Origin of the sequence: Neobacillus pocheonensis, from assembly GCF_050477905.1 — a bacterium.
Classification (GTDB): Bacteria; Bacillota; Bacilli; order Bacillales; family Cytobacillaceae; genus Neobacillus; species Neobacillus pocheonensis_A.
This window is the reverse complement of the sequence record NZ_JBCNAD010000032.1, coordinates 57,672-115,342: the sequence shown is the minus strand read 5'-3', so window position 1 is coordinate 115,342 and position 57,671 is coordinate 57,672. Positions and strand designations below refer to the sequence as shown.

Annotated in this window: 52 protein-coding genes, 1 other RNA gene and 1 other annotated feature (1 of these 54 only partly in view); of the genes, 6 read left to right on the top strand and 47 right to left on the bottom strand. The window is 40.4% G+C overall.

The annotated features are described in order from the left end of the window. The 16 genes from ABES02_RS17885 to ABES02_RS17810 form a co-directional block, all read right to left on the bottom strand. On the bottom strand, window positions 1–602 hold the 5' portion of the coding sequence (locus tag ABES02_RS17885) for a YrrS family protein (RefSeq protein ID WP_430137746.1). The gene continues 52 nt to the left of window position 1, outside the view; the window shows 602 of its 654 coding nt (coding positions 1–602); it begins with the start codon at window positions 600–602; its stop codon lies off the left edge, out of view. 79 nt (window positions 603–681) lie between these two features. Further along, the gene (locus ABES02_RS17880) at window positions 682–2,442 is read right to left on the bottom strand and encodes a peptidoglycan D,D-transpeptidase FtsI family protein (RefSeq protein ID WP_430137743.1); all 1,761 of its coding nucleotides are present in this window, start codon (window positions 2,440–2,442) and stop codon (window positions 682–684) included. Window positions 2,443–2,490: 48 nt separating this feature from the next. Further along, entirely contained in the window at window positions 2,491–2,967 is a 477-nt protein-coding gene (gene greA, locus ABES02_RS17875; RefSeq protein ID WP_430137740.1) for a transcription elongation factor GreA, read from the bottom strand. Between the two features lie 169 nt (window positions 2,968–3,136). Next, entirely contained in the window at window positions 3,137–3,772 is a 636-nt protein-coding gene (gene udk, locus ABES02_RS17870; RefSeq protein ID WP_430137882.1) for a uridine kinase, read from the bottom strand. Window position 3,773: 1 nt separating this feature from the next. Then, window positions 3,774–5,045: a peptidase U32 family protein gene (locus tag ABES02_RS17865; protein WP_430137738.1), complete on the bottom strand. Its 1,272-nt coding sequence runs from the start codon at window positions 5,043–5,045 to the stop codon at window positions 3,774–3,776. Between the two features lie 18 nt (window positions 5,046–5,063). After that, entirely contained in the window at window positions 5,064–5,993 is a 930-nt protein-coding gene (locus tag ABES02_RS17860) for a peptidase U32 family protein (RefSeq protein ID WP_430137735.1), read from the bottom strand. Further along, window positions 5,990–6,640, bottom strand: a complete 651-nt coding sequence (locus tag ABES02_RS17855) for an O-methyltransferase (protein ID WP_430137732.1) — start codon at window positions 6,638–6,640, stop codon at window positions 5,990–5,992. The genes ABES02_RS17860 and ABES02_RS17855 overlap by 4 nt, the downstream gene beginning before the upstream one ends. Window positions 6,641–6,883: 243 nt before the next feature. After that, window positions 6,884–8,020 (bottom strand): endolytic transglycosylase MltG, encoded by a 1,137-nt coding sequence (gene mltG / locus ABES02_RS17850; RefSeq protein ID WP_430137729.1) that lies wholly within the window; start codon window positions 8,018–8,020, stop codon window positions 6,884–6,886. Between the two features lie 178 nt (window positions 8,021–8,198). Continuing rightward, window positions 8,199–8,489, bottom strand: coding sequence for a DUF1292 domain-containing protein (locus ABES02_RS17845; protein WP_430137726.1), 291 nt, complete (start codon window positions 8,487–8,489; stop codon window positions 8,199–8,201). A 12-nt stretch (window positions 8,490–8,501) separates the two neighbouring features. Next, on the bottom strand, window positions 8,502–8,918 hold the full coding sequence (gene ruvX / locus ABES02_RS17840; protein WP_430137723.1) for a Holliday junction resolvase RuvX: 417 nt from the start codon (window positions 8,916–8,918) through the stop codon (window positions 8,502–8,504). A gap of 3 nt (window positions 8,919–8,921) precedes the next feature. Further along, window positions 8,922–9,188: an IreB family regulatory phosphoprotein gene (locus ABES02_RS17835; protein ID WP_430137720.1), complete on the bottom strand. Its 267-nt coding sequence runs from the start codon at window positions 9,186–9,188 to the stop codon at window positions 8,922–8,924. Window positions 9,189–9,250: 62 nt separating this feature from the next. Next, window positions 9,251–11,887, bottom strand: coding sequence for an alanine--tRNA ligase (gene alaS, locus ABES02_RS17830; RefSeq protein WP_430137719.1), 2,637 nt, complete (start codon window positions 11,885–11,887; stop codon window positions 9,251–9,253). Between the two features lie 339 nt (window positions 11,888–12,226). Beyond that, a complete protein-coding gene (locus ABES02_RS17825; RefSeq protein ID WP_430137716.1) occupies window positions 12,227–13,306 on the bottom strand; it encodes an AI-2E family transporter in 1,080 nt (359 codons plus the stop codon). Window positions 13,307–13,386: 80 nt separating this feature from the next. Continuing rightward, entirely contained in the window at window positions 13,387–13,521 is a 135-nt protein-coding gene (locus tag ABES02_RS17820; RefSeq protein ID WP_430137714.1) for a YrzQ family protein, read from the bottom strand. A 16-nt stretch (window positions 13,522–13,537) separates the two neighbouring features. Beyond that, on the bottom strand, window positions 13,538–13,729 hold the full coding sequence (locus tag ABES02_RS17815; protein ID WP_430137711.1) for a hypothetical protein: 192 nt from the start codon (window positions 13,727–13,729) through the stop codon (window positions 13,538–13,540). 11 nt (window positions 13,730–13,740) lie between these two features. After that, window positions 13,741–14,217, bottom strand: a complete 477-nt coding sequence (locus tag ABES02_RS17810; RefSeq protein WP_430137708.1) for a PRC-barrel domain-containing protein — start codon at window positions 14,215–14,217, stop codon at window positions 13,741–13,743. 180 nt (window positions 14,218–14,397) lie between these two features. On the opposite strand from ABES02_RS17810, the gene ABES02_RS17805 reads away from it, so the two are divergent. Next, entirely contained in the window at window positions 14,398–15,408 is a 1,011-nt protein-coding gene (locus tag ABES02_RS17805) for a LysM peptidoglycan-binding domain-containing protein (RefSeq protein ID WP_430137705.1), read from the top strand. A 231-nt stretch (window positions 15,409–15,639) separates the two neighbouring features. Here the strand turns inward: ABES02_RS17805 and recD2 are convergent, their stop codons facing one another. From recD2 to cymR, 5 genes are all read right to left on the bottom strand, one after another. Next, window positions 15,640–18,054: an SF1B family DNA helicase RecD2 gene (gene recD2 / locus ABES02_RS17800; protein ID WP_430137703.1), complete on the bottom strand. Its 2,415-nt coding sequence runs from the start codon at window positions 18,052–18,054 to the stop codon at window positions 15,640–15,642. A 32-nt stretch (window positions 18,055–18,086) separates the two neighbouring features. Further along, window positions 18,087–18,740 (bottom strand): tetratricopeptide repeat protein, encoded by a 654-nt coding sequence (locus tag ABES02_RS17795; protein ID WP_430137880.1) that lies wholly within the window; start codon window positions 18,738–18,740, stop codon window positions 18,087–18,089. Window positions 18,741–18,822: 82 nt separating this feature from the next. Next, entirely contained in the window at window positions 18,823–19,941 is a 1,119-nt protein-coding gene (mnmA, locus tag ABES02_RS17790) for a tRNA 2-thiouridine(34) synthase MnmA (RefSeq protein WP_430137700.1), read from the bottom strand. A 41-nt stretch (window positions 19,942–19,982) separates the two neighbouring features. Next, a complete protein-coding gene (locus tag ABES02_RS17785) occupies window positions 19,983–21,125 on the bottom strand; it encodes a cysteine desulfurase family protein (RefSeq protein WP_430137697.1) in 1,143 nt (380 codons plus the stop codon). A gap of 46 nt (window positions 21,126–21,171) precedes the next feature. Then, a complete protein-coding gene (gene cymR / locus ABES02_RS17780; protein WP_430137695.1) occupies window positions 21,172–21,594 on the bottom strand; it encodes a cysteine metabolism transcriptional regulator CymR in 423 nt (140 codons plus the stop codon). Between the two features lie 151 nt (window positions 21,595–21,745). Between cymR and ABES02_RS17775 the strand changes: the two genes are divergently transcribed. Then, a complete protein-coding gene (locus ABES02_RS17775) occupies window positions 21,746–23,014 on the top strand; it encodes a replication-associated recombination protein A (RefSeq protein ID WP_430137692.1) in 1,269 nt (422 codons plus the stop codon). Window positions 23,015–23,051: 37 nt separating this feature from the next. On the opposite strand, the gene ABES02_RS17770 is transcribed toward ABES02_RS17775, so the two are convergent. Further along, complete coding sequence (locus tag ABES02_RS17770; protein ID WP_430137690.1) at window positions 23,052–24,002, bottom strand: ABC transporter permease; 951 nt, start codon at window positions 24,000–24,002, stop codon at window positions 23,052–23,054. Continuing rightward, window positions 23,995–24,921, bottom strand: a complete 927-nt coding sequence (locus tag ABES02_RS17765) for an ABC transporter ATP-binding protein (protein WP_430137687.1) — start codon at window positions 24,919–24,921, stop codon at window positions 23,995–23,997. The genes ABES02_RS17770 and ABES02_RS17765 overlap by 8 nt, the downstream gene beginning before the upstream one ends. Window positions 24,922–25,161: 240 nt before the next feature. Between ABES02_RS17765 and ABES02_RS17760 the strand changes: the two genes are divergently transcribed. Next, complete coding sequence (locus tag ABES02_RS17760; protein ID WP_430137684.1) at window positions 25,162–26,079, top strand: nuclease-related domain-containing protein; 918 nt, start codon at window positions 25,162–25,164, stop codon at window positions 26,077–26,079. A 344-nt stretch (window positions 26,080–26,423) separates the two neighbouring features. On the opposite strand, the gene ABES02_RS17755 is transcribed toward ABES02_RS17760, so the two are convergent. From ABES02_RS17755 to ABES02_RS17735, 5 genes are all read right to left on the bottom strand, one after another. Then, window positions 26,424–27,191, bottom strand: a complete 768-nt coding sequence (locus ABES02_RS17755) for a tRNA threonylcarbamoyladenosine dehydratase (protein WP_430137682.1) — start codon at window positions 27,189–27,191, stop codon at window positions 26,424–26,426. Window positions 27,192–27,348: 157 nt separating this feature from the next. Beyond that, window positions 27,349–27,545: non-coding RNA, 6S RNA (ssrS, locus tag ABES02_RS17750), on the bottom strand. 68 nt (window positions 27,546–27,613) lie between these two features. After that, window positions 27,614–29,383: an aspartate--tRNA ligase gene (aspS, locus tag ABES02_RS17745; RefSeq protein ID WP_430137679.1), complete on the bottom strand. Its 1,770-nt coding sequence runs from the start codon at window positions 29,381–29,383 to the stop codon at window positions 27,614–27,616. 13 nt (window positions 29,384–29,396) lie between these two features. Next, window positions 29,397–30,668, bottom strand: a complete 1,272-nt coding sequence (gene hisS / locus ABES02_RS17740) for a histidine--tRNA ligase (RefSeq protein ID WP_430137676.1) — start codon at window positions 30,666–30,668, stop codon at window positions 29,397–29,399. A 79-nt stretch (window positions 30,669–30,747) separates the two neighbouring features. Next, window positions 30,748–30,988 (bottom strand) — a binding site (T-box leader). A 60-nt stretch (window positions 30,989–31,048) separates the two neighbouring features. Next, on the bottom strand, window positions 31,049–31,225 hold the full coding sequence (locus ABES02_RS17735) for a hypothetical protein (RefSeq protein ID WP_430137673.1): 177 nt from the start codon (window positions 31,223–31,225) through the stop codon (window positions 31,049–31,051). Between the two features lie 166 nt (window positions 31,226–31,391). Between ABES02_RS17735 and ABES02_RS17730 the strand changes: the two genes are divergently transcribed. Beyond that, window positions 31,392–33,158 carry an SH3 domain-containing protein gene (locus tag ABES02_RS17730; RefSeq protein WP_430137671.1) on the top strand — a complete coding sequence of 589 codons (1,767 nt, stop codon included), beginning with the start codon at window positions 31,392–31,394 and terminating at the stop codon, window positions 33,156–33,158. A gap of 80 nt (window positions 33,159–33,238) precedes the next feature. Here the strand turns inward: ABES02_RS17730 and dtd are convergent, their stop codons facing one another. The 6 genes from dtd to ABES02_RS17700 form a co-directional block, all read right to left on the bottom strand. Then, window positions 33,239–33,682 (bottom strand): D-aminoacyl-tRNA deacylase, encoded by a 444-nt coding sequence (dtd, locus tag ABES02_RS17725; RefSeq protein WP_430137668.1) that lies wholly within the window; start codon window positions 33,680–33,682, stop codon window positions 33,239–33,241. A gap of 12 nt (window positions 33,683–33,694) precedes the next feature. Then, entirely contained in the window at window positions 33,695–35,890 is a 2,196-nt protein-coding gene (locus ABES02_RS17720; protein WP_430137665.1) for a RelA/SpoT family protein, read from the bottom strand. Window positions 35,891–36,099: 209 nt separating this feature from the next. Beyond that, complete coding sequence (locus ABES02_RS17715) at window positions 36,100–36,612, bottom strand: adenine phosphoribosyltransferase (RefSeq protein WP_430137662.1); 513 nt, start codon at window positions 36,610–36,612, stop codon at window positions 36,100–36,102. Then, window positions 36,603–38,966: a single-stranded-DNA-specific exonuclease RecJ gene (recJ, locus tag ABES02_RS17710; RefSeq protein ID WP_430137659.1), complete on the bottom strand. Its 2,364-nt coding sequence runs from the start codon at window positions 38,964–38,966 to the stop codon at window positions 36,603–36,605. Before recJ ends, ABES02_RS17715 begins: the two co-directional genes overlap by 10 nt. Window positions 38,967–39,210: 244 nt before the next feature. Beyond that, on the bottom strand, window positions 39,211–41,472 hold the full coding sequence (gene secDF, locus ABES02_RS17705) for a protein translocase subunit SecDF (protein ID WP_430137657.1): 2,262 nt from the start codon (window positions 41,470–41,472) through the stop codon (window positions 39,211–39,213). Window positions 41,473–41,594: 122 nt separating this feature from the next. After that, window positions 41,595–41,891 carry a post-transcriptional regulator gene (locus ABES02_RS17700; RefSeq protein WP_430137654.1) on the bottom strand — a complete coding sequence of 99 codons (297 nt, stop codon included), beginning with the start codon at window positions 41,889–41,891 and terminating at the stop codon, window positions 41,595–41,597. 138 nt (window positions 41,892–42,029) lie between these two features. Between ABES02_RS17700 and spoVB the strand changes: the two genes are divergently transcribed. Then, the gene (gene spoVB / locus ABES02_RS17695; protein ID WP_430137651.1) at window positions 42,030–43,583 is read left to right on the top strand and encodes a stage V sporulation protein B; all 1,554 of its coding nucleotides are present in this window, start codon (window positions 42,030–42,032) and stop codon (window positions 43,581–43,583) included. Between the two features lie 39 nt (window positions 43,584–43,622). Here the strand turns inward: spoVB and ABES02_RS17690 are convergent, their stop codons facing one another. Next, window positions 43,623–44,282: a DUF421 domain-containing protein gene (locus ABES02_RS17690; RefSeq protein WP_430137648.1), complete on the bottom strand. Its 660-nt coding sequence runs from the start codon at window positions 44,280–44,282 to the stop codon at window positions 43,623–43,625. A 234-nt stretch (window positions 44,283–44,516) separates the two neighbouring features. Between ABES02_RS17690 and ABES02_RS17685 the strand changes: the two genes are divergently transcribed. Then, the gene (locus tag ABES02_RS17685; RefSeq protein ID WP_430137646.1) at window positions 44,517–44,876 is read left to right on the top strand and encodes a TIGR04086 family membrane protein; all 360 of its coding nucleotides are present in this window, start codon (window positions 44,517–44,519) and stop codon (window positions 44,874–44,876) included. Between the two features lie 40 nt (window positions 44,877–44,916). Here the strand turns inward: ABES02_RS17685 and yajC are convergent, their stop codons facing one another. From yajC to nadB, 12 genes are all read right to left on the bottom strand, one after another. Continuing rightward, a complete protein-coding gene (gene yajC / locus ABES02_RS17680; protein ID WP_430137644.1) occupies window positions 44,917–45,195 on the bottom strand; it encodes a preprotein translocase subunit YajC in 279 nt (92 codons plus the stop codon). Window positions 45,196–45,225: 30 nt separating this feature from the next. After that, window positions 45,226–46,365 (bottom strand): tRNA guanosine(34) transglycosylase Tgt, encoded by a 1,140-nt coding sequence (tgt, locus tag ABES02_RS17675; protein ID WP_430137642.1) that lies wholly within the window; start codon window positions 46,363–46,365, stop codon window positions 45,226–45,228. A gap of 128 nt (window positions 46,366–46,493) precedes the next feature. Further along, window positions 46,494–47,522, bottom strand: a complete 1,029-nt coding sequence (queA, locus tag ABES02_RS17670; protein WP_430137639.1) for a tRNA preQ1(34) S-adenosylmethionine ribosyltransferase-isomerase QueA — start codon at window positions 47,520–47,522, stop codon at window positions 46,494–46,496. Between the two features lie 56 nt (window positions 47,523–47,578). Beyond that, entirely contained in the window at window positions 47,579–48,580 is a 1,002-nt protein-coding gene (ruvB, locus tag ABES02_RS17665) for a Holliday junction branch migration DNA helicase RuvB (RefSeq protein WP_430137637.1), read from the bottom strand. 10 nt (window positions 48,581–48,590) lie between these two features. Beyond that, window positions 48,591–49,202: a Holliday junction branch migration protein RuvA gene (gene ruvA, locus ABES02_RS17660; RefSeq protein WP_430137634.1), complete on the bottom strand. Its 612-nt coding sequence runs from the start codon at window positions 49,200–49,202 to the stop codon at window positions 48,591–48,593. A 262-nt stretch (window positions 49,203–49,464) separates the two neighbouring features. Then, window positions 49,465–50,004: a BofC C-terminal domain-containing protein gene (locus tag ABES02_RS17655; protein WP_430137631.1), complete on the bottom strand. Its 540-nt coding sequence runs from the start codon at window positions 50,002–50,004 to the stop codon at window positions 49,465–49,467. A 247-nt stretch (window positions 50,005–50,251) separates the two neighbouring features. Further along, window positions 50,252–50,995 (bottom strand): YhcN/YlaJ family sporulation lipoprotein, encoded by a 744-nt coding sequence (locus ABES02_RS17650; protein WP_430137628.1) that lies wholly within the window; start codon window positions 50,993–50,995, stop codon window positions 50,252–50,254. A gap of 88 nt (window positions 50,996–51,083) precedes the next feature. Continuing rightward, a complete protein-coding gene (locus ABES02_RS17645) occupies window positions 51,084–52,073 on the bottom strand; it encodes a phosphotransferase (RefSeq protein ID WP_430137625.1) in 990 nt (329 codons plus the stop codon). Then, window positions 52,060–53,850 carry a SafA/ExsA family spore coat assembly protein gene (gene safA, locus ABES02_RS17640; RefSeq protein WP_430137622.1) on the bottom strand — a complete coding sequence of 597 codons (1,791 nt, stop codon included), beginning with the start codon at window positions 53,848–53,850 and terminating at the stop codon, window positions 52,060–52,062. Before safA ends, ABES02_RS17645 begins: the two co-directional genes overlap by 14 nt. A 289-nt stretch (window positions 53,851–54,139) precedes the next feature. After that, complete coding sequence (nadA, locus tag ABES02_RS17635) at window positions 54,140–55,243, bottom strand: quinolinate synthase NadA (protein WP_430137619.1); 1,104 nt, start codon at window positions 55,241–55,243, stop codon at window positions 54,140–54,142. 1 nt (window position 55,244) lies between these two features. Beyond that, the gene (gene nadC, locus ABES02_RS17630) at window positions 55,245–56,093 is read right to left on the bottom strand and encodes a carboxylating nicotinate-nucleotide diphosphorylase (RefSeq protein ID WP_430137616.1); all 849 of its coding nucleotides are present in this window, start codon (window positions 56,091–56,093) and stop codon (window positions 55,245–55,247) included. Further along, on the bottom strand, window positions 56,062–57,636 hold the full coding sequence (gene nadB / locus ABES02_RS17625; protein WP_430137614.1) for an L-aspartate oxidase: 1,575 nt from the start codon (window positions 57,634–57,636) through the stop codon (window positions 56,062–56,064). Before nadB ends, nadC begins: the two co-directional genes overlap by 32 nt. Between the last annotated feature and the right edge of the window lie 35 nt (window positions 57,637–57,671).

The following is a 57,671-nucleotide window of genomic DNA, read 5'->3' as shown; positions in this document are numbered from 1 at the left end:
TTAATATAAACTCTAAACTTTTGCTTTTGATCTTTTGATTCAATCGTTCCAACTGAGCCATTTTGCGTTGATTTATCACGGCCTAGCCAATATACCGTCATATTACTTTTATCAATCCCTGTTGCATAGGACATTGCCGCTAGCATTTCCTGCCAATCTGCAGAATTTTCATCATAAACCGGAGTATGTTCACCTGATTGGGTTGTGCCGACAGGCTTCCATGAAGGATTTTCAACTGATTGCGAGACATCGGATGAACTTCCGCCTTCAGTAACAACGGCTTGGGACTCATCGGGTTTTTCACTCGTTGTTGCTTCTTCACTTTGATTCTCATCTTCTGTATTTTCAGCTTGAGATGTTTCCTCTTCCTTTTTAGAAACCTTCTCTTCTTTTTTCTCTTTTACAACTTTTTGTTTCTGTTCAGTTGTTTGAGTGTCCTTCTTTGGCTCCGCCACATTATCGTCGCCGGAAGCAAAAATATTGTAAGCCACAAAAATGATTAAAAGCAGTACAATGATAATTAAACTATTTAAGACGATGTTCGTCTTTTTTCTCTTGGCACGGAAACCAGAACGTGAATTTTGATTCAGATCGTTACTCAACTTGTATCACTCTCCCAATAAATAAGGCTCTCAATATTCTAACACGATTTGACGATAATTTTAAAGGAAAAACCTTCCGCTACTCCATCCCTTTATCTTTTTCATAGAGCATTTTAACCATATCTGCAAATAACAAATTAACCCCGCCTTCGCTATCCAAGACATCTAAATTCACCGCAACTAACGCATACTTCGGATTTTGATACGGGAAATAGCCGGCAAACCACTTATTATGCAATTGCTTACCATCTTTATATTTTCCTGTTTCCGCGGTTCCAGATTTCCCTGCTACCTCAAATGGTAAATCTTTAAACCATCTGCCTGTCCCATTTGGGTTTAGAACGACCTCACGTAGCAATTTTTGCAACTTCATTGCAGTATATGGTGAAATAGTGCCTCCCTTTATGTCTTTTTCATTAAAATCAACCATGGTCGTGCCATTTTTATATTCGATTTTGGACACCGCTCTAACCATTTCCTTTTTACCGCCTCTAGCAATCGTGGCCATCATATTGGCTACGGCTAAAGGAGTGGATCGAACTTCATGTTGGCCAATTCCTGACATGGCCGCGAAATTCGAATCTTTTCTAGCCTCATCAGACACAAACACTCTACCCGTATCTTCATCGGGAAGTTGCTTGAAATCACTAGTATGATATATATCCCCCTGCCAGCCAACAGAGCCAGTCAAAGACAATTTTGCTGCGTATTCTTCTAAAAGGTTGGGATTCATTTTTTGTAATTCCCTTGCAAGCTCACCAAATGTTCGATTGCAACTTCTTGCAAAGCTATCGGAAAAATTCAGCATGCCATAATTATATTTCAGTTCAGGCTTGCCATTTATCTTTTTACTGCAATCGAATTGCCGCGTCGGGTCGTCAAGATTTTGATCGATAGAGGCAGCCGCAACCACTGTCTTAAAAACCGAACCCATGATTTGTTGCTTTAACATTATATTCGTAATTCCCGTACCATTGTATGGGTCTTTTTCATTAATTGTTGGACGTGATACCATTGCCAGCACACTATTATCCTGAATATCAAGGAGAACTAAGCCACCTTTTTTTATTTGATACTTATCAACTAATTGCTCGGCTTTTTGCTGCAAGCTTTTATCGATTGTAGTTCGAACATTTACTGGATAATAGGGATTGGCAGGGTCAACATATTTCACATTGATACCAAACAACGGAGCACCGCCGCCATCAACATGGTAAACAAGTTTTGATTTCCCCTCTGGCAGGAGAAACTCATCAAAGCTTTCCTCAAGTCCCGAAACACCAATTAAGGTTTTCTCTGATAATTCTTTGTTAGGATAACGTTTCTGTAATTCTTTCGCGTTTTCTCCTGTTAATCCAATCAATTGCTCGGCCGGAACTTCTTTGCGTTCAAACTTTTTTTCAATCGCAAATACGCCAGGAATCTTTAAGGCATTGATCTTTTCCATTTGTGCACTTGTTAGTTCAACAGGTTCCGGATCACCATAGGCAAATGGCTTCTTTGCCCCTGTTACTGCATTTTTTAAAAAATTCACAGGAATCCCGGTTATGTCCGCAACCTGATTAACTTTCCAATCCATCTTTTTTAAAAATGGGAACAGGACCAGCACCGACATTGTTTTATGGGTTAGCATCGTTCCGTTCCGATCAAGGAAATTCCCTCTTCCATTATCAATCACTAATTCTTGGGTTCTTTGTTTGACACTTTCCTCAAGTAAATTAACATTATGTTTAGAAAAGGTTTCTGTTTCAAATAATTGTATTTGCATTAAGCGGCCTAAAAGGAACATTAAACCGATTAAGCTAATAAATAGCCAGCCAATTGCGCGTTTTCTCCACATAAAAAACACCTCGTCAAAAGTTTTGACGAGGTTTTCTTATTTCAAACATTATTTAATGGAAACGATACGGACGCTCATTTCGCCGCCAGGCGTTTGAACTGATACTTGATCTCCAACCTTTTTACCAAAAAGGCTTTTAGCGATCGGAGAATCGTTGGAAATTTTACCTTCAAACGGATCTGCCTCAGCACTTCCGACAATTGTATAGGTTTCTTCTTCTCCATCTGGGAGCTCTACAAAGGTAACCGAGCTTCCTAAAGTAACAGAGTCGCCGGCTAATTCCCCTTCTTCGATAATCTTAGCGTTGCGAATCATATTTTCTAAAGTGGTAATTCTTCCTTCAACAAAAGCTTGCTCTTCTTTTGCAGAATCGTACTCAGAGTTTTCAGATAAATCTCCAAAGCTACGTGCGATTTTAATTCTTTCTACCACTTCTTTACGCTTCACGGATTTTAAATAATCTAGCTCTTGTACAAGTTTGTCCTTACCTGCCTGTGTCATTGGGAATACTTTCTCAGTAGCCAAAACCCTCACTCCTTCTAGTCTTCACAATCCCCCATTAGAATTGTGCTTGTAATGTATGTAGATATTATGCCATTCGGCACAATACATATCAGCGCGTCCTTGAAAAAAAGGGCGCGCGGAAAGATATTTATCCAATTTGGATTTTTTTAGTCATTCTTTTGCTATTGTTTCATAAAAATGACTTTTGTTCAAGAATTGTTTGAATTTTTGTTACCATTAAATCGATTGCAACGTGATTATGGCCGCCTTCAGGGATGATAACATCTGCATAACGCTTAGTTGGTTCAATAAATTGATTATGCATTGGCCGAACGACATTCACGTATTGATCGATAACGGAATCTAGCGTTCTTCCGCGTTCCTGGATGTCACGCTGCATCCTGCGGATAATCCGTAAATCAGCATCCGTATCAACGTACAATTTAATGTCCATTAAATTGCGGAGACGCTCATCTTCAAGAACTAAGATTCCTTCTAAGATGATCACATCCTTTGGTTCAACATGGATGACTTCATCAGAACGAGTATGCTGGGAGTAATCATAAACAGGCTTTTCAATCGGTTCAAAGCGTAAAAGCTGTTCAATATGTGCAATTAATAAATCGTTATCAAATGCCAATGGGTGGTCATAGTTCGTTTTTAACCGTTCCTCAAATGGCAAATCACTTTGATCCTTATAATAGTAATCCTGCTCAAGCATCAAAATGGAATGACCCTTAAAGCTTTCATAAATCGCTTTAGTAACACTGGTTTTTCCCGAACCGGAGCCGCCGGTTACACCAATAACAACGGGCTTGCGCATTATTCTAGTTCTCCTTTCGCATCATGTTGTTAGGGTACACCGGTTTGTCCAATTTAAATTGTACAATCTGAAGTGGATGTCTAGCTGCATCCAGTTCAATACCTTTTTTATCCCAAATTTTATCAATGACATGAGTAAAGTTTTGAATTTCCGGTCCGAAGAACTCCACTTCATCACCCGGTTTAAAATGGTTCCTTTGTTGCAGGGTTACGATTTGTGTTTCTTCGTTATAATCTAATACAAGACCAACAAATTCAAACTTTGTCTTCTTGCTATGATTACCAAACATTTGCTCATTATACCCTGGAATACCTTCAAAAAACGCTGGCGCCGTCTCACGATTTGCACATTTATCAAGTTCTGCCAACCATTCACGCTGAATCACAAAATTCTCTGGGTCAGCACAGTAAGCGTCAATCACTTTACGATAAACACTAACGACAGTAGCAATATAATGAATTGATTTCATCCGTCCTTCAATTTTCAAGCTATCGATACCTAGCTCAATCATTTGTGGAATGGCCTGAATTAAATTTAAATCCTTAGGGCTCATGGCAAACGGAGCGTCACCTTCAGCATAAAGTGGTACCTCGTTTTTACTGCCTTCTAGTTGATAAAGGTCATAATCCCAGCGGCATGATTGACAACAGCCACCACGGTTAGAATCCCTTGCTGTCATGTGGTTGCTTAACGTACAACGTCCGGAATAAGCAATACACATTGCACCGTGAACAAAAGTTTCGATTTCTACATCGACCTTTTCCTTCATCTCTCTAATTTCTTCTGCTCCTACCTCACGGGCTAATACGACACGTACTGCACCTGCTTCTTTCCAAAATTGAGCAGCTTTCCAATTGGAAAGTGATTGCTGTGTACTAATATGGATTTCAATCTCAGGTGCCAACCGGCGGCATGTCTCGATAATTAGCGGGTCGGCAACAATAATACCAGCAATACCCGTTTCCTTCAAGCCAAGAATATATTCCTCTAACCCGTCAATGTTTTCATTATGGGCAAAAATATTGGTTGTCACATAAATCTTTGCACCATATTTTTTAGCGAATTCCACACCTTCTTTCATTTCTTCGAAGGTAAAGTTATCGGCATTCGAACGAAGACCATATTCCTGGCCTCCAATAAAGACGGCATCTGCGCCATACTGAACAGCAATTTTCAATTTTTCAAGATTGCCTGCTGGAGCAAGGAGTTCCGGCTTCTTCACAATGACACGTTTTCCATCAATGATTTCAGAAATCTTATCTTTTACTGTATTCACAGTTGAACCCCTCCCGTTTTAGTAAACTGTTTCTTTAAAATAGAACCCTGTATCTAATGGACGATTCGTAGGCTGAATTTCTTCAATAGCCGCTAGCAGCTCGTCCTTTTTATCCTCATAAGCGTCTGGATCTTCCACAAAAAGATCAATGGCTTCCCGATAAGCCTTTGTCACAGCAATAATGTATTCTGGGCTTTTTAAAATACCATCGATTTTAAAAGAGTCCACACCGGCTTCTAACATTTCTTGAAGCTCATCAAGGATACAAATATCGTTAGGGCTCATTATATGTGTCCCGTTTTCATCTTCAAAAATTGGATATTTATTACCACGTTCTTTATCATGCAAGAACATATTTTTATCCATGTTGCGGTTTTCGATTTCCATCACTTTTCCTTGGTACTCGTAATAGTTACCAAGAAGCGACCGCTTTGACTGGAACATACAACTCATACCATGAACCTGTATTTCGATTTCTACTTCAGCATGTTCTTTTATTTCAACAATGGCATCCATGTTAATCTCACGTGCTAAAACAGATCTTTTCGCACCCTTAGTACCCCAATAGTTACATGTAAACCAGTTGGTTCCGGTTGTCTCAGTATTCCAGTGTAGCTTCATCTCCGGTGCTACTTCTCTAGCAGTCATTAAAACAGCAGGATCGCCGAAAATAATGGCATCGGCCTTCTCATCAGCGGCAAATCGAATATAGTTGTCCAATTCAGCTATTTTCTCATTATGAAAAATAGCATTCATTGCGACATATACCTTTTTCCCTTTAGAGTGTGCCAGTTCAATTGCTTTCTTCACGTCTTCTCGACTAAATTCACCGGCAAGCCGTAATCCGTATCGCTGTTCTCCTACCACAAAGGCATCGGCACCCGCTTCTACTAATGGTAAAATATCATCAACTGACGTTGGTGTTACAAGTAATTCTGGCTTTTTCATTTCCTCTCACCTCTTCTTTTGCTAATCGCGACTCCGTCCCCGACAGGCAGAATAACCGAATCATAATCTGGATGCTGCGTTAACCAATGGTTAAACTCATTAATTTTCTTAACAAGATTGCGAACCCTTTTCGATTCAATCTCCTCTTCAGCAACAAGTCCTTTAAATAAAACATTATCGGTTATAATCATTCCGTCATCACTAAGATGTTTGGAATAAATTTCAAAAAACTTTTTATATTGCCCTTTAGCAGCGTCGATGAAAACGGTATCGTAGGGAGCAAACTTGTTGACAATCTCCTCCACCTCGAGGGCATCACCTTCAACCAAAGTTATTTGATGAGCATGCTCCGACCGCTTAATGAAATCTTTGGCTGCTTGAATTCGTTCCTCATCCCGTTCAATCGTAACAATTTGTGAATCCGGAAGGGCATTTGCCATTCTTAAGGCAGAATAGCCGATAGCCGTCCCGACTTCAAGAATCTTCTTTGAATTTTGGATGCGCAGCAATTGCAGCAGTGCTTCAATTCCGGCAATTTCCATAATGGGAACTTTGTGAATTTCAGCATAGCTCTCCATTTCCGTTAACAATGGATTTCGTTCTTGAATTAATCCTTCTATATAAAAATGCAGCTTCTCATTTAACAAGCTGCCTTCACCTCAATTCTATAAAAGCATTTTAGCCAAAATAATGCTCTTTAGACATGAAAAAATAGCGTTCACAGAAAATGACGTCACGAGCCAAACATTTCTCAACCCGATTCGTATTTGTGCGACAAAAAACTGCCCCAAGTTCCCTTACTGTGAGTTACGCTATAAATTTCTTATTCAACACCTGAACTATTTTACCATAAAAAAAGGGGGAATGCTAACATTTCCCCATTGTGATGATTATTTTTTACTGGAAATATGCTCTGCTTTTAATTTATTGTGTTCTTCAAGAGTTTTGGTGAAAAGAACATCTCCGTCAGCCGTGGCCAAGAAATAATAATAATCCGTCTTTTCAGGATTTAACGCCGCTTCAATCGATATTCTTCCAGCATTGCCAATCGGACCTGGCGGCAACCCTTTATTTTTATAAGTATTGTAAGGAGAACTCACTTCTAAATCCTTATATAAAACCTTTTCTTTGTGTTTGCCTTGTGCATATAGGACGGTTGGATCAGTTTGCAGCGGCATCCCTTTTTTCATGCGATTATAAAAAACACTCGAAATCGTCTTCCGGTCAGCCTTATCGGTTGCTTCCTCTTCTACTAATGAAGCCATCGTTAACAGTTGGTGAACGGTTAATTTTTTATCCTTGCTCTCTTCGGTATAATCTGAAAGAACAGTTCGAGTTTTGTCCAGCATCGCTGTGACCATTTCTGTAACGGTAGGGTTCGGCTTATAAAATGGATAGGTGGCCGGGTATAAATATCCCTCTAGTGGATATTTTATAGTTGGATTCATAATTTCCTCGGTTAAAATATCTGGATATTTCGCCATCAGGTCTTTAATAAATGCTTTATCATTTAATTTATTGAAAATATCTGCTTCATTTTGTTTTGTTGCTGCAGCTATTATTGCCGCAATTTCCTTCAGTTGTTTTCCCTCTGGAATGGTGATTTTAAAGCTAGCCAGTGCCAGTACTTTTCCCGTCTTTAAGCGACTGACGATTTCTTGGACGTCCATTGAAGGACTTAATTGATATTCACCAGCCATAAATCCGCCTTCATTTTTTAGTTTTACATAATACTTAAATACCTTTGCATCTTTTATAATCCCATTCTTTTCTAATGTTACAGCAATACCTGTCACAGATGAGCCAATTGGAATATCAACTTTTTTCTGAAGCATACTTTTTGGGTCAACGGGTTTCATTGCTGACTTTATGTAGAGATAGCCTCCGCCACCAACTAACAAAATAAATAGTACTACTAAAATAGAAATAATTAGGACAATTTTTCGAACAACCTTTGCTTCACTTTGATGCTCGAGCATTTTTTTACGAATAACATCTTTTTTTGTGTCTTTATCGTTAGTTGTCATCCTGCTCCCCCTTTACACTTGACATTATTTTTGCAAAATACTTTTAGTTTACAAAAGGACACTCGTATTTTATTTCAGCACATAGTAAGAAAAATGTCAATTTTACACTCAAATTGTCGTCTGGTGGAGTTTTTTTCAAAAAAAAAAAACCAGCTATTAATAGCTGGTTTCATCGATCTTATTCTTCGTCTTCTTGCTCTTCATAGAAGGTATTCAACATTTCTTCAACCATATCCCATTCCTCATCGGTTTCAATCGGCATTAATTCGCCATCGCCACCTTCGTCGGTTGGGTTAAATGCATATGCATGAATTTCAGGACCTTCTTCATCCTCATCAAACTCACCAACAGGAGTAAACAAGACATATGACTTTCCGAATTCTTCTGATTCAAAGGTAAAAAGCACTTCACATAATTGCTCGTTTCCTTCATCATCTACAATTGTAATTTGGTTTTCTCCGTGTTCCATTATTTCACCTCATTAGTTTTTACTATCAAGATAGCCTTGAAGGATCATTACGGCTGCCATTTTATCGATTACTTTTTTGCGCTTTTTTCGACTAACATCTGCTTCAAGCAATACACGTTCAGCTGCCATCGTTGTCAGGCGCTCGTCCCATAAAACGGTTGGGACGGAAAATTGGTTTTCAATTTCCTCTGCAAATTGCTTGCTAGCTTCGCCGCGCGGTCCAATCGTACCGTTCATATTTTTCGGCAATCCAATAACAACTTTCTCTACTTGATACTCTTTTATTAATTGACCAATTTCCTCAAAACCAAACTGTTTTCTTTCTTCATTGATTTTGAGTGTTTTGAGGCCCTGTGCGGTCCACCCCAGTTCATCACTTAGGGCAATGCCAACCGTTTTGGAGCCTACATCTAAACCCATTACCCGCATTTATTAACCCTCTCGCTGTTGTTTTAGATAGGATTTGACTAATTCCTCAATGATTTCGTCCCGTTCAAGCTTACGAATAATATTGCGAGCATCGCGATGACGTGGAATGTAGGCAGGATCTCCAGATAAAAGGTAACCCACTATTTGATTGATGGGGTTATACCCTTTTTCATTTAATGCCTCATATACTTGAAAAAGAACATCATTTACATCATGTTCAAACGGCTCTTCAGGAAAATTAAATCTCATCGTTTTGTCAAATGAGCTCATTTCATGCACCTCGTTTTTCCGCTTTTCTAGTTACCTACATTTTACACTACTTTGTCCCATTATCAAATGGATTTCACCCATTCAACAACGAATTGTAATGCAGATTCAAGTTTTTCAGGGTCTTTTCCTCCAGCTTGTGCCATGTCAGGACGACCACCGCCGCCGCCACCGCATCTAGAAGCGACTTCTTTGATTAACTTGCCGGCATGAAAGCCTTTTTCAATTAAATCCTTAGTAACCGCTGCTATTAAATTAACTTTTCCTTCATGGGCACTACCAAGTACAATTATTGCTGAACCAAGTTTTTGCTTTAGATCATCGGCCATATTTCTTAAATTGTTCATATCGGCAGCTTGCACTTTAGCGGCTAAAACCTTTACTCCGTCAATTTCTTTTACATTGGAAACGAGGTTACCAGCTTCTATATTTCCTAGCTTTGCTGCTAAGGATTCATTTTCACGCTGAAGCTGTTTGATTTCTGCCATTAATCCTTCAATACGAGCCGCGATATCTTTCGGATTCGTTTTAAGCTTTTCAGCTGCTTCTTTTAAAAGCCCAACTTGTTCATTTAAAGCTTTATACGCTGATTCACCAGTAACAGCCTCAATCCGTCTAGTACCAGCGCCAATTCCGCCTTCAGAAACAATTTTAAATAAGCCAATAACAGATGTGTTCGGAACATGACAGCCACCGCAAAGCTCGAGGCTATAATCGCCTACTTTTACAACACGGACAATATCACCATATTTTTCACCGAATAGGGCCATTGCTCCCATTGCTTTTGCTTCGGCAATTGGTTTCAAACTGATATCCACTTCGATATTGCTCCAGACTTTTTCGTTCACGATTTTTTCAATTTGCTCGAGTTCTTCTGGCTTAATTTGGCCAAAATGCGAAAAATCAAAACGGAGACGGTCAGGTTCAACAAGGGATCCAGCTTGGTTAACATGCTCGCCAAGAACATCTTTCAATGCCTGATGCAGCAAGTGCGTAGCCGTATGGTTTTTAATAACTTTTACGCGATTATCACTATCAACAGTAGCGGTAACTTGAGCATTCGTCTTCAATGTTCCTGATTTTACCACCACTTGATGAAGGTTTTGTCCATTTGGAGCTTTTTGAACATCTTTAACAAAAACGCTGACGCCTTCTCCTTCAATCAATCCACGGTCGGCGATTTGTCCGCCGCTTTCAGCATAGAAAGGGGTCACATCAAGGATAAGCTGAACTTCTTCTCCAGCCAAGGCCTCATCAATTAATTCACCATTTTTTAGAAGGGCTAAAACGGTGGAGCCAGTTGTGAGATTATCATATCCAATAAACTTACTTTCCACGGTAACATCCCGAAGCACTCCGCCTTGAACCTGCATGGAATCAACGTCATGACGGGCTGCACGTGCACGTTCACGCTGCTGTTCCATTTCAACTTCGAATCCAGGATGATCAACCTGCATGCCCTCTTCTTCAGCATATTCTTCTGTTAATTCTACAGGGAAGCCGTATGTGTCATACAAACGGAATATGTCTTCACCACTGATGGTATCGCTGCCTTTAGCTTTTTCCTTTTTGATGACACTCGCTAAAATCGCTAAGCCTTCATGAAGTGTTTCATGGAAACGCTCTTCCTCGTTTTTAATCACTTTTTGAATAAATTCTTCCTTGTCTTTTACTTCCGGATAAAAATCCTGCATGATTTCACCAACAACAGGCACTAACTCAAACATAAATGGTCGATTGATATTAATCTGCTTAGCATAGCGAACTGCCCGGCGTAGTAAACGTCTTAGTACATAGCCGCGACCTTCATTTGAAGGTAATGCCCCGTCCCCAATCGCAAACGCAACCGTACGGATATGGTCAGCAATAACTTTGAATGCAACGTCACGCTCTTTGTCTTCCCCGTATTTATCACCAGAAATTTGCTCTGTAGCACGAATGATTGGGATAAATAAATCGGTATCAAAGTTGGTTGGAACATTTTGAACAACGGATGCCATCCGCTCTAATCCCATTCCAGTATCAATGTTTTTCTTTGGCAGCGGTGTATAACTGCCATCGGGATTATGGTTAAATTGTGAAAATACGAGATTCCAGACTTCCAAATAGCGTTCATTTTCACCCCCTGGGTATAACTCAGGATCGCTTGGATCATTACCATATTCTGGACCACGATCATAGAAAATTTCTGTATTGGGACCACTCGGGCCTTCACCGATATCCCAGAAATTACCCTCGAGGCGAATGATGCGTTCCTCTGGAATTCCAATCGTTTTATTCCAAATTTCAAATGCTTCATGATCTTCAGGGTGGATGGTAACGGAAAGAAGTTCAGGGTTCCAGCCAATCCATTTTTCAGAGGTTAAAAACTCCCATGCCCATTCGATGGCTTCCTTTTTAAAATATTCACCGATGGAAAAATTGCCAAGCATTTCAAAAAAGGTATGGTGGCGTGCTGTTTTGCCGACATTTTCAATATCGTTTGTCCGGATTGATTTTTGTGCATTGGTTATTCTTGGATTATCCGGCACAACACGGCCATCGAAATATTTCTTTAAGGTTGCGACACCGCTGTTAATCCACAATAATGACGGATCATCATGTGGCACAAGGGACGCACTTGGTTCAATATGATGACCTTTTTCTTTGCTAAAAAAGTCTAAAAACATTTGGCGGATTTGTGATCCAGTTAAATTTTTCATGATACAGACCTCCATTTTTATCTAAAAAAGAATACAAAAAAGCCCTCATCCCTATAGCAGGGACGAGAGCATGCCTCGCGGTACCACCCTGATTATGAATACAAAAAATCGTACTCATCTCTCAATAAAGCCTTAACGCGGCTAAAACGGCAGTGGTTAGCTGCACTCGGGACTAGCTTTCTGTCATCCTTCACCTAGAGCTCCTTTCAGCCATGGAAGCTCCTCTCTTCAGCGCATATTGCGGTACAGATGGTCTATAACATACTTGATCCTTCAACATGTTCTTCTACATATTTTATATTTCGAATTATATCTACCAAGAAAACGTTTGTCAATTTCTTATGATGATGATTCTGGTGATTCTCGCTGGATAAAATGATTTTTAGCATGAATAATCGCTACTTTTAGAACAACCAGGACCGGAACTGCTAGTATCAGTCCTAGTATCCCGCCGACATCTCCTCCAGCGGTTAACGCAAACATAATTAATAATGGATGCATATGTAAGCTTTTTCCGACAATATATGGGGATAGAATATTCCCTTCAAGAAATTGCAGACCGAAAACAATTACTAGTGTGATGATGACTAACTTAACGGATATCGTTGCGGCAATGATGACTGCCGGTACTGCCCCAATAATCGGTCCAAAGTAAGGGATTACATTTGTTGCACCAACAATTAGCCCTAATAACAAAGGGTATTTTAAATGAAACATCCAAAATAAAAGCGCCGAAATACTCCCAATAATGACGCAGACCAAAAGCTGCCCTCTAATATAGCTGCCAAGAGATTCATCAACATCCTTAAGAAAACTTGTTCCTTTCTTACGCCATTTTTTGGGAGTAAGATACCAGGCCACTCGTTTTATTAAAGGGTAATCCTTTAACATATAAAAGGCGATGAACGGAATAATCATCATGATTAAAGCTGAATTTAAAAAATTCATTAGTATGTTCACGATAATGGTTAGAAGGGAGTCCACCTTTTTTTCGATAGCATCAATTCCATCATTTATTCTAGATTGCAGACCATCGGGCCATGCTCTCGTGTGAGATTGTAAATGGCTGACCCAACCGCGGTATTGTTCGGCAAAGGCTGGGGCACTTTCAGATAGATCCTTTAATTGCTCAATGATAACTGGAATTCCTTTATAAAGTACAAAGCCAACCCCTCCAAAAAAAATTACATAAATGATGATAATGGCAAGCCCTCTGTGCAGACCTTTTTCATGTAACTTTTCAACTATGGGATGCAGTAAATAAGTGATAAACCCTGCTATGACAAAGGGGAAAACAATCATAGCAAGCATTTTAACTATTGGCAGCCATACAAAGCTGATTTTAAGGAAAACATAAATGGCAATTAACAAAAGGAGCAAAAATCCGATTCGGTAAAACCATTTCATTCGAATGTCCACGCCCTCGCCTCCTTTGGTTTATTGTTAGAGACATACCTTTGGAATATGCAAAATCCCCCTAAAATTAGGGGGACTTGAGTTTAAAAGATCGCTCGTTTAACTTTACGTTGCATTCTTTTCATATTGCGGGCAGACATCATATTATTTCTTTGTGCAATATTATATGCTGCCATGCCAGCACCAAAGGCAATCATCGACGTCATCATTTTATTCATACGTCTCACCTCTTAGTTAGATTGTATAACGGCGTTCTTCTTCCTCAAACAAATCATCCAGTGAACTTAAGGAACCGTCTTCTTCAACTTGATGGGTGTTGATTATACCTTTGTTAAGGGAAAGTTCAATAAAACAATTCCAGCAATAATATTGGTTGATACCAATTTTGCCGATATCCTTGCTTTGACAATTGGGACACTTAAACATGAAAAGACACCTCACGTATGTTTTACATCTACGATAATGGCATCCTTTCCGATCGCTAAGGGCTCCCCGGATTGAATAACTTGTTTCCCTTCCGTAATTTCCGAAAAGAAGCCATCCGTGATTTCGTACCCTACGATTGTGCCCAATTCTTCCTGAAAATATACATCTTTTAACATTCCAAGCGATTCCCCGCTCCTAGAAAGCATCATCATTCCGTCTAATGAATGCTGATGGGTAAGCGTATAATCTGGACTCTCATTTAACTTTTCCAAACACTCAGCATCTTCAATCATAACCCCATCGCAGCCAAAGGAAGCCACTTTTTGTATATCTAGAAAAAGGAATTGTTTGAAGAGAACGCCTTTCTTAACTAACAGACCGTTCACTTTGCCACTGCTGGAAATGCATAGGTCATGGACCTCGCCAATTCTTGTACCCTTTTTTGTCTCAAAAACTGGCTGTCCTTTCAATAATGAAAATGTCCGCAAAGAGTGTCCCACCTCCGTTCGAACATTTTTAGTTTCAGTCAGAAACCATATAATCATTAGCAGTAACGTTTTCCATTGTAGCTTCCAAAATAATGAATCAAAACTTCTTCAGGATTATTTAATTGCCTATTTACAAATATTATAAGAAATAGTGCATATGACAATGAAAGGAATCGGAAAATGAAAAAAAACTTTGTGGTTGTATGTAGTTTGATTCTATTATGGTTACTGAATGGATCTCCTTCTCTTGCTGCGAGCAACAACAATAGCAATATTTACGCTGTAAAATCTGGGGATACATTATGGAAAATTGCAAATAAATACGGGTCTTCTGTAGATGATCTTATAGCAGCAAATGGACTACAAACCAATTCGCTGTTAGTTGGTCAGAAATTGTTTGTTCCGACCCTGTATTCAGTTCATCCAGGGGATACACTTTGGAAGATTGCAGTAGCCTATAGTTCTTCGGTTGATCAAATAAAAAAAAACAACGGACTATCATCAGATATAATTTATATTGGGCAAATATTAAAGATTCCTCCTAAAAGACTACCTATGCAAGGCCAGTACATTCTTATGACGAGGGATGAATTTAGAAGCTGGTTATTTAACAATCGGTTTACTAGAAAAATAAACAAAATCCAAGAACATCACACCTACCAACCTTCCTACAAAAACTTTAACGGTTCGAATTATTTTACTTTGATGAAGGGCATGGAGGAGTATCATGTTACTCAAATGAAATGGAAAACAATCAGCCAGCACATCACTACGTTTCCGGATGGAAAATTAGTGCTTGGCAGGCCTATAAATATGGCTCCTGAAGGTTCTTTTGCTTTTAGCAACCCATCACTACGTGAAAAGATTGAAGCAGATTCGTTAGCGATTGAAAATTTGGGGAATTTCGATAAGGGTAATGATGTCATGACGGAGGCACAAAAGGAAACGATTGTTACTGTTGCGGCCTTGCTTAATATGAAATTCGGGCTAACGCCTTCCATTGATAGTATCACGTATCATCATTGGTGGGATATGACTACCGGGGAAAGAGTATTAGATAGTCCAGGACATAATGTTAAAACTTGTCCGGGAACTGGTTTTTTTGGCGGTAATTCCACAACAAGTGCAAAGACAAATTTTTATCCTTTAGTGATAAGAAAAATGCAAGAAATTAGAGCATCGATGCAATAAAACGTAAAAAGAGCTGTTTTTCGTGACAGCTCTTTTTAATTGGCTGTGTTTAACTTGGCTGTTGATTTCCGCTCCAGGCACTTCGCTTTCCGCGGGCGTGCCGGGGAGCCTCCTCGTCGCTTCGCTCCTGCGGGGTCTCCCCTGCCCCGTACTCCCGCAGGAGTCTTCGTGCCTTCCGCTCCAATCTACAGAGTTAAATTATCAACATTTACCTTTAAAACAGCCTTTTATTTATGTAATTTTCTCCATAAAATCGTAAGGTGACACATTTTCCATTCCTACCATCGGATTTACCAACATTAATTCTTCTTCAAACGACAATTCGTCGCTAGATTCTATTTGTACAGATTTAGATTCTAGAGAGGGAATGGAATCCCGAAGCTTTTCACATAAAGTCGTTTGCCTTTTGGATTCATCGGCTCGTTCAATACCCATCCTTAATGCTTCCTCTTCCCCGCATAGAATCAAGGATTGTTTGCTTCTCGTGATGGCTGTATAGATTAAATTTCGCTGCAGCATCCGGTAATAGCTTCGTGTAATCGGAAGGATGACAATAGGAAACTCACTTCCTTGGGATTTATGTACCGAACAACAATAAGCATGAGTGATTTGCGATAAATCCTGCCTAGTATATTCCACTTCATTTCCTTCAAAGGTAATATAAATCATATCTTGTTTTTCAGTGTTTTCTTTTGCATAGATAATCGAGATAATTTCACCAATATCCCCATTGAAAACATTGCTTTCCGGTTGATTAACGAGCTGAAGCACCTTGTCACCAATTCGGTACTTCACATCACCAAATGCAATTTCCTTGCGGGTGCCATCCGGGTTCGGATTAAAAATTTCTTGGAGCAAAACATTTAACCGATCGATTCCTGCCGGTCCTCGGTACATCGGGGCTAATACCTGAATATCTTTTGCAGTGTAGCCTTTATTTTTTGCATTGACCGCGACCTTTTCGACAACCTGTGAAATCTGGGCTGTTGAACATCTAATAAACGAACGATCAGCTTTCTTGGCCGTTACATCAGCAGGCAGGTATCCCTTTTTAATATCATGGGCAAGTTCGATAATTGACGAACCTTCTGCCTGACGGTAAATATCGGTTAATCGAACGGTTGGAATCCGCTGCGATTGCAGCAGGTCTTTCAATACCTGTCCTGGGCCTACAGACGGCAGCTGATCCTCATCCCCTACAAGGATAACCTGAATATTCTCCGGAAGCGCCTTAAACAATTGATTCGCAAGCCAAATATCGAGCATGGAGGTCTCGTCAACAATCAGGATTTTCCCTTCAAGGGGACTGTTTTCATCACGGTCAAAACCTTCTGAACCGTTAAAGCCTAAAAGCCTATGAATCGTCACCGCTGGAAGTCCTGTCGATTCGCTCATCCTTTTGGCCGCTCTGCCTGTCGGTGCGGCAAGCAAAAAAGGAAAAGGCTCATCTTTTTTATGGTAATCCTTAAGTTCCAATGAACAGCCATGCAATTCCGCATAAAGCTCGACAATTCCTTTTATGACAGTCGTTTTCCCTGTTCCAGGCCCCCCGGTTAAAATCAGCATCGGCGACATTAATGCTGTTTGAATCCCCTCTTTTTGAGTGGGCGCATATTGTACCCCAATACGTTCCTCCAAGCTTCCTAAGGCGAGCAAAAACTCCGATTCAGGAAATTGTTCTTTGTACTCTGTTTGTTTTAAAATACGATTGATACTTGTTACAAGACCTTTTTCAGCAAAAAATAAAGAGGGTAAATAAACTCGTTTTTCTTCCCCAATTATTTTTCCTTCTTCTTCTAGCTTAATGACCTCGTTGGATATATTCAAATAATCAATTTGATCTCGTTTGTTGTCTTCTAGTAGAGACTTTACACGTTCCAGCAAGTCCTCTGCATACATAAAAACATGCCCTGTTTGCATACATTCGTTTTCCAGTATATAAAGGCAAGCGGCTTTAATTCGGTCGGGATGACTCCCTGAAATCCCTAATTGGTAGCCAAGTTCATCTGCACGGCCAAAACCAATTCCTTCAATATCCTCAACAAGCTGATAAGGATTCTTTTGAATGGTATTTAAGGTTTCTTCTTTATACACCTGATAAATCCGCATCGACAGCTGCGGCCCAAAGCCATATTGATTTAAAGCGACCATAACCTGTTCAAGTCCTTGATGCTCCATTAATGTGTCGTAAAGGAGCTTCGCCTTTTCAGGAGGGAGCTTGGGAACGGTATCCAAAAGTGACGGCTGATTAAGAATTTGGGAAATCGCGTTTTCCCCTAACGTTTCCACAATATTTTCTGCCGTTTTTTTCCCTATCCCTTTAAACATTTCACCGGATAAATAAGCGATCACCCCTTGTTTTGACTGAGGCATATCCTTCCGAAAATGATTGGTTTGAAATTGCATCCCAAACTTGGGATGATCTTTAAACTCACCGTAGAAAACATAGGTTTCCTGTTCATGAATTTTGGGAAAGTAACCGGTTATGACGGCTTCTTTATCATCATACTGATCATTGGTTTCGTCTACACGAATTCTTAAAACTGTGTAGAGATTCTGTTCATTGTGAAAAATTGTGACGATCGGCCTGCCTTTAACAAACTTCCCCTGTTCGGCAAATAAATCAAGCGAGTTTTGTTTTTCCAATTTGCTCCCTCCTTTCAAAAGAATAGTAGACGTTATTGATTATTTTCGATTAATTTTTTAGCATGCCCTGCAAGCATATGGTCGGGTTGGATCTCCAATGCTTTTTGAAACATTTCTAATGCTTTTGCGCCATTTTCCTTAAAAGCGTAGGAAACCCCTAAATTATAATAAGCATCTGAATGATTCGGGTCTAATTGGATACATTTTTCAAATTGAACCATCGACTCATCAATGAGTTCCAACTGAGCTAAACATAGTCCATATTGAAAACGTGCTTCGGCATCATTTTCATTAAGTTCAACGCTTCTTTGCAAATAGGGAAGGGCAAATTTCCCTTGATCTAAGTTAACAAGTGTTAATCCTAACATAAAGTAATTATCGCTTGATTGGAGTCCTTTTTTCATTGCGGTCTCAAACATATTTTTAGCTTCATTGAGTAGGTCCTTACTGAAGAGTAAATTTCCGATACTATAGTAAGCTGCTGCTGCATTTTCATCGATTTCCAATGCTTTTTGGTAAAAATTCAGCGCTTTTTCATCATCGCCGACGGCAGATAATACATTGCCAAAATTAATATACGCAACAGGATCGTTCGGGTTTTCTTCAATGGCAGCATGAAATGCCTTTGCCGCCTCTTCCCAATTTCCTTCCTGCATGTGCTGTACACCTAATTGGTTTTTATCCATTCCATTCCACTCCATTCTAAATGAAAGTATACCATATTCCATAAAAAACCCCTGACTCCAGAACAGGAATCAGGGTCACTTTTTAGCCAACATAAGTTAGACGCTCACCATTTTTATACACTTCGTCAATCGTTCCGCCGCCAAGACATTCATCACCGTTATAGAAAACAACTGCCTGTCCTGGTGTAATGGCGCGGATTGGTTCATGAAAAATAACCTCTGCCCGACCGTCTTCCAAGAGGCGAACTGTTACCTTATTATCTTCCTGACGGTAACGGAATTTGGCTGTACATTCGAACTCGGTTGGCTTTGCTTGATTTGACACCCAACTGATACTTGTTGCGATAATCGAATCTGAGTATAGCTTATCATTATGAAAACCTTGTCCCACATATAGGACATTTCTTTTTAAATCCTTACCGACTGCAAACCATGGATCACCAGAACCACCGATGCCAAGCCCATGACGCTGGCCAATTGTATGATACATCAGACCTTCATGCTTGCCTTTAACCACACCATCAAATGTTTCCATATTTCCAGGCTGGGCCGGTAAATATTGACCTAAAAATTCTTTAAAATTGCGTTCCCCGATGAAACAGATCCCAGTGCTATCCTTTTTCGTGGCAGTAGCTAGGTTTGCTTCTTTCGCAATTTCCCTAACTCGTGCTTTTTCAAGATTGCCAATTGGGAACATCACTTTACTTAGCTGTTCCTGCGACAATTGGTTTAGGAAATAGGTTTGGTCCTTGTTTTCGTCAAGACCGCGGAGCATTTTGTATTCACCATCGCGGAACTCAACCCGGGCATAATGTCCAGTCGCTAAATAGTCAGCCCCTAGTTTCATCGCATGCTCAAGGAAAGCTTTAAATTTGATTTCTTTATTACACATCACGTCTGGATTAGGAGTTCTGCCAGCCTTATATTCCTCAAGGAAGTAAGTAAAAACCTTGTCCCAATATTGCTTTTCAAAATTAACGGCATAATAGGGAATGCCGATTTGATTGCAGACACGAATGACATCATTATAGTCTTCTGTCGCTGTGCAGACACCATTATCATCGGTATCATCCCAGTTTTTCATAAAGATGCCGATTACATCATAGCCTTGCTGTTTTAATAAAAGCGCTGCTACTGAGGAGTCAACGCCTCCAGACATTCCAACCACGACCCTTATGTTCTTTGGATCCTTTGCTTCCATTTCTTTTCACCTCTCTTTACTCTTTAAGCTTGTTATCTAATTTATCTTTTCAGACGCGAAACAACCTTAGCCGTTTCTTCAGCCGCCTTTATCACTTCTTCAGTTGTCGTAGTAAAGCCAAAACTGAAACGGATGGAATTGATTAATCGCTCTGATTGCTTGCCAAACATGGCTACAAGGACATGGGAAGGCTCGATTGAACCTGCCGTGCAGGCTGAACCGCTTGATACAGCAATTCCTGCTAAATCGAGATTCACAAGCAACGCTTCCACAGTTGTCCCTGGAAAGCTTAAGTTTAATACATGAGGCAGGGAATTTTCAAGCAATCCGTTTACCTCAAACTCGACACCTAATTCCTGAAGCTGTTGCAAAAGAGCATTCTTTAAACCAACAAACTTTTCTCGTTTGGCGGCGCGGTCTTCAGATGCGATTTCGACTGCTTCATGAAATCCTGCTATAGAAGCAACGTTTTCGGTTCCAGCGCGGCGTTTCCGTTCTTGCTCCCCTCCAAATATCCGGGGCGAAATTTTTATATCTGACCTTGCGTATAGAAAGCCCATTCCTTTTGGGCCATTTATTTTATGTGCGGAAACCGATAGTAAGTCAATTGAACTTTCATTAACATCCAATTGTTCCACACCATATGCTTGGACAGCATCCGTATGGAATTTGGCTTGATGATTTTTTAAAAGTTGTCCAATTTCTTTAATTGGCTGAATTGTCCCTACTTCGTTATTTCCATACATAATAGAAACTAGGATTGTGTCATCTCTTAATGCCGATTGGAGAGCATCTATCGAAATCCGCCCTTTTTCATCAACAGGTAAAAAAGTAACTTCAAAGCCCATTTTTTCCAGTTTTTTACAAGTATGAAGAACAGCGTGATGTTCAATTTGAGTGGTGATAATGTGCTTCCCATTATCCTGATAACTTTCGGCAACACTGAATAATGCCATATTATCAGCTTCCGTGCCCCCGCTTGTAAATATAATCTCGTTTTCCTTTGCCCCGATGCTACCAGCTAACGCAGCTCGTGCTAAATCAATATAATGACGGGCTTCCCTGCCAAATGAATGAATGCTGGAAGGATTTCCGAAAGTAGCATTCATGACTTCGAGCATTTTTTCAATCACTTTCGGATGCATAGGCGATGTCGCGGCATGGTCGAGATAGATTCGTTCCATAAAAAACACCTTCAATCAAAATAATTCTGTAGTATTACCTTTCACATTAAATGTAAAACATATAACCTTCTTCTGGTTCTTGATCTTCGCTGTGGCTAGCTAGATCTTCAAGTGTTGTATTATCTAAAACGTCCTTAATGGCATCGCGAATTCGAATCCATAGTTCGCGCTTGGCTGGTTCTTCATCTTCAATGCCTTCTACAGGTGTAATTGGTCCTTCAAGGACACGAATGACATCGCCAGCGGTAATTTTTGAAGGAATATCTGATAAAATATAACCGCCATAAGCACCTCTGATGCTCTTAACGAGTCCAGCGTTTCTTAATGGAGCAATTAGCTGTTCTAAATAATGTTCTGAAAGCTCATTTGCCTGGGCGATAGTTTTTAATGAAGTTGGTCCCTCTCCGTGTTTTTTAGCAAGCTCAATCATAATGGTTAAACCATAACGTCCCTTTGTTGAAATTTTCATTTATTAGCACCCCTATATTTAAATATCTATATTCACATTATCCTTAGTAAATTGATAGGCATTAGAATTATATCATATTCTTCTTTAATATGCTTTTCGAACAGAAAATGGTATTGTAAGGATAGTGATTTCTTAGGTTGGAGAGATGAACATGCAGCAAAAACCTTTAGCATTTCGGATGCGTCCTAGGACAATAGAGGAAGTAGTCGGTCAGCAGCATCTGGTTGGTGATGGAAAAATTATTGCGAGAATGGTGAAAGCAAAACAGTTGACATCGATGATTTTATACGGCCCCCCTGGAATCGGCAAAACCTCAATAGCTAGCGCCATTGCCGGTAGTACGAGGTATGCTTTTCGAACATTGAATGCCGTTACAAATAATAAAAAAGACATGGAAATTGTCGCAGCAGAAGCGAAAATGTCCGGGAAAGTAATCCTTCTTCTGGATGAAGTCCATCGTTTAGATAAAGGTAAACAGGATTTTTTATTACCTTACTTGGAAAACGGTATGATCACGTTAATTGGAGCAACAACTAGTAATCCTTATTTTGCGATTAATCCGGCGATTCGCAGTCGCTGTCAGATATTTGAACTTAAGCCTTTAACTCCAGATGAAATTAAACAAGCTTTGAGAAGAGCGCTAGACGATGAAGAGCGTGGCTTCGGGAGATTAAAAGTAGTTGTTTCGGATGAGGCACTGCTCCATTTTGCCCAAGCCTCGGGCGGAGATGTACGAAGCTCGTTAAACGCACTAGAATTAGCGGTGCTTTCCACAGATAAGGATGCGGATGAAAACATTCATATTGATGTAGCCTCCGCCGAAGAATGTTTACAAAAGAAAAGCTTAGTGGCGGATAAAGATGGGGATGAGCACTATGATGTCCTGTCAGCTTTTCAGAAATCAATTCGGGGTAGTGACGTTAATGCGGCCCTACACTATCTTGGGAGATTAATTGAGGCAGGAGATCTGGTAAGCATAAGCCGGCGCTTAATTGTGATTGCCTACGAAGACGTAGGACTTGCGAATCCGCAAGCCGGAGCCCGTACTTTGGCAGCGATTGAAACTGCAGAAAGAATTGGTTTTCCAGAGGCACGGATTCCTTTGGCAAATGCGGTGATTGAACTGTGCTTGTCGCCTAAATCAAACTCCGCTGTTTTGGCGATTGGGTCTGCCCTTGAAGATATTCGAAAAGGTATCGTTGGTGAAGTGCCAGACCACTTGCGCGATGCCCATTACAAAGGGGCAAAAGAGCTTGGCAGAGGAATTGACTACAAGTATCCCCATGACTTTGAAAATGGCTGGGTTCCGCAGCAGTATTTACCGAATAGATTGGTAAATAAAAAGTACTACCAGCCCAAGAAAACAGGTAAATTTGAACAAGCACTAGCAATCGTATATGAAAAACTCATACGAAAATAAGCAGGCACCATCTGAAATGGTGCCTGCTTTGGTTTTGTTATGCTGCAACATCCCGTTTTTTGAAGACGATGAAGGCAAAGAATTGGAAAACTACAAAATAGAGAAGGAGCATTAAGATAGAGAAGGATAGCGTCATCCCTTCCACTTTTGGTGAGCCTTCGAAATATTGCATTAAGTCGGTATTAGCAAATAAGATGTATTTCGCCCAAGAAAATTTCATGGACAGTAAGTCTGTGAATTGATCGCCAGTGAATAATAAGAATAGCGATAATCCGATTGCTAGCGAACTATTACGGAAAACGGATGAAATCATGAAAGCCATGGTCACGAGCATTATCATTTTGATAGAGCTTAAACCATAATAGATTAATAAATAAACGACAATATTTTGCTCGGTCACATGCCCATTATTATAATTCAAATACGGTACCGCTTGATCTGGCATCCCAAATAGAACCGCTCCCAGCGCCATGGAGAAAACAAACAAAATCGCAATCATAAACAATGCAAAAATTAATACAGTTACATATTTGGAAGTCAGTATTTTCGCCCGATTAATCGGTCTTATTAGGAGCAGCTTGATTGTCCCCCAGTTAAATTCACTGGCCACTATCCCTGCAGAAACGATGATCGTAAATAATCCCGCTAATATAATTAGCTCAGAGGCATTCTCCACAAATGACCAAATATTATACTTTTCATGTGGATTAAGATGATGCTTAATTCGATAATCATTGAGGGCAATTTCTTTTTTAAAAAACTTCTTTTCTAGACTCGTCTGACTTTGAACCATCTGTTTCTTTAAAGCATCATTTTCTTGCTGTAAGGATTGCTCCCAATTTTTATCGACAGTCACTTGGCTGTTAGTATCCTGGTATTTAAAAAAGATACCGACAATGATGGTGACAGCAATCAAGATGGCTATCATGACATAAGTTCCGGGCCGTTTAAAAATCTTCATCCATTCATTCTTGATTAAATTAAGCATGGGTTGCAGCCTCCTTTTCTTTGGTAACTTCCAGGAAGCGATCCTCTAATGTTTTTGCCACTTCTTTTATCCCAAATACTTGGATTTCCTCATTAACTAACATTTTAATTAGGTTAGGAATATCTTCCTTTGAAAGTTCAACGGAAATGCCATTCCTTGATCGGGTTGCCTGTGTGTTTGGCAGGCTGGATTTTATGAGGGCTAATGCCTTGTCGCTTGGCACTACTTCCAGTTCATAACTCACACCTGTGCTTTGAACAAATTCTTGCACTAATTGCACATCAATCAGTTTACCGTTTTGAATGATCCCAATTCGATCGCACATCATTTCCATTTCCGAAAGTAGGTGACTCGAAACAATAACGGCCATATTTTTTTCTCTTGCTAATTGGCGGACATAGTCGCGGATTTCTCTGATACCTGCCGGGTCCAAGCCATTTGTAGGTTCATCGAGGATTAATACTTGCGGGTCATGCAATAGACACTGTGCTAATCCCAACCGCTGCCGCATACCGAGTGAATAGGTTTTTACTTTATCGTGGATGCGGTTTGTTAAACCGACAAGCTCCACTGTTTCAGCAATTTTTTCTTTGGTGATTCCTTTAGTCATTCGAGCATAATGAACCAGGTTTTGATTGCCAGTTAAGAATTTATACATTTCCGGATTTTCAACGATTGCACCAACATGTCTAACCGCAGCTTCAAACTCAGTTTTGATGCTAGCCCCACCTATCATAATGTCCCCAGAGGTAATTCCCATCAAACCAACAATCATCCGAATGGTCGTCGTTTTACCGGCTCCATTTGGGCCAAGAAACCCGAAGACCTCCCCTTTATTTACTTGGAAGCTAATATGATCAATGATGGTTCTGCCTTTAATTACTTTAGTGACATCTTTTAATTCAACTATAGTTTCCACACTTTTCTCCCCTTCCCCAACTTAGTTTACATTATTGTTGAAAAATTTTCCTGTTCAAAGGGCTGTGCCTTTAAAAATCATTATACTTCGAGGGCGCGGCTGGCTTAAAACGGCTGAGGATTGAATGCGGTCTAGGGCTAGAGACTGAAAATTGTTAACGAAATATTCATTTATTTTTAATAAATCAACATAATTATTTTTTACAATTGAGTAGATATCAGACTTGAGAGGAAGTGGAGCATGTTATTAAAGCCCCGTACACCGTCCATGGAATTGAAAATTCTTCGATCATTAAATTCACGAATGTCATTGTCACCAGATGAGCGTATGCACTATTGGAAGCTTGAAAAAGGCTACCAAGGGGAGGTGATGTTTGATCAATTAACTGTAAATCTCCAAAGCGACAAATTTGTTATAAATGATTTGTGCCTTCCGAATAACAACTCTTTTTTCCAAATTGATACACTAATTATTTCTCAAGAAACGATTTACCCTTTTGAGATAAAAAACTTTGAGGGTGATTATTATTTCGATTCGAATTCGGAATCAGACGGTTTCTATACGATGAAAAAGGAAGAAATTCAGAATCCTTTGGTTCAATTAAAACGCATCAAATTACTACTAGGACCATTACTCAAAAACCTTGGATTTCATGTTCCTATTGATGGTTATGTCCCCTTTGTTAACCCCAAATTCACCTTGTATCAAGCTCCATTAGACAAACCCATAATTTTTCCAACTCAGCTTGATAACTTTATAAAAAAATTTAACCAGATCCCGTCAAGACTAAGTGGCAAACATAGAAAGCTTGCGGACCAATTAATCTCAATGCATCTTACTGAAACTCCATATAGCAGAACAATTCAATATCAATTTAGACCGCTGAAAAAAGGAGTCCTCTGTTCCACTTGTTTTTCTTTTATGTATTTTGATAATGGCGGTAAATTGGTGTGTGGAAAATGTGGGTGCGAAGAAGATGTAGTTATTGGAGTTATAAGGAGCGTCGAAGAGATTAAACTTCTTTTTCCCGATTTGAAAATTACGACGAATCTGGTGCATGAATGGTGTGGGGTTATTGGGTCTAGGAAGATGATTCGGAGGATATTAACTAAAAATATGAAGGTAATAGGGTATGGGCGTTGGTTTTATTATGAATGAAATTATGTAATAATTATTATTTTGGTCACTTAGCTTCTTAGCTAAGTGACCTTTTCTACGTTAACTTAATCTCCTTCTGTTACCACGTTAGGTCACGTAGACCTTTTCTACGTAACCCTAATCTCCTTCTCTTAACACTTTCGGTCACGTAGACCTTTTCTACGTTACCCTAATCTCCTTCTCTTAACACTTTCGGTCACGTAGACCTCTTCTACGTTACCCTAATCTCCTTCTCTTAACACTTTCGGTCACGTAGACCTATTTATGTTAGCAATTTCAACTCTACATTCCAGAAAGGGTCGCAGAAAAAACCCCGAACCACAAAGGTCCGGGGCGTTAACGAGTTATTTCTCATCCGATACACGGCTAATTTTGATATCTTTCAGTAATTCCCTCACCACATAACTCGCCATGATCAGTCCTGCAGCGGATGGGACGAAGGCATTTGAAGAAGGAGGCATTTTCGCTTTACGGATAGCTGCCTGATCGTTCCCTACCTCTTTGCGGACGTCTTCGCGAATAACAATTGGGCTTTCATCGGAAAACACGACCGGAATTCCTTTGTGGATTCGCTCTTTCCGCAACTTTGTACGAATAACCTTCGCAATCGGATCCGTATGAGTTTTCGAAATATCGGCAATCTGGAAGCGGGTTGGATCCATTTTATTGGCGGCTCCCATGCTCGAGATAATCGGAATATTGCGCTTTAGGCACTCTTTCATCAAATGAATTTTGTACATAATGGTATCCGAAGCATCGACGACAAAATCCAAGTTATAGCCGAAAATATCTTCATACGTTTCCTCGGTATAAAACATCTTAAGGGAAATGACTTCACAATCCGGATTAATATCCTTTATCCGCTCTTCCATGATTTCAACCTTCGGTCTGCCAACAGTTGAAAGAAGAGCGATTAACTGACGGTTAACATTTGTGATATCAACATCATCCTTATCGATTAGCACTAAACGCCCAACACCGGAACGTGCTAGCGCTTCTGCCGCGAAAGAACCGACACCGCCTATTCCTAAAACAGCTACGGTACTCCCCTTCATTATTTCTAAGCCTTCTTTTCCGATGGCAAGCTCATTACGAGAAAATTGATGCAGCATTTATGTTCACTCCAAATTTAATTTCAATTTATTATTTATTTTTTCACCATAAAAATATATCATACCCATCCATAAATACAAGTATATTTATAGGAATTCCCTACAAATAAAAACCTCCCGTATGATAACAGGAGGTTAACTGTCGAAAAAAATAGAAAAGAGTCCCAATGATGCCGTCGCTTTTGATCCTTAGTTTTGATCCCGCACTCAGCAGGGGGGTGTCCTATTCCCGAATTTGTAAGTCCTCTTACTCGTAAAAGAGTGAGGCATTTACGCAATCAGAAAACTCCGGACTCCCGAATAAATAATGTTCGGTCAAAACTTCAGGTAACACAACGTACATTTCAGGACTCTTTTGAATTGACTTTATAATACCATATTAAGATTCGTCATTCAAGGGTTCATGAAAACGAATTCATTCGCTATTTATTAATATTTAGTGACAAATTTAGCTCTTTTAATTGCGCCTCTGAAACCTCACCTGGTGCATCTGTTAATAAGCAGCTTGCACTAGCAGTCTTCGGAAATGCGATGGTATCGCGAAGGTTAGTGCTGCCCGCAAGTAGCATTACCAGACGGTCAAGACCTAGAGCAATCCCACCGTGAGGAGGAGTCCCGTATTCAAACGCATTTAACAAGAATCCAAATTGCTCACGTGCCTCTTCCTGTGTAAAGCCAAGGACGCTAAACATTTTTTCTTGAATGTGACGCTCAAAAATCCTTAACGAACCGCCGCCCAATTCGTAACCATTTAGAACAAGGTCATAGGCCTGAGCACGCACTTTAGACGGATCAGAATCCAAGAACTCAAGGTCTTCTCTAAAAGGCATTGTAAAAGGATGATGGGCAGCATAATAGCGGCCTTCCTCTTCATCATACTCAAGTAAAGGCCAGTCAGTTACCCATAAGAAATTGAAAAGACTTTGATCGATTAAACCTAATTCTTTTCCAAGTTTTAAACGAAGCGCCCCTAAAGCATCTGCGACGACACTCTTCTTGTCAGCAACAAATAAGAGCAAATCTCCAGCTGCCGCTTCAAGAGTTGCAACAAGCGCACTAGCATCTTCTTCAGAGAAGAACTTTGCAATCGGACCCTTCAAGCCTTCCGCATCTACCTTTAACCAAGCGAGCCCTTTTGCACCATAAACAGCAACGAATTCGGTTAATGCATCGATATCCTTACGTGAATATTTTTCTGCAGCGCCCTTAACGTTAATAGCCTTTACTTGGCCACCGCCAGCAACCGCAGCTGCAAAGACTTTAAAACCTGAATCTTTAACGATTTCAGAAAGGTCAACAAGCTCTAATCCAAAACGAGTGTCTGGTTTATCAGAACCGAAACGGCTCATCGCTTCATCGTAAGTCATCCGCGGGAAAGAAGCTGGAACGTCTACTCCCTTAACTTCCTTCATTACCTTTGTCATCATATTTTCCATCAAGCTGATAATATCCTCTTGACTTAAAAAGCTTGTTTCAATATCAATTTGGGTAAATTCAGGCTGACGGTCTGCACGTAAGTCCTCATCACGGAAACAGCGGGCGATTTGGTAATAGCGTTCAACGCCGCCGACCATGAGTAACTGTTTAAAGAGCTGCGGTGATTGTGGCAGCGCATAAAATTCACCAGGATGTACCCGGCTTGGCACTAAATAGTCACGTGCTCCTTCAGGCGTACTTTTTGTTAAAATTGGTGTTTCAATATCTAAGAAACCTTCTCCGTCAAGAAAATCACGGATTTGTTTAGTTACTTGATGGCGCATTTTTAAAGTTTCAAAAATAACGGGACGACGGAAGTCTAAATAACGATATTTTAGACGAACATCCTCGGAGGCATCGGTTTTATCGGAGATCATAAATGGAGGTGTTTTTGCCTCATTTATGATCGTAACGACCTCAGCTTGAACTTCAATTTTTCCTGTCTTTAAATTGTCGTTCACAGTACCAGGCTCACGGCTGACGACTGTTCCAACAATATCAAGAACGTATTCATTACGAATTTTTTCAGCTGTTTCCAGAGCTTCCTTTGATAAATCAGGATTAAAGACAACCTGAACAATTCCGGTACGGTCGCGCAGATCAATAAAAATTAATCCACCTAGATCCCTTCTTTTTTGAACCCATCCCTTTAATGTTACTTTTTCCCCAACTGCTGTCTCTGGTACTTCACCACAAAAATATGATCTGCCAAACATTTCTTAATCCCCCTTATCGTTGTAACCCCTGAAAATATTGAATGAAAGATTCAAGTGCTACTTCTTCCTGTTCACCTGTAGCCATATTTTTTACATTGATTTTGTTGTTTTTAAGCTCTTCGTCACCAAGAACGGCGACATATTTGGCCTTAAGGCGATCTGCCGCCTTAAATTGTGCTTTTATTTTTCGATCCAAGTAATCTCTTTCTCCTGAAAAACCAGCCGTACGAAGCTGCTGCAATAATCCCACCGTATAGTCCTTAGCTTCCTCGCCAAGTGAAGCCAGATAGCAATCAATACCTTCATTGATTTCAAGCTCAATTCCTTCAGCATTAAGAGCTGCGATAAAACGCTCGATACTTAAGGCAAAGCCTATACCCGGTGTTTCCGGACCGCCAATTTCTTCTGCCAAGCCATTATAGCGACCGCCTCCGCATAAAGTCGTAATCGCGCCAAAGCCCTCAGCATTACTCATAATCTCAAAGGCTGTGTGATTGTAATAATCCAAGCCGCGCACTAAGTTAGCATCCACTTCAAATGGAATATCAAGCTGAACTAAATACTTCTGCAATTTTTGAAAATATGCCTTCGAATAATCATTTAAATAATCGAGAATCGATGGTGCTGATTTCATTAATTCGTGATCACGGTCCTGCTTGCAATCAAGAATGCGCAGCGGATTCTTTTCAAGGCGGTTTTGACAGTCATGACAAAACTCTCCGATTCTCGGCTTAAAGTGGTTGACTAACGCTTCGCGGTGAGCGGTTCTGCTCTCCTTATCGCCAAGGCTGTTAATAATTAACTTTAGCTTCCTTAAACCCATTTCTTTATAAAGGTTCATCGCAAGCGAAATCACTTCTGCATCAATCGCTGGGTCATTACTCCCTAATGCTTCAATTCCAAATTGAACAAATTGGCGGAAACGACCTGCCTGCGGACGTTCGTATCGGAACATTGGTCCCATATAATAAAGCTTTACAGGCTGGTTTGCATAACCGAACATCTTTTTCTCGACAAACGACCTTACGACTGCTGCCGTGCCTTCTGGTCTAAGAGTAAGACTCCTTCCGCCCCTGTCTTCAAAGGTATACATTTCTTTTTGAACAATATCTGTAGAATCGCCGACGCCTCTTGAAAAAAGATCTGTATGTTCAAAAATCGGTGTCCGGATTTCTTTGTATTGGTATTTTTCACAAAGCTCTCTTGCCTTTTTTTCTATCAGCTGCCATTTCTCAATTTCACCTGGCAGAATGTCCTGTGTTCCTCTAGGTATGCTTATCGACATCTTAGGAACCCTCCTTCTATCTAAAACATGAAATTATGTACTTTAAGAAAACAAAAAACTCCCATCCCTTGTATCAAATACAAGGGACGAGAGTTTAGATCCCGCGGTGCCACCCTAGTTGAAGCGTCCCGAAAATGGACGGCTTCCTCTTAAACAGTTAACGCCTGCAACGTTCTTCTCCTACTAAAGGTTATACTTTTTCAGAGAGAAACCTACGGAGTGTTCATTCATTAAGTCACATGCAGAAATGCTTTCAGCCTAGGGCATTTCCTCTCTTTTCATGGGTTCACTTAACTACTATGCTCCATCAATGGTTATATCCGATTAGGTTTTATATTTATATAATAATACGGAGCATCGCAAGCATTGTCAAGAGAGTTTTACGATCTCTCTAAAAGTTTTTTTAACTTTCTGACATCCCTCATCGTCAATCCGAATTCTGATGCAAGTTCAACGGATGTAGCGTGCTGTTCTTTTTCGATAAAATCGTGAAAATCCACCCCAAAAAGCCGTCCATTCATGGATTGTGCGTTCATTCCTTTTTCACTTGCTCTCATTCCAATCACCTCTGCCCTTTCACTCGATAGGCTTATTATTTCCATCCTTGTGAAAAAATTGCACGCTCGAGAGGAATTTCAAGATTTGTTGGCCAAAATTAACAATTTAGGAATGATTTTCACTAATTTTTACGATAAAATAAGGAATTAGAAAAGGAGGGTATGAATGACCAAAAAGTTTAGTTTACTGCTATTATCTTTCATTCTTTTTTTCGGAGCCTTCCTGCCGCAAGGAAAAAGCAGCGCAGCTAGTGGTTCCATTATTATTTCAAGTGAAACTGTTAATGTTCGCGGAGGCCCCGGATTAAGTTATCCACTTGTAAAAGTCGCAAACCGAGGCGAAAAGTATTCGATCGTTAAGGAAAAGGACGATTGGATTGAGATTCAGTTGTCTTTTGGTAAGACAGGCTGGGTCGTCAATTGGCTCGTGACGAAAGAGAATGAACAGAAAACAGCTAATGCAGCCTCGTCATCTGAATCAAAAAGTACGGTTGCTATAGCCAATACCGATCAATTAAGGGTTCGTTCCGGGCCTGGGACAAGCTTTCGGATTGTTGGATTCTTAAATAAGGGACAAGAGGTTTCAGTACTTGATCAAAATGAAAACTGGTATAAAATAACCTCCACTTTTGGTGAAGGTTGGGTGGCAAAAGAATTTTTAGATTCGAGAACTGGCCAAACAGAAAACAAATCGGCAGCCACTTCTTCAAAAGAGAGTAATACTGGTGTTGTAAATGGGGATACCTTAAACGTCCGCAAAGAGTCTTCATCATCTAGTACGATTATTGGGAAGCTTACCAAGGGTACAAATGTAACGATTTATACCAAACAAAACAAATGGTATGAAATTGGCTTCGGGAATATAAGAGGTTGGGTCAGTTCCGAGTTCGTTGATATTCAATCTGGCTCAGCAGAGGACAAGCCGGCAGAATCTAGCAGCTTTATCGGGACGGTAACTGCCAATAGTCTTAGTATCCGCTCAGGTGCCTCGTTAAATGCTGGTATAATCGGCAGCGTAACGAAGGGGCAAAGTTTTACGATACTAGATGAAAGTAATAATTGGGCAAAAATAGAATATAAGACTGGTAGTTTCGGCTGGGTGGCTGGCTGGTATCTAGATAAATCAACTGAGAAACCTAATACTGGAACGTCATCAGGAAAGGAAACTACAATTACCATTCTGCAAGATGGGACTAATATACGAAAACAAGCAAATGTACAATCGGATGTCGTCCAACGCGTGAATGAAGGCGATACGTTTTCAGTCATTAGCGTAAAAAATGATTGGTATGAAATCAAACTTAAAAACGGAAAAACTGGGTTCGTGGCCGGGTGGATTGTCTCGACGAACGGTTCGGCGCCACGAATTGAAAAGTCCGGGGCAGAAGGCTACTTAAAAAATAAAACGATTGTACTAGACCCTGGTCATGGTGGCGGGGATAATGGGACAACTGGAGCAAATGGAACGCTCGAAAAAGAGCTTACACTTCGGACAGCCCGGCTTTTATTTGATAAATTAACCGCTGCAGGTGCAGATGTCTATTTGACTAGAAATAATGATTCCTATGTAACACTCCCATCTCGGGTCAGTTTAGCAGCAATTAATCGCGCTGATGCTTTTATTAGTCTGCATTATGATAGCAATTTAGATCGAAGTGTCCGTGGCATGACTGGATATTATTATCATTCCTATCAAAAATCGCTGGCAGATACGATTTACTCATCGACGGTTGGGCAAACAAATTTGAAAAATCGCGGGGTTCGTTTTGGCGATTTCCATGTCATCCGGGAAAATAGTCAAAAAGCAACTTTAATCGAGCTAGGTTATTTAAGCAACCCGGAAGAAGAAATGACATTAAAATCCGGTGCATTCCAGGAAAATGCTGCATCAGGTTTATATGACGGACTAGCGAGATTTTTTAAAGAAAACTAGAAAAGCGCAAGCGCCTTGGTTAGGCGCATACGCTTGACAAAAAAGGCTCGGCACTAAAATGAATAGTGCCAAGCCTTTTTTTATGCTTTACTCTCAACAATTAAGGTAACAGGGCCATCATTGATCAGTTCAACATCCATCATGGCGCCAAACACTCCTGTTTCCACGGTAATACCTTTTTGGCGGAGCATGCTGTTAAATGTTTCATAAAGCTCTACAGCCTGCTCTGGTCTTGCCGCTCCCATAAAGTTAGGTCTTCTTCCTTTGCGGCAATCCCCATAAAGTGTAAATTGGGAAACGGAAAGAATTTCACCGCCCCTTTCCAGAAGGGACAAATTCATCTTTTCCGCTTCATCCTCAAAAATTCGCATATTTACGATTTTATCGGCTAAATAAGCCGCATCCTCTTCCTTGTCATCATGGGTAACTCCAACAAGGAGGACGAGCCCTTTTGTAATTTGCCCAGTAATCTCGCCGTTAACTGTAACTTTGGCAGCTTTACTGCGCTGAACAACAACACGCATTTTTGAAACTCCTTAATTCATGATTCGGCGGACTGAATATATATCAGGGATTTGTTTGATCCTTTCAACAACCTTTTGAAGGTGGCTGACATTGTGAATCGCAATTGACATAATAATCGTCGCCATTTTATTTCGGTCAGATTTGCCGGTTACAGCAGAAATATTTGTTTTCGTTTCATTGACGGCTTGAAGTACCTCATTCAAAAGCCCTCTACGATCGTAGCCGCTGATTTCGATATCGACATTATATTCTTTTCGGTCATTTAAAGAAGATTCCCATTCTACCTGGATTAATCTTGACTGTGCATCATTAGAATCAATGTTCGTACAATCCGAGCGATGGACGGATACGCCGCGGCCTTTCGTAATAAAGCCAACGATTTCATCCCCTGGCACCGGATTACAGCATCTTGATAAACGAATTAACAGGTTATCAATTCCTTGAACACGGACCCCTGATTCACGCTTCTTGGTAGAAGGAAAGGCTTTTAAATCCGTTATCGCATTGGTTATACTGGCTGATTGCTCTTGATCCCGCTTTTTCCGCCATTTCTCGGTTAAACGGTTGGCCACCTGCAGGGCAGTTACCCCATTATAACCAACGGCCGCGTACATATCCTCTTCACCCGTAAAATTAAACTTTTCCGCAACCTTTTTCAGATTATCAGGCGTTAGAATTTCTTTAATATCAAACTCCATCGCTCTGATTTCTTTTTCAACAAGCTCTTTGCCTTTATCAATATTTTCATCGCGGCGCTGCTTTTTAAAGAAGGCACGTATTTTATTTTTCGCTTGGGAAGTTTGTGCCAGCTTCAACCAATCTTGACTTGGACCATAGGAATGCTTGGAAGTGAGAATCTCGATGATATCCCCTGTCTTCAACGTATAGTCAAGCGTCACCATCTTGCCGTTCACTTTTGCCCCTATCGTTTTATTGCCAATTTCAGAATGAATGCGGTATGCAAAATCAATAGGAACTGAACCGGACGGCAATTCAATCACATCGCCCTTTGGTGTGAACACAAAAACCATATCGGAAAACAAATCGATTTTCAACGATTCCATGAATTCTTCAGCATTCTGCGTATCATTTTGGAATTCAAGAATTTCTCTGAACCAGGTTAATTTTTGCTCAAAAGAGGAGCTATCACTAATCGCCTTACCTTCTTTGTATGCCCAGTGGGCCGCAATCCCGAATTCCGCAATTCGATGCATTTCAAATGTCCGGATTTGCACTTCGAGTGGGTCACCTTTTGGACCGATAACAGTCGTATGCAGGGACTGATACATATTCGGTTTAGGCATCGCAATATAATCCTTGAAACGTCCAGGCATTGGTTTCCAGCATGTATGAATGATGCCGAGTACCGCATAGCAATCTTTAATACTGTTAACAACGATTCGGACAGCAAGCAAATCATAAATTTCACTGAATTGCTTATTCTGTAAAGCCATTTTCCGATAAATGCTGTAAATATGCTTTGGTCTTCCAGAAAGATCAGCTTTTATAGATACCTCGCCCATCCTATTTTTAACTTCATCGATGACATCTTCTAAATATTGCTCCCGCTCGGCACGCTTCTTTTTCATTAAGTTAACAATCCGGTAATATTGCTGTGGATTTAAATACCTTAAAGCAGTATCCTCCAGCTCCCACTTAATTTTAGAAATACCAAGACGATGTGCTAAAGGGGCAAATATTTCAAGTGTCTCATTTGATATCCGACGTTGTTTCTCTAGAGGAAGATGCTTCAGTGTTCGCATATTATGCAACCTGTCAGCAAGTTTAATCAGGATTACCCGGATATCCTGCGCCATTGCCACAAACATTTTCCGGTGATTTTCAGCTTGCTGCTCTTCGTGCGACTTATATTTAATTTTCCCTAATTTAGTTACCCCATCGACAAGCATAGCCACTTCCGCATTAAAGGCCACTTCCATATCCTTTAGGGATACATTCGTATCTTCAACAACGTCGTGGAGAAAACCAGCGGCGACTGTCGCCGGATCCATCTCAAGGTCAGCTAAAATCCCAGCAACCTGAATAGGATGGATAATATAAGGCTCGCCTGATTTTCGATATTGTTCACGATGAGCATGCTTGGCAAATTCATACGCCTTTTTTACAAGCTCCACATGCTCTTCATTTAAGTATTTTCTAGTCTTGTCGATGACTTGGTCGGCTGTTAACACTTGATCATTCGCCATGAAATCACCTTTATTTTCATCTCAATTTTATATATATATAAATGTCATCCTAAAAAAATAGTTCCTAAATAAGAATGATTGTTACTATTATCGAAAAAAATAGCAAAGATGTAAAGAGATTGTGAGATTTTTTCAACAATTTACGAAAAAAATGTCGATTTTCATTATATAAAGAGAGCACCCGCTTGCGGAGTGCCCCCTGTTAATAATTAATACTGCATTAAAGTTAAAATATCATAACCCTCTAGCTTGCTCCTGCCTTCTAAATAAGTTAATTCCACTAAGAAAGCGATACCAGCTACAACGCCGCCAAGCTGTTCTACTAATTTGATGGTTGCGTCAATTGTGCCGCCTGTTGCTAATAAATCATCTGTGATAAGAACGCGTTGGCCTGGCTTAATGGCATCCTTATGAATGGTTAAAACGTCGCTGCCATATTCTAAGCCATAGTTGACTTTAATGGTTTCTCGCGGAAGTTTTCCTTCTTTACGGACTGGAGCAAAGCCTATTCCTAGAGAATATGCAACTGGACAGCCAATAATGAATCCTCTTGCTTCTGGTCCAACAATTAAATCGATATTTTTATCTTGGGCATAGGCAACAATCTGGTCTGTTGCATACTTGTATGCCTCGCCATTATTCATTAAAGGGGTAATGTCTTTAAACTTAATTCCCGGTTTTGGGTAATCTTCTACGATTGAGATAAATGGTTTTAAGTCCATCCTTTTACTGCCTCCTCAATTTTAACCGACTCTTGAATGACTTCGTCGAACCAGCTCTTTAATTCCTGAAAGGATGAAAACAATAGATCTCTTTCAAGAGCATATTGTGCTTGTTTTAATTGATAGGTTCTTGAGTCAGTTAAATCACGCTTTTGCGCTGATCTTTGTAAAGTAATAAATCCATTGTTTATTGTAACAAAATCTAGTTCAGAAAACACCTTTGCCATAAAATAAATCGTTTCTTTTGACCAGCCTCGCTGTTTGGCAATATCATCACCATAGCGTTTAAGGTCAATCGGACCATTTTTTAACAGGAACGCATAGAACCATTTAAAATGATCCCGATTAGGAATGGTGCTGAAAAAATCACTGGATTCTTTATAGAAATAGGCATAAACCCTCGCAGGATTCTTCCCATTCAACAGTCGAGCAACAATTTCCTTTGATGGGGGAAGGTCGACCAATACGATGTTTGCATTTTCACCATCGAATGCTTTGGCTTCCTCCATATCTTGAATGAGTATAGTCTCCAGTTGAAGTTGCGCAGCTATTTTTTCAGAATGATCTTTGTTAAAAATAATGACTTTTTTATTTTCATTTGGAACCATTTTGACAATACTATTGATCCGCTTTTGTCCACGATAATCGAATAGCTGCCACGACTGAATAGCTACATCTTGGATAAAAATTTGTGGTTTACGTATATTGTTCCATTCATTAACCGATAATTCTCCAATTAAAGAAATTTTTGAAGCTGGAGAAATGTGATCAGCCAAAGGACCTAATCCAAAACCAATCCCATCCAGAGTAGCACCATTATCGTTCACTAAAATTTTCAAATGGTTTTGATCACTGCCAATTTTTCTAATACTGGCAATATCAACATTATTGATTAAAACCTTGGGCTTGGAGTTATCCATTCCAAAAGGAGATAAAAGGTTTAATTCCTCTAGTGAAGATAAATGGATGTCTTCAAGTCGGACTTCCTCATCGAGATAGGTTACAGGGACAAAATCTTCATCCGTCAACAATTCATCTGCCAAAAGGTTTAACCTATTGCGAAGCTCATCCACATCCTCAAGCTTCAAGGTCATCCCTGCTGCCATTGGATGTCCTCCAAAATGGGGAAGAATATCCCGGCAGGAAGATAAATTATGAAAAAGATCAAAACCGGCAATACTTCGTGCGGAGCCTTTTGCTAAGCCTTTTTCACGGTCGAAGCTCAAAACAATCGTTGGTCGATAAAACTTATCCACGAGTCTGGAAGCAACAATACCAATGACCCCGGCATTCCAGCCTTCCTTACCAATAACAAGAACTTTATTTGTTTCGATTGGATAATTCTTTTCCACTTCTTCAATTGCTTCAAGCGTAATCTCATTAACGATTGCTTGCCTCGTTTTATTAAGGCTGTCCATTTCAAGCGCTAAACTCTCTGCTTCATCCGGATCATCTGTTAAGATCAGCTGTACTGCTAAATCAGCATCCTCCAGGCGGCCGACAGCATTAATCCTTGGAGCCAGTGTAAAACCAATAGTTTCTTCATTTATCGTCAACGGGTCTACCCCAGCTAATTTAAAAATGGCTTTTAACCCAATGTTTTCTGTGGTCTTTAATTTTTCAAGACCCTTTTTCGCAATCAGGCGATTTTCTCCTTTTAATGATACTAAATCAGCAATGGTCCCGATTACGGCAATTTCAAACAAATGTTCAGGCAGATGTCCATATAAGGCATGGGCTAATTTAAATGCTACACCGACTCCAGCCAGCTCCCGAAACGGATAGGTGCTATCAGGCAGCTTTGGATGAATAATCGCAAGTGCTTCAGGTAAGACCGGTCCAGGTTCATGGTGGTCGGTAATAATAAGGTCAACGCCCAGCTCTTTTGCCATATTTGCTTCATGTATGGCAGATATTCCAGTGTCAACAGTTATGATTAATTTTATACCACTTTCAGCGGCACGTCGAAAAGCAGGTTCGTTTGGTCCATATCCTTCTGAAAAGCGATTAGGGATGTAAAATTGAACATTTGCCCCTAAATCACGAAGAGTTATCATTAACACTGATGTGCTGCTTACACCATCAGCATCATAATCTCCAAAGATAAGAATGGGTTCTTGCTTGTAAATGGCTTCACGAATTCTACTCACCGCAATGTCCATCCCTTTTAACAAATAAGGGTCGTGGAATTCATCCTTTCCAAATAAAAAATACCGTGCAGAATCAACGGTATCCAATCCACGATTGACAAGCAGCGATGCAACTAGAGGTGTAATTTTTAATTCATTTGCGAGCATTTGAACAAGTGGGTCATCGGATTCACGAACAATCCATCTTGTTTTTGACTTTAACATTAGTAGATCACCCCTCAGACCTTCTTATTATACAGGAGCAGGATGAAGCTTTCAATCAAATTTGAAAAGCGCGCTTCCTCTGCGCGGCGTATGGCCTGGAGCACTCCAACTGAGATAAAGGAAACACGAAGAGCGGCAGCGATTCGATGTTGACTTATCGTAGGGCGGAGAGCGAAGGACACTAGCCGCTGGGCGCTGGAGCCAGACAAGAAAAACCGCAGAATATCTGCGGTTTTCTAAATATTTAAACTTGAGGCTGATCGGAATACTTTCTTTTTTCTTTAACCGTTTTAATAACGCCTTTCTTTTTGAGCTCTTTACATTTCAGTACATACCATAAAGACCCTGCGATAAAGATGGAAGAATACACACCTACAATTAATCCCACGAACAACGCGATAGAGAAATTAAGGATGGATGGACTTCCAAAAATCATTAAGCAAACCACAGTAATGAGTACTGTTAAGACGGTGTTAATAGACCGGGTTAACGTTTGGCGAATACTTACGTTCACGACTTCGGCAATATCCTCAACCGTTTTAAGACGCTTTTTCTTGCGCATATTTTCGCGAATTCTATCGAAAGTGACAATCGTATCATGGTTGGAATAACCTATGATGGTCAGTACCGCCGCAATAAATGTCAAATCTACTTCCAGTCTTGTAATACTAAAGATTGCAATCATGAAAAAGGCATCATGAAGGATAGCGGCAACGGCAGCAATCGCCATGTATGCTTCAAAGCGAACAGATACATAGAGAATAATACCAATTGATGCAAACAAAATTGCAAAAAAGGCATTTTTCGCCAGTTCTTTACCTACTGTCGGAGAAACTGTGCTGACATTCGGCTCATAACCAAATTGCTTTTTGAAGTCCTCTTTTAAATCAGCAATATCATTTTTAGACAGCACCCCGAGCATTCGGACTGCGCCAATTTGTTTCTTATCACCTGAAATGACAATATCATCAGGTGTTATATGATGTTTAGTAAAAGCAGCTTCCACCTTTTCAGTGGTTAAAGGCGTATTAGATTGAACTTCAATACGTGTACCACTTGAAAAATCAATTCCTAAATTCATGCGGAAAATAGCGAGAATGATAATACCAACTACTAGCAGCACACCCGATAATGCAAAAATTGGTTTTCTCAATTTGACAAAATCAATTTTATCGAACCTTGTTGGGAGATTGACTGTATCGATATTTTCGGTAAGAGATCTGATTTGTGATTTCCGTACAGAAAACCAGCCTGGTTTATCCTTCAAGAAACCACTGTGTACCCAAAGTCCTAGTAATAACCGTGCACCGTAAACGTTGGTTAGGAAGCTCATAAGAACACTCACGATTAACATGGTCGCAAACCCTTTTACCGAGCTTGTCCCATAGAAGAATAATACACCAGCGGTTAAGATGGTTGTTAAGTTTGCGTCAAGAATCGCAGTAAACGCATGCTGCTCACCAGCTTGGAAAGCTGACTTAATGGTTCTGCCCACTTTAAGTTCTTCTCTAATCCGTTCATACGTAATAATGTTGGCATCGACGGCCATACCGACTCCGAGAATGATCGCGGCAATTCCCGGCAAAGTCAGGACTCCATTCATCCAATCAAAAATCAATAGAACGAGATAAATATAAATCGATAACGTAATGGTTGCAATGAAACCTGGAAAGCGATAATAGAAAAGCATAAACAGATAAATGATGATAACACCGATGATTCCCGCTAAAATCGTGTCATGTAAGGCTTGCTCTCCGAATTTAGCTCCGACAGAAGTAGAGTATACCTCTTTAAGCTTTACTGGTAATGAACCCGCATTCAAAAGAGAAGCCAAGGTTTGAGCTTCTTTTGCGGTGAAGCTGCCTACAATGGAAACCGTATCTTGATTGAAGATTTGTTTTACTGTTGGGGCAGACAAATACTTCGGATTCGGCTTTGTTACTTCCGTTTTAAAAGAATCTTTTCCTTCTTCAAAATCAAGCCAAATAACAAGGACATTTGGATTCATATTCATAATTTCTTCAGAAACCTTACGGAATTTATCCGCACTCTTTAATGTTAAAGATACGCTTGGATTTCCATTTTGGTCAAAGGTTTGCTTCGCACCGCCCTGCTTTAAGTCAGCCCCGTCCATCATCAGACGATCGTTGGCATCACGGAAGGATAAATTAGCCTGTGTAGACAAAATTTCCCGGGCTTTATTTTGGTCCTTCACTCCAGCAAGCTGAACACGGATTCGGTCCTTACCCTCAATTTGAATGCTTGGTTCGCTCACTCCAAGGACGTTAATCCGCTTATCGAGTGCCTCAGCTGTACTTGCCAAGACTTCTTTATCAATCTTTTGACCTTTTTTCGCTGGTTTTACCTGATATAAAACCTCAAATCCGCCTTGGAGGTCAAGTCCAAGCTTCATATTGTTTAAGATGTTTTTCGTTGTTGTTCCCATTGTGCTTCCGAGAATCAGAACCACAAGTAAGAAAGCAATAATTCTACTGCGTTTTACCATTATGTATTGTTCCTCCTTAGTGCGTGTGCATAGCACTTTTACATACAATTCCTATATAAAAAATAATAAAAAAGTCACTTCTATCATTATGGAATAAGTAAGAAAGTGTGTCAATTTACAAATTATTTCAGCAGCTCTTTCCATTCATTTTCATCATCAAAAGAGAACTCATTTGATTTAAAGGCTTCAATAGTTGCAAAGTTCATATAATCACTAACTTTAACTGAGAGGATTTCTTGGATCATTTCGTACAGTTTCATTTCATCCTTTACCTTTTTCCACTTTTTCTTTATTAAAAAATCCCAAAGCTCCTTTTCTGTCACAGAGTCAATTCCTAGTAAGCGGAACTCAAAAAGTTTACTTCTTAAAGCCGGCTGTACTTGGGTCCGAAAATGATCAAATTTATGGCTATTATCCATTCTACTACCCCCTGATAGAAGTCCCTAAAGTTAATGATCCTTTGCAAAAAGCCGATACAACTTGTCATGCTTTGTCCACTATGATGCATATAGTTAATTGTATATGATAACGCCTATTTTGAGAAGGTGGGAAGTGGAATGTCGAAGTTTTTAAGAGGGACCTTTATCCTATTAGTGGCTGGATTTATTACCAGGGTCCTTGGATTTATTTATCGAATTGTTTTAGCTCGCAGCATCGGTGAAGAGGGCGTTGGCTTATATATGATGGCTTATCCTACGTTTATCCTCGTGGTAACGATTACACAGCTGGGTCTTCCAGTTGCCATTTCTAAAAATATTGCCGAGGCGGAGGCACGGAAAGATTATGCAGAAATAAAAAAAATCCTTGTCGTATCTCTTGCCATCACCATTGGCCTCTCGATAATTATTACACCTGTCTTACTTTTCCTTGCACCAGTACTATCCAATACACTTTTCACTGACAAAAGAACGTATTATCCATTAATCGCGATTGCGCCTGCACTGCCAATCATCGCGATATCATCTGTTTTAAGAGGATACTTCCAAGGGCGGCAAAACATGCGGCCCTCTGCCATTTCTCAAATACTTGAACAGCTGGTAAGAATAACGCTTATCGCAACGGCAACAAAAACCTTCCTCCCCTATGGGGTTGAGTATGCAGCCGCAGCCGCCATGGCCGCTTCCGTATTAGGTGAGTTACTATCATTAGTTTATCTGTTGACCATGTTTAAATTAAAAAAGAGATTTAGACTAAGGAAAGACTTTTTTCAATTTGTTCATAAAGGAAAACGGACCTTTACTGAATTAATGGAAATCGCATTGCCTACTACAGGAAGCAGAATGATTGGATCATTAGCTTGGTTTTTCGAACCAATTGTTGTGGCCCACAGCTTAGCCCTAGCAGGTGTTCTTGCGATGGATGCGACGAAGCAATACGGAGCCTTAACCGGTTATGCTATGCCGCTGTTAATGCTGCCTTCATTTGTTACCTTTTCTTTAGCCACTTCACTTGTTCCAGCAATTAGTGAAGCTAATTCTAAAAATAATCATAAATTAATTGAATACCGACTACAGCAAGCATTACGGTTTGTTTTTTTATCAGGTGGACTGGCAGTCATCATCCTCTATGTTTTGGCCAGCCCGCTCATGGAGCTCATGTACGGCTCCACGAAGGGCTCTTATTTTATTCAAATTATGGCTCCGTTCTTTTTGCTTTATTATTATCAAGGCCCATTACAGGCTGTGCTGCAGGCTTTAAATCTTGCAAGAGCGGCGATGATTAATAGTCTCATTGGAGCTGTCGTAAAAACAGCTGTCATCTTTTTGCTCGCTTCACAGCCAACCTTTGGAATTACCGGAGCAGCTCTTGGGATTATCGTCGGTTTTGTTTTAGTAACTGTCCTTCATTTTGCCACAGTAATGAAAAAGGTTGCCTTCTCCTTTTATATTCACGAATATGTGAAAGGATTTATCGTCATGGGGGCCTCGGGATGCATTGGCTATTGGCTATTTGAGAATCTTCTCTTAAAAGAAGCGCTAACGCTTCGGGTTTTAATTTCGATTTTAGGGATGTGTATATCGTATTTTATTATGTTGATTATATTCGGTCTTCTCAAAAAAGAAGATCTACAGCGAATTCCTTGGATACGAAACTTTTTTATTTTTCGATAAGAATAAATGGAGACACGCTAGTTTAGAGCGTGTCTCCTTTTATTCGTCCTGTAAATCAATAAAGAATTTCCCGTTTTCATAGCTGCAAAACGATATCTTTTTCACATCGCGGTAGCCCTTTTTTTTTAATTCCTGGCGCAGCCACAGATTGGTTTTATTAATTCGTTTTAAATTTTCTTCCTCGATAGAACCATCGATTATTAACGGGATGGTGATATCTCCTTGCTTTGGTGCCTCATTGCTATTTTTTAATTTTTCAATCACGGACAGACTTCCCGAAGATTCTAGAATTGCAAACTCTACATCAGCGATGCTGCGGATGTCTTTTTCTCGTAATTGGGTCATTAAATCATCAAAATTGTAACGCTGTTTGCGCATGGCGGATTCGTCTATTTTCCCCCTATTAATAATAATGCTTGGCTTTCCATCAACTAAATCACGAAATCGTTTACTTTTTAAAGAAATAAGCGCCATGATGATTTGAATGAACATTAATAAAACCATGGGTACAATTGCATGCTGCAAGCGAACATTCGGTCTCTCAATGGCAACAACTGCCAGTTCACCAATCATAATAAAAACGACAAGATCGAGGATACTTAATTCACCAATTTCTCGTTTTCCCATCATTCGAAAGATGAGCAAAATGAGTACGTAAAAAAGAATTGTCCGAGACACAATCGTTATATATGCTTCCACTTCGTTCCGCCCCTTTTTTTACATTCAAAATTATTGTTTGCAGTTTCTAGCGGATAATTAGAGGAATAAAATACCAAACTTATTTAGCAAAAGTAATGAAATTTAATTCTACTTTTCCCCCATCAGGAATACGCTTGTACTAGGAAAGAAACTGTCTCTAAAGGCAAGTTGTCAGCCTTAAGGCGACTAAAGGGGGAGAGAAAAATCGAATCTAAAAGCTTTGGAACCTCAATCTTGTTTGGATTAATCTTTATCTTTGCATTCGCTGCTGTCTGCAGCCTGATTTTTGCGTTTATTTTACGATTTACGTCAGCACGGGAAGGATCGCTTCAATATGTGATTACGGCCTTATCATTTATCGCATTGTTTGGAGGCGGCTTTCTATCTGGAGGGAAACGAAAAGAAAAGGGCTGGCTAATCGGAGGAACAACAGGGCTTATTTATTCATTAATTGTTTTTCTGTTTCAATATTTGGGCTATGATCATTTGTTTAATGCCCAACAGGTTATTTATCATACTTGCTATACTTTAATTGCCATGATGGGTGGTATCTTAGGTGTAAATATTGCCACAAATAATACCCGTCATGCATAAATGATAAAAGGAAGCCACTTGATGCGGCTTCCTTTTTGTATTACACTTCTGCAGTTTTTGAGGATTCAGTTACTTCACGGATAGCATTGCGGTCATAAGTAAGACGGCTGCCATCTCCACATTTAATAACGACTTTACTCTCATCGATAGAATCGATAAAACCATGTAAGCCGCCAATCGTGACGATTTTATCCCCTTTTTTCAAATCACTTTGCATTTGACGAACTGATTTTTGACGCTTTTGCTGCGGTCGAATCAATAAGAAATAAAATAACACAAACATTAAAATTAATGGAATAAGTGTAGTCATGTTTTGCATCTTGTTTCCCTCCTTTCACAAAAAAATCTATTAGAAATTTTTCGCATTAGGCTTATTAAAGCCATATTGCTCAAAAAATTCTTCACGGAAATCACCAAGCCTGTCTTCCATAATAGCTTGTCTGACCTTCTCCATTAATCTTAACAGAAAATAGAGATTATGGTAAGACGTTAAACGAATTCCAAACGTTTCATCACATTTAATTAAGTGACGAATATAGGCTCTGCTATAATTTCGGCATGTGTAGCAATCACATTCAGGATCGAGGGGACCAAAATCTTTTGCGAATTGAGCATTTTTAACAACCAAGCGGCCTGAACTTGTCATTAGTGTACCATTTCTTGCAATCCTTGTCGGCAATACACAGTCAAACATATCAATTCCGCGAATGGACCCATCTATGAGTGAATCCGGTGAACCTACTCCCATTAAATAGCGCGGTTTATTGGTTGGTAATAATGGTGTAGTGAATTCTAGCACACGATTCATAACGTCTTTTGGCTCTCCAACGGATAATCCGCCCACCGCATAGCCTGGGAAGTCCAGCGAAACGAGGTCTTTCGCACTTTGACGGCGAAGGTCCTCGTATTCTCCTCCTTGAACGATTCCAAAAAGGCCTTGGTCCTCTGGCCGCTGATGTGCATTTAAGCAACGCTCGGCCCATCTAGAGGTCCGCTCGACTGATTTTTTCATATATTCTGGAGTTGCCGGATATGGAGGACATTCATCAAAGGCCATCATGATATCCGAGCCAAGGGCATTCTGGATTTCCATCGCCTTTTCAGGTGATAGAAATAATTTTTCCCCACTCATATGGTTGCGGAAATGAACCCCTTCTTCCTCAATCTTGCGGAATTCACTTAAGCTGAACACTTGAAAACCGCCGGAATCTGTTAAAATAGCCCGGTCCCAGTTCATAAATTTATGAAGACCGCCTGCTTCTCTGATGATTTCATGCCCAGGTCGAAGCCATAAATGATAGGTATTGCTTAAAATAATACCAGCACCCATTTCCTTTAAATCCTCTGGGGACATGGTTTTTACAGTTGCAAGCGTTCCAACCGGCATAAAGGCCGGTGTATCAAACGACCCGTGCGGGGTATGTACTCTTCCTAGCCGGGCCCCTGTTTGTTTACATGTTTTAATTAGTTCATAACGAATTGCTGTCAAATTGTTATCTCCTTCCTAAAGGCGGTGTGAGCAGAGCTAAGCAAAAACCTATTTAAAGTGAAAAATGTATGTTTTATAGCAAACTTTACTATAGTAATTTACTTACGCGGCGCTCCGCCCCTTTTCCGCTAAATGATGAACATGGCATCGCCAAAGCTAAAGAAACGGTACCGCTCCTCCACTGCTGTGTTATAGGCGCGCAGCACATTTTCTCTACCAGCTAGAGCACTCACAAGCATGATCAGCGTTGATTTAGGTAAATGAAAATTTGTAATCATCCCGTCAATTGCTTTAAATTCATACCCTGGATAAATAAAAATACTGGTCCAACCGCTGCCTTCAATAAACTGGCCATCATTTTGGGAGGTAATTGTCTCTAACGTCCGTGTCGAGGTGGTACCTACGGTAATAATTCTTCCGCCGTTGTCTCTGACTTCATTTAGGAGCCGTGCCGTTCCTTCTGTTACCATATAAAATTCTGCATGCATATCATGTCCTTCAACATCATCGACGCTTACCGGTCTAAAAGTTCCAAGGCCGACATGCAGGGTTATAAAGGCGACATGAACACCTTTTTCTTTAATTTCATTCAATAGTTCTTCTGTAAAATGAAGACCTGCGGTTGGTGCTGCCGCAGATCCAGGTTCACGGGCAAAAACGGTTTGGTATCTTTCCCGATCATCAAGCTGTTCCTTTATGTATGGCGGGAGCGGCATTTCTCCAAGCTGGTCTAAAACTTCATAAAAAATGCCATCATATTTGAATTCCATGACTCTACCGCCATGATCAGAGGTTTCTGTACAAACGGCTTTAAGAAGCCCGTCTCCGAATACAATTTCCGTTCCTTCTTTAACTCTTTTTGCAGGTTTCACAAGTGTTTCCCATTGATCACCTTCGAGTTGTTTTAACAGCAGCACTTCTATTTTAGCTCCGGTATCCGGTTTGACGCCAAAAAGGCGTGCAGGAAGAACCCTTGTATCATTTAGAACAAGGCAATCCCCTTCACGCAAATACTCAATAATATTTTTAAAAACTTCATGCTTTATTTCGCCTGTTTCCTTATTTAAAACCATCAGTCTGCTGTCAGTCCGGTTTTGCAACGGGACTTGAGCAATTAATTCCTCAGGCAAATGAAAATCAAACAAATCTACTTTCATATTAATAACATCCTTACATTAACGTTTTCAAAAAGTGTGGTCCAGTTTTGTTTTGGTTACTGTGCGGGGATTTCCATCCCGAAATGAAGATAAACGGCTGGTGTTACTACTCTGCCCCGTGGAGTTCGCTGCAGAAAGCCAATTTGCAGTAAATAAGGTTCATATACATCTTCAATTGTTTCCGCTTCTTCCCCAATTGATGCAGCAATGGTATCAAGGCCTACAGGACCGCCACGGAATTTTTCAATAATCCCTTTTAACAGCTTATGGTCAATATGGTCGAGGCCCAGCCGGTCTACCTGCAGAAGCTCCAGCGCTTCTCTTGCAAGGGTAAGACCAATAGAACCGTCCCCCTTTACCTGAGCAAAGTCTCTTACTCTTCGGAGCAGACGATTGGCAATCCGCGGGGTACCCCTTGCCCTTCTGGCGATTTCTCCAGCAGCCTGCTCGTCAATTTCCGTATCGAATAAGTCAGCCGTTCGCACGACAATACTTTTTAACTGATCTTCCTTATAATACTCGAGCCGGCACAAAACTCCAAATCGATCGCGTAATGGAGCCGATAAAGCCCCAGCTCTAGTTGTGGCCCCGACTAATGTAAACGGTGGGAGATCCAGCCGTACGGACCTTGCACTTGGGCCTTTTCCGATCACAATATCCAGACAGAAATCCTCCATCGCCGGATACAGGACCTCTTCAATCGTTCGCGGCAGCCTGTGGATTTCATCAATAAAAAGTACATCACCGGGCTCAAGTGCGGTTAATATTGCCGCTAAATCGCCGGGGCGCTCAATCGCAGGACCTGAGGTGGTCCGTATGTTGACGCCCATTTCATTGGCAATAATGACAGCAAGAGTAGTTTTCCCCAGGCCAGGTGGTCCATAAAGGAGAACATGGTCCAAGGTTTCCTTCCGAAGCTTGGCGGCCTTAATAAAGATTTCTAGGTTTTCTTTGACCTGATCTTGTCCAATATATTGCTTTAGGGTTTGCGGTCTGAGACTTTGTTCAAAGCTTATTTCGCTCTCATTCACTTCACTAGAAATAATCCTGTCATCCATACGTTATCACCTATTTTAAAAGGCGCTTAAGGGCCTGTTTAATGTATTGATCGGTTGACATCTGTTCTTTCCTTAATTCAGGTGATATCTTCTTAATTTCTTTATCAGAATAGCCCAATGCTTTTAAAGCAAGAATGGCTTCTTCAAAGGCCGTATTGCTTGTTTGTGTATGTAGTGAAAGTGTTTCTGCATTGAACAGGTTAGGGAAGTAGTCTGGTACGACATCCTGCAATTTCCCTTTTAAATCAAGAATCATTTGCCGCGCTGTTTTTTTGCCGACCCCTGGAAATTTAACCAAGAAGCCTTCATCTTCATTTTCAATGGCATTCACAACCTGCTGGACTTCACCAGAAGCAAGAATCGCCAATGCCCCTTTCGGCCCGATCCCCGAAACATTTAGCAATTTGGTAAAAAGCTTTTTCTCTTCTCTTGATTGGAACCCAAATAACGCCATTATGTCCTCACGAACATAGTGGTAGGTATATACGGTTACCATTGTTTCCATTTTGCTAGAATAAATAAACGGATTGGGTGTCGAGATTTGATAGCCAATTCCATTATTTTCGATGACAATATATTCGGGCCCGACAAAATCAACGGCCCCTTTTATAAATTCATACAATCGTATTCTCTCCCCTGATTTTCACGCTATCTTTCATTTTAACATAAGAATTGCAGGGAGATGAAGAAAATCGCAGTTTAGAGATTAATCAAACTATTCAGATGCAGCGTTTCTGGTTTCGCAGATAAAAGTTCGTTTTTCGCAGATAAAGCTAGAGTTTTCGCAGATAAACCTTAATTTAACGCAAATAAAAGGACGAAAGATATAATTTTCGAAAAAAATCAGCCTGAATTTAAACAATCAGTCTGATTTATGAATAAATCTATTCTTTTTTAATCGAATAAGGCTCAAAAGTTTCTAAAACTTCAACATAATGATCTTTTGTTTTAATCGGGATTCCTTGAATTAACTCTTCTTGTTTCTTACTTTCTAGTTTCTTTATATCTATTTGAAAAAATGATTGAATAATCCGTGATCGGTCTGGTCTGCCATTAAAAATGGTCAATATCCCATCGTCGGTAATTCCAAAAAAGCCATTTGCCTTAAGCAACGGTGAAATATCATCGACTTGTTTTCTAAAAACAAAAGTGGATTCATCCATTTCCGTTAGCCGCCACTGATCATACTTGGCCCAGAAATTCGCCATAGACCAGCTCGTCTCGTGAACTACTTCTTGACTTATTTCTCCGTCCAGATAGAGTCGTTCTAAAATAACCGTCAGGTGCAGAGGTTCCATATTTTGCCGGTCTTCGACTTGTGCGGCAGAACCTGTCATTTCGAAAACACTGCTGAAAAAAATAACTAGAAAAACAGAAGATACCGATAAACTATACCGAGACAATACCCTCCAATTGAACCTCATGCTACTCACCTCTTTTTGTTATAAATTGAACAAACTTTACAGTTCTAGTGTAGCCTATTTTTCCCTTTTTATCCGAAAAATTAGAAAAGCGGAAGCGCCTTAACCAGCCCCGACAGGCAAATGTTCTTCGGCAAAAAAGTCGTCTTTTTGACTTTTATTGCCGAAGGTTATTTGACCCCGAGGGGCTAGGCTCTGTAGCTGGACAACAAAAAGGGCAAAGCCAGGTTTTAAGCTTCACCCTTTTGTCTTATTTAGAATATCGTTCAGGTACTTCTTCGTTTTGGCGGCGGTCCTTATTAGCCTTCGGTTGGCGTTGCGGGACATCATTATTGATGTTCCTGTCGCGGCCAAGGGTACCTTCATCAGTAATGACCGTTACGCTTTTTCCGTTCGCGAAAGGTTTCACCGCATTCCTAATAGCCCTTTTTGTTTCAGCTTCCCTGTCCCTGTCGACTAGATTTACCGAAACAATGACAGTGTTTCCATAAGCAACGGACCTTACAGTCTGAACATTATCAATGTTTGCTACTTTGTTTCTGATATCGTCCGTTATGTTCTCTTGAACATGTTTATCTGTTGCCTCACCAGTTTTCCCGATATTTTTATTCAAGTGACCGTGGTAATTTATATCACTTCTACTAAACCGGTTATCCCGCTGGAAAAAATTCCGGTCTGATTTTGCTAAAGGAGTCGTTGGATTTTTCGGGTTGCCATTTTCGTCTCTAGTTTGCAGCAGGTTTCTTTTTTGCTGGTTTACAACTCCGTCCTCTTCCCCAAGTGTATGATCCATCATTTCCGTGAAAGCACCATCATTGTCCCTTAAATACCCATAATTACTGTTTGGGTGGTTTTCATTGGAGTAATATCCCATCGGGCGGGCCAGATTATTATTTCCTTGATTTGCACTTTCACTCTTATTATCATTGTTGCAGCCAGTAAGTCCTAGCATCATAACGGCTGAAAGAGGAATCATCCACTGTTTCTTGTTCAAGCGAAAAACCCCCTTGAATTCATCCTGAGCATGTTTTAACATGCTCATTACTAGGGTGCAATTTTTTAGGGGTTTTCATTCATTTTCATTAATCCACCAAAACCTTTAATCGGTCGATAAATTTTTTTCTAGTGTAAAACTGACTAATCGTTAAGTCCATCACCTGTTTCAATTTTAAATGATCGGTATAAGATTTTTCCCTAATGATTCGATTCCACTCCCGAAAAATATCGGCTGGATAAGCTAATGCATATAAAAATGCTTTTTCATGTAAATAGTTCTTGATGGGTTCATATTGATGAAGCTTATCATACGACCATTCCAAATAAGGCAGAATTCGATTCGCATATTGTAAATAATCATACGATGCGGGGCCGATGCTGATTAAATCGAAGTCAATCAAAAGCAGCGTTCCGTTTCGGTCACGTAAAAAATTATGATGAGCTACATCGCCATGCAATATCACAAAGGGTTCATTTTTAAAAAAGAAATGGTCCTTTTTCATACCGGCGAGTGACCATTCCGCCCATGATAGCATTTCCGAAATAAACGGTTCATTGAAGAAATATTTGACGAAGGGAAGATTGCTTGAAAAAATATTGAACCGCTCTGACCACTTTCCAAGCATATCTCCTTTCGGAAGCAAGGTTCTATAACGCGCTTCAAAGGAGGAGGTCGTTTCATGAAATTTTTCTAAAAGCTCTAATCCCTCTTGCCGATTTTTCTCCGTATGAAAGGAAAAAGAGGTTCTATTCGGAGGAATGTATTCAATACAGCCAAAATAAGTTCCTTCAAAAAATAGCTGTTCTCTAACGGTTGGAGCAAGAAATTTATAGGTCTTCTTAAACCCTTCATTATAAAGAGTACGGGTAAAAGCTTCTTGAAGTCTGAGCCTGCTGTTAGAATGGTACCCTTTCATGATGTAAGTATTATTTTCTGTTTTTAAAAATAAAACAGATTTTCGAATCGGAACCATTTGAATTATTTTTTCCATAAACTGTGACCGAAAATAAGAGAGGAGACGATTAAAGTAATCATCGTCTCCTTTATTGTTAACCATACTATTAACTGCTTTCATCCTGGAACCCTTGCATTCCATAAGGATTGGTACCAACCGGCCCCATTCCATATGGGTTCATAAATGGAGGCTGGGCAGTATTTACAGGTCCAGAATATGGCGCGCTATAAATTGGCGGTGTTGGAGGAACAAAAGTTGGCTGCACATTTTGTGGTACATTAGGAGGCATTCCTGCTGGCATTCCTGTTGGCATACCCGCTGGCATTCCCGCTGGCATTCCTGCTGGCATTCCCGTTGGCATTCCCATTGGCATTCCTGCTGGCATTTCCGTTGGCATTCCTGTTGGCATTCCTGTTGGCATTCCTGTTGGCATTCCTGCTGGCACTGACCCGCAGCCGCAGTCTTCTAGAGCACCTGTTCCAACAGGCAGTCCTTGCGTTGGATAAGGCTCATGCATAAATGGCATTTGTGTACCATAAGCAGGTCCTGTAAATCCAGGTGACTCAACGCCCATTACCTGAGGAGCCGTTTGTGGATATCCATACGGAACTTGACCATATGGAACTCCCATTCCGTATGGGTTTACCATTCCTGGGTTTCCATACATTGTACCAGGCATATAAGGCGCTCCAGGAGCAAATGCAGCTGGGTTGTGCCCTCCGATGAATGCTGATGATGGACTTTCAACAGGGTATCCTTCTGGCACCGCAGTTGGATAGGCTCCTGGTACTGCTCCAGGGTATCCAGAATGCGGATCGTAACCTAGTGGCATTTGTCCATATCCTGTATGCATTGGGTCATATCCTACCGGCATTTGCCCGTAACCTGCCGGTGCCTGACCGTATGCGGCAGGGTCTACAAAAGGCTGCTGGAAGGCTGGATTTTGGACAGCGCCTGGATTAAAAGCAGGGTTCATTGCAGGTATTTGCGGCATAAATGATGAAGATTCATCATGAAATTGCTGCGGCATATAGGATGCTCCAGCAACAGTTGGCGCAACACCTGGTGCTACTGGACCATATCCAGGCACTCCTGGTACTCCTGGTACTCCTGGTACTCCTGGCATCATAGCACCTGGCATTTGTGGATATGGCATCATTGGAGGCATAGGGAAGCCGCCAAATGGTGGACAAAATCCTGGACCTGGCATGACTGGAGTCATTGGAACACAATCTTGTACCGGCATCTGGATTGGTGCTTCAACTACTGGCTCTGGAATCGGATTTTCTTTTATTGGCATTTCTTTTATCGGCATTTCTTTTATCGGCATTTCTTTTATCGGCATTTCTTTCTTCGGTACTTCTTTTACTTCTGGAAGTATATTGGTTGGTTTAGGCGGGAGCTGGGGCTGTGGAACCATATTTGTCATGTTCATCATGTAGTAATTGTTAATATCAATTTCTGGGACTACTTGTAGAGGCATTTTTGGAGTATAAGGTGCTTTTGGTGCTTCTTTGATGATTGGTTTTTCTTTAGCAATTGGTACTTCTTTAATAGGCGTTTCTTTAATAGGCGTTTCTTTAATAGGCATTTCTTTGATTGGTGCTGCTTTGATTGGTGCTTCCTTTATTGGCTTCTCTTTGGCAAACGGTTTCTCAGCAATCGGCATTTCTTTTTTTGTTCCCATATTGATTGTAGTCCCTTGTTTAGCGGCCCCCATCGGTGCTTCTTTCTTTATCGTTCCACCTGAAGTTGGGACCTTTACTTTCATTCCGGGCATAATCATATCAGGGTTGCTGAGCTGTGAATTCATCTTTTTCAGCTCTTCAAAATTCACGCCGTACTTCTTGGCGATCTTCCAAAGAGTATCCCCTTTCTGTACGATATGGATCTTCACTCTGATTTCCCTCCTATGGCATAAGTCCATATAGTGTATGTCAAATTGGGCAAAGTGCTAACATTCTTCAGAAAAACTTATGCTCATTTTTCATAAAATATGAATAAGTCCTGGGAGAAAAGGGGCGATTCTCGATTCGCCGATAAATGTCCACAATTCGCCGATAAAATAAAAAATTCGCCGATAAATCCCTTAAATTCGCCGATAAACTTGAAATTTCCGCCGATAAAATTTCTCAAAAATAAAAAAAGAGAGGCAAACAGCTCAGTTTGCCTCTCTTTTCTACTAATTATGAATTTTTTAGCATCCGTTCCAGAGCTAATTTGGCGTTCCCGGCAATTTTTGCATCCACTTTAATGATATTTTGATTATTTTCATCTTCAAGTGTATCCAGACTCCAAACTAGATGTGGCAGATCAATACGATTCATCGTCAAACAAGGACACATATGCGGATTTAACGAAATAATATGTTTATCCGGATGATTTTGGATTAAACGGTTCACAAGGTTCATCTCTGTTCCAATCGCCCAAGCTGATCCCGATTCCGCTTTTTCAATCGCATTAATGATATAGCTCGTTGATCCCGCCATATCTGATAATTCCACCACTTCTCGGCGGCATTCCGGGTGAACAATGATTTTCATATCTGGGTACTTATATCGGGTATCAATCACATTTTGAACCGTAAAGTTCTCATGGACGGAGCAATGCCCTTTCCAAAGGATTACTTTTACCTGTGAAACATCCCCATCAAACTCTAATGTATCATTAATTGGGTTCCAAATGGCCATTTCGTCCAGTGGTATACCTAAATCAGCAGCCGTATTACGGCCTAAATGCTGATCTGGCAAAAATAAAATTCGCTCCTTTTGTTCAAACGCCCATTTTACCATCGTCTCGGCATTAGAGGAGGTAACGGTTGCCCCACCATTAGAACCAACAAATGACTTAATAGCAGCTGTTGAATTAACATAGGTTAATGGAAGAATGGTATCACCATAAATCGCTTGCAGCTTTTCCCAAGCTCTTTCTGTTTGCCCCAAATCCGCCATATCAGCCATGGAGCAGCCGGCGCGCATATCAGGCAGGAACACCGTTTGGTTTTCAGTCGTTAAGATATCGGCGGTTTCAGCCATAAAATGAACCCCGCAAAAAACGATAAATTCCGCTTCTGTATTTTCCGCAGATAATTGTGCTAGCTTTAGGGAGTCACCAGTCGCATCTGCGAACTGGACAACTTCATCCTTTTGATAATGATGCCCTGGGATAAATAACCGTGAACCAAGTTTGTTTTTCACTTCAATCACACGAGCTTCTAATTCCTCCCGTGACATCTGCTTATATTTTTCAGGAATCATTTTATTCGTTTGTAATGAGGCTAAAATGTTCATCTTATTCTTCTCCTTTATTCCATTTTACTTTTACGCTTATATCCAACGCTTTATAAGAATGGGTCAATAATCCAAGGGAAATATAATGAACACCCGTATCACTGAAGGCACCCAGGTTCGTTAACTGGATCCCGCCGGAGGCTTCGGTAATGATTCCAGATGGAACCAATTTAATGAATTCCTTAATTTCATCAGGGGTCCGGTTATCAAACATGATCACATCGGCACCCGCGTTTACCGCCTCAATCACTTGTTCTTCTGTCTCGACTTCTACTTCCACTTTCACCATATGACCAGCTTGCTTCCTTACCGTTTCAACAGCACGCGAAATTGAACCTGCAAAAGAAATATGATTATCCTTAATCATGACACCATCGTATAGACCAAATCGGTGATTATAGCCACCGCCAGCACGGACTGCAAATTTTTCAACCATGCGGAGACCTGGTGTCGTCTTCCTTGTATCACAAATTTTTGTAAAATCGCTATTCAATGCCCTCACCGCTTTATTTGTCAGCGTGGCAATCCCGCTCATCCGCTGAATGAGATTAAGAACGACTCTTTCTCCTTTTAACAGGTCGGAAATTTTTCCAGATACAAGCGCCAGTTGTTGACCATATTCGATTTGGTCACCATCCTTTACAAGCACTTTCACGATTAAATCGGGATTTAACAACTTGAACCCTGTTTTAATAATTTCTTCGCCGCAAAAGATTCCTTCATCCTTCGAAAGAAAGACAATTTCTCCAACGGTATCATCTGAAAAAATTAAATCTGTGGTAATGTCCTGCTCACCGATATCTTCAATAAAAAAATCTTCAAGTAGTGAGCGCAGTTTTAATGTGTTCATGATTCTTGTTCACTTCCCGTTTCTTTTTATGAATGATGGATTTTCTAAGCCATTTATTGTCATCTTCTTTTGGATAATCACTTCTAAAATGTCCGCCGCGGCTTTCAGTCCGTTTTAAGGCTGAATCTGTAATCAACTTTGCTGTGATCAGCATGAAAATCTTTGTTAAATCTTGAACACTAAACGAGTCAAGTTCATTTAGTTCATGAACCTTAAATTGATGGAGCCATTTTCTTTGCTTCCTGAGGTCGACCTCATTTCGGACGATTCCTACCCGCTCCATCATGAAATCCTTTATTTGCTGCTGAGATGGCAGATTCACTTTTTTCTGGGTAAAACTATGATTTTGTTGTTCTTCTATTGGCACTTCAATCTGTGATGAATCAATCCATTCGGATAATTTTTTCCCTTGATACAAACCTTCTAAAAGGGAATTACTTGCGAGGCGGTTCGCACCGTGCAAGCCCGTACAAGCTGCTTCACCGATTGCATAAAGCCCATCAATGGAGGTACGGCCGATTAAGTCCGTTTTAATTCCCCCCATTAAAAAATGGCTTCCAGGCGCAACCGGAATTTTTCCAACTGATAAGTCAATGCCATTTTGCTCACAAAGTTCCGTAATGGTAGGGAATCGTTTCTTGAAATCTTTTATTCTACTAATATCTAAATATACGTTATGGCCATTTTTCAAATATTCATAAATGGTTTGCGAAACGACATGCCTTGGTGCAAGGTCTTTATAAGGGTGGACTCCCTCCATGATCGGTATTCCATCATCCGTAATGAGGATCGCACCATCCCCCCTTACGGCTTCGGATACTAATCCTTTTGTTTCGCCGTTCATGTATAAAAGTGTCGGATGAAATTGATTAAATTCCATATCGACGATTTCAGCACCTGCTAAATAGGCAAGCGCAATGCCATCGCCGCTAACTGTTTGGGCATTTGAGGTGTAAGTATACAATTGTCCACAGCCGCCTGTCGCAAGGATGATGTGCTGTCCGTAATAAATTTGAATGCTGCCATCAGGCCGCTTTGTTTTTACACCAATGCAGCGATTTTTTTGCTCATTTATGATCAATTCATAGGCAAATACGTCTTCTTCGACAATCACATTTTCAGGCATTCTGCTTATTAGGTGCTCTATTACGTTTTTACCTGTCGCATCGCCGCCGCCATGGACAATGCGATGCTCGCTATGGGCCCCTTCCATGCCAAGAAGGAATTCACCATTTTGATTACGGTCAAAGACATCCCCTTGTTGTGAAATAGCCTTTATTAATGATGGCGCTTCATAAATGATTTCCCGAACCGTTTCCTGGTTATTGTGAAATCTTCCTGCTTCTAATGTATCCGCAAAATGCTTGGAAGGATGGTCATGGTCACCAATTGCAGCAGCAATTCCTCCTTGTGCTAGATAGGAATTTGCTATTCTTATTTTCGATTTTGTGAGAATTCTCACATTCTTATCATTTCCTAATTGGTTAGCAAGCTGTAAGGCCGCTACCCCGCTTCCAATTATTACAACCTCATCATTTATCATAGGTTGACCCTCCTGACCTAACAGGTGTCTTGACA

Coding starts and splice junctions, on each gene's coding strand:
- nadC (WP_430137616.1), bottom strand. CDS start 56,093: ATGAACACATTAAAACTGCGCTCACTACTTGAAGATTTTTTTATTGAA.
- ABES02_RS17655 (WP_430137631.1), bottom strand. CDS start 50,004: ATGAGGTTCAATTGGAGGGTATTGTCTCGGTATAGTTTATCGGTATCT.
- ABES02_RS17845 (WP_430137726.1), bottom strand. CDS start 8,489: ATGGAACACGGAGAAAACCAAATTACAATTGTAGATGATGAAGGAAAC.
- ABES02_RS17795 (WP_430137880.1), bottom strand. CDS start 18,740: ATGGATAAAAACCAATTAGGTGTACAGCACATGCAGGAAGGAAATTGG.
- alaS (WP_430137719.1), bottom strand. CDS start 11,887: ATGAAAAATTTAACTGGATCACAAATCCGCCAAATGTTTTTAGACTTT.
- recJ (WP_430137659.1), bottom strand. CDS start 38,966: ATGTTAAAGTCAAAAACAAGATGGATTGTTCGTGAATCCGATGACCCA.
- ABES02_RS17700 (WP_430137654.1), bottom strand. CDS start 41,891: ATGGATAATAGCCATAAATTTGATCATTTTCGGACCCAAGTACAGCCG.
- spoVB (WP_430137651.1), top strand. CDS start 42,030: ATGTCGAAGTTTTTAAGAGGGACCTTTATCCTATTAGTGGCTGGATTT.
- ruvX (WP_430137723.1), bottom strand. CDS start 8,918: ATGCGGGTAATGGGTTTAGATGTAGGCTCCAAAACGGTTGGCATTGCC.
- ruvB (WP_430137637.1), bottom strand. CDS start 48,580: ATGGATGACAGGATTATTTCTAGTGAAGTGAATGAGAGCGAAATAAGC.
- ABES02_RS17770 (WP_430137690.1), bottom strand. CDS start 24,002: ATGCTTAATTTAATCAAGAATGAATGGATGAAGATTTTTAAACGGCCC.
- nadA (WP_430137619.1), bottom strand. CDS start 55,243: ATGAACATTTTAGCCTCATTACAAACGAATAAAATGATTCCTGAAAAA.
- mltG (WP_430137729.1), bottom strand. CDS start 8,020: ATGACAACTAACGATAAAGACACAAAAAAAGATGTTATTCGTAAAAAA.
- ABES02_RS17805 (WP_430137705.1), top strand. CDS start 14,398: ATGAAAAAAAACTTTGTGGTTGTATGTAGTTTGATTCTATTATGGTTA.
- ABES02_RS17715 (WP_430137662.1), bottom strand. CDS start 36,612: ATGGACTTAAAACCATTTATCTCAATCGTAGAAGATTACCCAAAACCG.
- ABES02_RS17860 (WP_430137735.1), bottom strand. CDS start 5,993: ATGAAAAAGCCAGAATTACTTGTAACACCAACGTCAGTTGATGATATT.
- hisS (WP_430137676.1), bottom strand. CDS start 30,668: ATGTCGATAAGCATACCTAGAGGAACACAGGACATTCTGCCAGGTGAA.
- aspS (WP_430137679.1), bottom strand. CDS start 29,383: ATGTTTGGCAGATCATATTTTTGTGGTGAAGTACCAGAGACAGCAGTT.
- cymR (WP_430137695.1), bottom strand. CDS start 21,594: ATGAAAATTTCAACAAAGGGACGTTATGGTTTAACCATTATGATTGAG.
- ABES02_RS17755 (WP_430137682.1), bottom strand. CDS start 27,191: ATGCTGCATCAATTTTCTCGTAATGAGCTTGCCATCGGAAAAGAAGGC.
- queA (WP_430137639.1), bottom strand. CDS start 47,522: ATGAAAGTAGATTTGTTTGATTTTCATTTGCCTGAGGAATTAATTGCT.
- ABES02_RS17720 (WP_430137665.1), bottom strand. CDS start 35,890: ATGGCGAATGATCAAGTGTTAACAGCCGACCAAGTCATCGACAAGACT.
- dtd (WP_430137668.1), bottom strand. CDS start 33,682: ATGCGTGTTGTTGTTCAGCGCAGTAAAGCTGCCAAAGTTACAGTTAAC.
- ABES02_RS17835 (WP_430137720.1), bottom strand. CDS start 9,188: ATGAGCTCATTTGACAAAACGATGAGATTTAATTTTCCTGAAGAGCCG.
- ABES02_RS17735 (WP_430137673.1), bottom strand. CDS start 31,225: ATGAGAGCAAGTGAAAAAGGAATGAACGCACAATCCATGAATGGACGG.
- yajC (WP_430137644.1), bottom strand. CDS start 45,195: ATGCAAAACATGACTACACTTATTCCATTAATTTTAATGTTTGTGTTA.
- ABES02_RS17775 (WP_430137692.1), top strand. CDS start 21,746: ATGCAGCAAAAACCTTTAGCATTTCGGATGCGTCCTAGGACAATAGAG.
- ABES02_RS17645 (WP_430137625.1), bottom strand. CDS start 52,073: ATGAAAGCAGTTAATAGTATGGTTAACAATAAAGGAGACGATGATTAC.
- nadB (WP_430137614.1), bottom strand. CDS start 57,636: ATGATAAATGATGAGGTTGTAATAATTGGAAGCGGGGTAGCGGCCTTA.
- ABES02_RS17820 (WP_430137714.1), bottom strand. CDS start 13,521: ATGAATAAAATGATGACGTCGATGATTGCCTTTGGTGCTGGCATGGCA.
- secDF (WP_430137657.1), bottom strand. CDS start 41,472: ATGGTAAAACGCAGTAGAATTATTGCTTTCTTACTTGTGGTTCTGATT.
- ABES02_RS17880 (WP_430137743.1), bottom strand. CDS start 2,442: ATGTGGAGAAAACGCGCAATTGGCTGGCTATTTATTAGCTTAATCGGT.
- mnmA (WP_430137700.1), bottom strand. CDS start 19,941: ATGGAAGCAAAGGATCCAAAGAACATAAGGGTCGTGGTTGGAATGTCT.
- ABES02_RS17760 (WP_430137684.1), top strand. CDS start 25,162: ATGTTATTAAAGCCCCGTACACCGTCCATGGAATTGAAAATTCTTCGA.
- ABES02_RS17730 (WP_430137671.1), top strand. CDS start 31,392: ATGACCAAAAAGTTTAGTTTACTGCTATTATCTTTCATTCTTTTTTTC.
- ABES02_RS17785 (WP_430137697.1), bottom strand. CDS start 21,125: ATGGAACGAATCTATCTCGACCATGCCGCGACATCGCCTATGCATCCG.
- ABES02_RS17815 (WP_430137711.1), bottom strand. CDS start 13,729: ATGTTTAAGTGTCCCAATTGTCAAAGCAAGGATATCGGCAAAATTGGT.